We start from the raw sequence: 56098 nt of genomic DNA on the forward strand, positions 1-56098 counted from the left end.
TTTTTTTGTCCCTTAAACCTCTGGCCCGGGGGCGCGGGGGCGGGGGGGGGCCCCCGCCCCCTCTCCTTGGCCCCCCGGGGGGGGGTGGGGGGCCCCCCCCCCCCAACCCCCGGGCCCGTCAGGAGACGCGACGCACCCAGTACGCGACCCCGCGGGGCGCGGCGTGCGCGCCGAGGTACTCCTGCTCGCGCATGTCGCACCACGCGGGGATGTCGAGCCGGGCGGCCTCGTCGTCGGAGAGCACCGACACGACGCCGCCCACCGGCACGTCCCCGATGACCTTCGCCAGTTCGATGACCGGGATCGGGCACCGCTTGCCGAGGGAGTCCACGATGAGGTCGGGCTCGTCCTCCTCCGCCGCCCCCGCTCCCCCCGCCGTCCGCACCGCCCGCACCGCGGGCCCGGACGCCGGCGCCGGAGCGCCGAGCCGCTCCCGTACCGTCCGCACCACGCCCGGCAGCACCTCGAGGAAGCGGTCCACGTCGCCCGGCTCGGTACCCGCCGGCAGCGAGACCCGGACGTTCCCCTCGGACAGCACGCCCATCGCCTCCAGCACGTGGCTGGGCGTCAGCGTGCTGGAGGTGCACGACGACCCGGAGGAGACGGAGAAGCCCTCCCGGTCCAGTTCGTGCAGCAGCGCCTCGCCGTCCACGTAGAGGCAGGAGAAGGTCACGACGTTCGGCAGCCGCACCTCGGGGTGACCCACCACCTCGACGTCCGGGAGGAGTTCGGGCACCGCGGTGCGGATGCGGTCGACCAGGGCGGACAGCCGTGCCGCCTCCGCGTCCGCCGCGGCGCGCACCGCCCGCAGGGAGGCCGCCGCGGCGACGATCGCGGGAAGGTTCTCGAAGCCGGGCGCGCGCCCCGACTCCCGTTCGTCCGCGGGGTGCTGGGCGGCGAAGCGGGTGCCCTTGCGGACCGCCAGCAGGCCGACGCCGGACGGTCCGCCCCACTTGTGGGCGCTCGCGGTCAGCAGCGACCAGCCACCCGCCACCGCGCCCCAGCCCAGTGACTGGGCGGCGTCCACGAGCAGCGGCACCCCCGCCGCCCGGCACAGCTCGGCTACCCGGTCGACCGGCTGCACCGTGCCGACCTCGTGGTTGGCGGACTGCAGGCAGGCCAGCGCGGTGTCCTCGCGCAGCGCGGCGCCGAAGGCGCCGGCGTCGACCAGACCCGTGCGGTCCGTACCCACCTCCGTGACGTCGGCGTCCTCCACCGCGTGCAGTACGGAGGAGTGCTCGACGGCCGAGACGACCACGTGCCGGCCGACCCGGCGTCGTCCGGCGAGCGCCCCGGCCACCCCCGCGTGCACCGCACCAGTACCCGAAGGAGTGAAAACGAGTTCGTCCGGACGGCACCCGACGGCGTCGGAGGCGGCCTCGCGGGCGGCGTCGAGGAGCAGCCGCGCGCGGCGCCCCTCGCGGTAGAGCCGGGAGGGATCGGCCCACCCCTCGTCGAGCGCGGCGAGGAGTGCCTGCCGGGCGACGGGATGCAGTGGTGCGGCGGACGCGGCGTCGAAGTAGGGCACGTCCTGCACGCTACGCCCCGGTGTCCCACGGAGCGTCTGGGGACCAGTCAAAAGCCCCCGAAACGGGGCCCTCCGCAGGTGCGCGGCGGTGCCCGACACCCCTTCGGGGGCCGCCCCGGCGCGTTGGCACCCCTCCCCGCGCGCCCCAAAATCGAGTCCAGTAGGGTTTGGTCCGCATAAACATCCACACCACTGCCCGCGCCAGGGCGACCGACCAGCACAGGCCGGGCATCCGGACGCGTGGGCGAGACTCTCGGGAAGGCGCTACGTGAGTCCCTACGGCTCCGACCGCTCGTCGCGGCGCCCGATGCGGCGGATTCTGCCGCAGGCGCTGGCCGCGGGCCTGGTCCTTGCGACCGCCACCGGTTGCACATACGAGGACTTCCCCCGCCTCGGCATGCCCAGCCCCGTCACGGAGCAGGCACCGCGGATCCTGTCGCTCTGGCAGGGTTCCTGGGCCGCCGCGCTGGCGGTCGGCGTGCTCGTATGGGGCTTGATCCTCTGGAGCATCATCTTCCACCGGCGCAGCCGCACCAAGGTGGAGATCCCGCCCCAGATCCGCTACAACATGCCGATCGAGGCGCTCTTCACCACCGTCCCGCTGGTCATCATCTCGGTGCTCTTCTACTTCACCGCCCGGGACGAGTCCAAGCTCCTGGAGACCTCCGCGCGGCCCGACCACGTCGTCAACGTGGTCGGTTTCCAGTGGAGCTGGGCCTTCAACTACGTCGAGGACGTGGACGGCAACCCGTCGACCCCGGCGGCCGGCACGGTGCCCGCGGAGCTCTCCACGATCTCGGCGAAGAAGCTGGACGCGCCGGCGGGTGCCGACGGCGTCTACGACTTCGGCACGCCCGCCTCCAAGGACCAGGACACCGGCAACCCGGGCCCGACCCTGTGGCTCCCCAAGGGCGAGTCGGTCCGGTTCGTCCTCACCTCGCGTGACGTCATCCACTCCTTCTGGGTGGTTCCCTTCCTGATGAAGATGGACGTCATCCCCGGACACACCAACGTCTTCCAGGTGACCCCCAACAAGGAGGGCACCTTCGTGGGCAAGTGCGCCGAACTGTGCGGTGTGGACCACTCCCGGATGCTCTTCAACGTCAAGGTCGTCTCCCCGGAGGCCTACAAGCAGCACCTCCAGGACCTGGCGAAGAAGGGCCAGACCGGTTACGTCCCGGCAGGCATTGCCACCACCGGCAACGCCAAGAACGCGGAGACCAAGACCCAGTGAGCATTCTCAACGAACCCCACGGTGCGGCCGCCGCGCACGACGACGCGTACGCGGACGAGACGCCGGTCCGCACGAAGCAGCCGGGCAACGTCATCGTCAAGTGGCTGACCACCACCGACCACAAGACGATCGGCACGCTCTACCTGGCGACGTCGTTCTTCTTCTTCCTCATCGGTGGCGTGATGGCGCTCGTCATGCGCGCCGAACTCGCCCGCCCGGGCACCCAGGTGGTGTCCAACGAGCAGTTCAACCAGCTCTTCACGATGCACGGCACCGTGATGCTGCTGATGTTCGCGACCCCGCTGTTCGCCGGCTTCGCGAACTGGATCATGCCGCTGCAGATCGGCGCCCCCGACGTCGCGTTCCCGCGGCTGAACATGTTCGCCTACTGGCTCTACCTGTTCGGCTCGCTGATCGCGGTCGCCGGCTTCCTCACCCCGAACGGCGCCGCCGACTTCGGCTGGTTCGCCTACTCGCCGCTGACCGACGCGGTCCGCTCGCCGGGCATCGGCAGCGACCTGTGGATCATGGGTCTGGCGTTCTCCGGCTTCGGTACGATCCTCGGCTCGGTCAACTTCATCACCACGATCATCTGCATGCGCGCCCCCGGCATGACGATGTTCCGGATGCCGATCTTCGTGTGGAACGTGCTGCTCACCGGTGTGCTGGTGCTCTTCGCCTTCCCGGTGCTGGCCGCCGCGCTGCTGGCCCTGGAGGCCGACCGGAAGTTCGGTGCGCACGTGTTCGACGCCGCCAACGGCGGCGCCTTGCTGTGGCAACACCTCTTCTGGTTCTTCGGGCACCCAGAGGTGTACATCATCGCGCTGCCGTTCTTCGGCATCATCAGTGAGGTCATCCCGGTCTTCTCCCGGAAGCCGATGTTCGGCTACGTCAGCCTCATCGCGGCGACGATCTCCATCGCCGGCCTCTCGGCGACGGTGTGGGCCCACCACATGTACGTCACCGGTGGTGTGCTGCTGCCGTTCTTCTCCTTCATGACCTTCCTGATCGCGGTACCGACCGGTGTGAAGTTCTTCAACTGGATCGGCACCATGTGGAAGGGCTCACTGAGCTTCGAGACACCCATGCTCTGGGCCATCGGCTTCCTGATCACCTTCACCTTCGGTGGTCTGACCGGTGTCATCCTGGCCTCGCCGCCACTGGACTTCCACGTCTCCGACTCGTACTTCGTGGTGGCGCACTTCCACTACGTGGTCTTCGGCACGGTCGTCTTCGCGATGTTCTCCGGCTTCCACTTCTGGTGGCCGAAGTTCACCGGCAAGATGCTCGACGAGCGCCTGGGCAAGATCACCTTCTGGACGCTGTTCATCGGCTTCCACGGCACCTTCCTCGTCCAGCACTGGCTGGGTGCCGAGGGCATGCCCCGCCGCTACGCGGACTACCTGGCCGCCGACGGCTTCACCACGCTGAACACCATCTCGACGATCAGCTCCTTCCTGCTGGGCCTGTCGGTCCTGCCGTTCGTCTACAACGTGTGGAAGACGGCGAAGTACGGCAAGCCGGTCGAGGTGGACGACCCGTGGGGCTACGGCCGCTCGCTGGAGTGGGCGACCTCCTGCCCGCCGCCGCGGCACAACTTCCTCACGCTGCCCCGCATCCGGTCCGAATCCCCGGCCTTCGACCTCCACCACCCGGAGATGGCCGCTCTGGACCAGCTGGAGAACGTCGGCGCGGCCCCGGCCGTCTCCGGCGGCGATGAGAAGGAGAGCGGCAAGTGAAGTTCCAGGGCAAGCTGTTCCTGTGGCTGTCCGTCTTCTTCCTGGGCATGGCCGTCGTCTACGGCCTGTGGTCCAAGGAGCCGGTCGGCACCACGGCGCTCTTCCTCTCCTTCGGCCTCGCCGTGATGGTCGGTTTCTACCTGGCCTTCACCGCCCGGCGCGCCGACACCGGCGCGCAGGACCGTGAGGACGCGGACGTCGCGGACGACTCCGGCGAACTGGGCTTCTTCAGCCCGCACAGCTGGCAGCCGCTGCTGCTGGCCTTCGGTGGAGCCACCGCCTTCCTGGGCATCATCTTCGGCTGGTGGCTGATCTACTTCGGCGCGCCCTTCATCCTCGTCGGCCTGTGGGGCTGGGTCTTCGAGTACTACCGGGGTGAGAACCGCACCCAGTGAGCGCCCGGCGCCCACGCACAGCACGGCGATGGCCCGGACCCCGAACGGGGGGTCCGGGCCATCGCCCGTTCGTACGCGCTCGGCGGGCGCCGGAGATCATCTCTGCTTAGCGTGGTGACCATGGGTCACTTTTCTCCGCGCCGCATGGCGACCGCGATCGCTGCAGTGACACTCTCCGCGCCGCTGGCCTCCTGTTCGGGCGGCGGCGATCCCCTCGCCACCGCCCCCTACGACGCCGCCGGCCAGGTCGTGTGGACCGGGGGAATCACCGGGTCGAAGAAGGCCGACCCCAAGAAGCCGCTGGAAATCACCGTCAAGGGTGAAGGCAACCGCATCACCGACGTGACGGCCACCGATGGTTCGGGACGCTACGTGAGCGGCCGCCTGTCCGCGGACGGCAAGCGCTGGCGCAGCACGTCGAAGCTCTCCTCCGCGGCGCACTACGTCGTCCAGGTGACCACCGAGGACGCGAAGGGCCACCAGGGACGCAAGACGCTCGCCGTGGACACCACGGGCACCAAGCGCCATCTGAAGGTCACCTTCGGCCCGGAGAGCGGCACCTACGGCGTCGGGCAGCCCATCACCGCCGAGCTCAGCGCGGCCGTGAAGGACACCCTCGGCCGGAGCGTCGTCGAGCGCAACCTGCACGTCAACGCCTCCCCGGCGGCCGACGAGGGCGCCTGGTACTGGGTCGACGACAAGACCCTGCACTACCGCCCCCGTACCTACTGGCCCGCGCACGCCCGCATCGACGTGCGCAGCACCCTGGACAACGTGCACATCAAGGGCTCGCTCTACGGGGGCGACGTCAAGCCGCTGACGCTGCGCACCGGCGACCGCATCGAGGCCGTCACCGACGCCGCGACGCACTCCATGACCTTCAAGCGCAACGGCAAGCTCGTCCGCACCATCCCGGTGACCACCGGCAAGCCGGGGTTCTCCACCCGCAACGGCATCAAGGTGGTGCTGGGTCAGGAGGCCAACGTACGGATGCGCAGCGAGACCGTGGGGATCGCCTCGGGCAGTTCCGACTCCTACGACCTGCCCGTCCAGTGGGCCACCCGAGTGACCTGGAGCGGTGAGTACGTGCACGCGGCGCCCTGGTCGGTGGGCTCGCAGGGGATCGCCAACGTCAGCCACGGCTGCGTCGGCATGAGCACCGAGAACGCCCACTGGTTCTTCGACAACGTGCGGCGCGGCGACCTCGTCTCGGTCGTCCACAGCCTGGGTGAGGACATGCCCGCCTTCAGCAACGGCTTCGGCGACTGGAACCTGTCCTGGAGCGAGTGGCGCAAGGGCAGCGCGACGGGAACGCGCAAGGGCGCCGACCCGGCCGTCGCCGACCGTACCGACGCCCCTGAGGCCCGTCTTCAGCCCGAGATGTGACGCTACGCGTCGACGGCCAGCCGCTGCCTCAGCAGCCCCGCCAGGGCCTCGTTCAGCGCGACCGGGTCGACCGGGTGGCTCACCGCCGCGTCGGCCCGGCTCCAGCTGGCCAGCCAGGCGTCCTGGGGGCGCCCGATGAGCACCAGCACCGGCGGGCAGCGGAAGATCTCGTCCTTCACCTGGCGGCACACTCCCATGCCACCGGCCGGGACGGCCTCGCCGTCGAACACGCACGCGTCGATGCCGCCGTTCTCCAGCGCGCTGAGGACCGCCGGGAGGGTCGCGCACTCCATGTACTCCACCGGCGGCAGGTCGCTCGCAGGGCGGCGGCCGACGGCCAGACGGACCTGTTCCCGGGTGTTCCTGTCGTCGCTGTAGACCAGCACCGTCGCGGTCGTCTGCATCCGTGCCTCCTCGCCCTCGTGGAGTCGCCTGCCTGTGGCCGAACCTTACTCCCGGGCAGGCTGCTTCGAGGAGGGTTAGCTCCTTCGGGCGACGCCTTTCCCTACCTCAAGGGCCTTGACACACCGAATGGCACCCCCCGGAGTGAGCGCGAGATAAGCGACCGACATAATGTCGGTCGTGGCGACAGCAACAGCAGTAGAAACCGGGCACGCGCACCCGTCGGTCAACCGGCCGAACCTCACCAGCGTCGGAACCATCATCTGGCTGAGTTCCGAGCTGATGTTCTTCGCGGCCCTCTTCGCGATGTACTTCACCCTTCGCTCGGTGACGGGTGCCGAGTACTGGAAGGCGCACGCCGACGTCCTGGACATCCCGTTCTCGGCGACGAACACCACGATCCTCGTGCTCTCCTCCTTCACCTGCCAGATGGGTGTCTTCGCCGCCGAGCGCGGCGATGTGAAGAAGCTGCGCGCGTGGTTCATCGTGACGTTCATCATGGGCGCGATCTTCGTCGGCGGTCAGATCTTCGAGTACACCAACCTGGTCAAGGAGGACGGCCTCTCGCTCTCCTCCGACCCGTACGGTTCGGTGTTCTACCTGACCACCGGATTCCACGGTCTGCACGTGACGGGTGGTCTCATCGCCTTCCTGCTGGTCCTCGGACGGACCTACGCGGCACGGCGGTTCACCCACGAGCAGGCCACCGCGGCCATCGTCGTGTCCTACTACTGGCACTTCGTCGATGTCGTCTGGATCGGCCTCTTCGCCACGATCTACCTGATCAAGTAGTCGGGCCCCCGCGCGAGTTGCGCACACGGTCAACGACATCCAGAACCATCGACGCAAGAGATCCTGACACCGGGGTAATCCGTGAAAAAGCTCTCCGCACGACGGCGCCACCCGCTGGCGGCGCTCGTCGTCCTACTTGTCGCGCTCACGGCCATCGGGGGGCTGTACGCCGCGCTCGCGCCGGCGCCCAAGGCGCAGGCCGACGACAGCTCTCAGTCCCTCGCCATCGAAGAGGGCAAGAAGCTGTTCGCCGTCGGCTGCTCCAGCTGCCACGGTACGTCGGGGCAGGGCGGCAGTGACGGCCCCAGCCTCGTCGGCGTCGGCTCCGCGGCCGTGGACTTCCAGGTCGGCACCGGTCGCATGCCGGCCCAGCAGCCCGGCGCCCAGGTGCCGCGCAAGAAGGTCATCTACGACCAGAAGCAGATCGACCAGCTCGCGGCGTACATCGCCTCGCTGGGCCCCGGCCCGGTCACGCCCACCGAGGAGCAGTACGACCCGGCCGGCGCCGACGCCGCGCGCGGCGGGGAGCTCTTCCGCACCAACTGCGCCCAGTGCCACAACTACCAGGGCAAGGGCGGAGCGCTGACGCACGGCAAGTACGCGCCCACGCTGGAAGGCGTGAGCGACAAGCACCTGTACGAGGCCATGCTGACCGGCCCGCAGAACATGCCGTCCTTCCCCGACACGACGATGCCGGAGGAGAACAAGCGGGAGATCATCGCTTACCTCGACGCCGTCAACGGCGAGGGCGCGCCGAGCCCCGGCGGCATGTCGCTGGGCAGCCTCGGCCCGGTCACCGAGGGTCTCTTCGGCTGGATCTTCGGCCTCGGGGCCCTGATCGCCTGCGCCATTTGGCTCGCGGCCCACACCACCAAGGCGAAGAAGTCATGAGTCAGGACATGTCACAAGAGAACCTGCCGGACAGGCCGGCACACCAGGGCGGCGGCCAGCTCGCGACCGCGGAGAACCCGTTCGCGGACCCGGGCTTCCCGGCCCACCTGCCGCGCCGCCAGGACATCGACGAGAAGGCCGCGAGGTCCTCCGAGCGCACGGTGGCCTTCCTGTTCACCGTGTCGATGCTCGCCACGCTGGCCTTCATCGCCAGCTTCGTGGTCATCCCGATCGACAAGATCGTCTACATCTGGCCGCTGGGTCACATCAGCGCGCTGAACTTCGCGCTGGGCATGACCCTCGGCGTCTCGCTCTTCGCCATCGGCGCCGGCGCGGTCCACTGGGCCCGCACGCTGATGTCGGACGTCGAGGTCGCCGACGACCGCCACCCGATCGAGGCGAGCCCCGAGGTCAGCGCCAAGGTCAAGGCCGACTTCGCCACCGGGGCCGGGGAGAGCCAGATCGGCCGTCGCAAGCTGATCCGCAACACCATGCTCGGCGCGCTGACCCTGGTGCCGCTCTCCGGCGTGTTCCTGCTGCGCGACCTCGGCCCGCTGCCGGAGGACAAGCTCCGCCACACGCTGTGGTCCAAGGGCAGGCTGCTGATCAACCAGAACACCAACAAGCCGCTGCGTCCCGAGGACGTCGCCGTCGGCTCGCTCACCTTCGCCGTGCCCGAGGGCCTGGAGGAGGAGCAGCACGACTACCAGGAGCAGCTCGCCAAGGCGGCCCTGATGATCGTCCGCATCCAGCCGGACGACATCAAGGACAAGAAGTCCCGCGAGTGGGCGCACCAGGGCATCCTGGCGTTCTCCAAGATCTGCACCCACGTCGGCTGCCCGATCAGCCTCTACGAGCAGCAGACGCACCACGTGCTCTGCCCCTGCCACCAGTCGACGTTCGACCTGTCCGACGGTGCCCGGGTGATCTTCGGTCCCGCCGGTCACGCCCTGCCGCAGCTGCACATCAGCGTGAACGGTGAGGGTTACCTCGAGGCACTGGGCGACTTCGAAGAGCCCGTGGGCCCTGCGTTTTGGGAGCGTGGATGAGCACCAACACGAGCGCGAGCGCGAAGCAGCGCGGAAAGGCGCCCGCCGGCGAACGCGTCGCCGACTGGGCCGACGGCCGGCTGGGCATCTACAGCCTGGGCAAGGCCAACCTGCGGAAGATCTTCCCGGACCACTGGTCCTTCATGCTGGGCGAGATCGCCCTCTACAGCTTCATCATCATCATCCTGACCGGTGTCTACCTGACGCTGTTCTTCCACCCGGCGATGAACGAGGTCGTCTACGACGGCTCCTACGCGCCGCTGCAGGGCATCACGATGTCCGAGGCGTACGCGTCGACCCTGCACATCAGCTTCGACGTGCGCGGCGGTCTGCTCGTCCGGCAGATCCACCACTGGGCGGCCATCGTCTTCGTGGCCGCGATGCTCGTGCACATGATGCGCATCTTCTTCACCGGTGCGTTCCGCAAGCCGCGCGAGGTCAACTGGGTCTTCGGCTTCCTGCTGCTGTTCCTCGGCATGTTCGACGGCTTCATGGGCTACTCGCTGCCGGACGACCTGCTGTCGGGCACCGGTATCCGCTTCATGGAAGGCGCCGTGCTGTCCGTGCCGATCGTCGGCACGTACCTCTCGTTCTTCCTCTTCGGCGGCGAGTTCCCCGGCACCGACATCGTGCCGCGGTTCTACACGATCCACGTGCTGCTGATCCCCGGCATCATGGCGGGCCTGCTGGTGGCCCACCTGATCCTGATCGTCTACCACAAGCACACGCAGTTCCCCGGCCCCGGCAAGTCGGAGAAGAACGTCGTGGGCATGCCGTTCTTCCCGGTCTACACGGCCAAGGCGGGCGGCTTCTTCTTCATCGTCTTCGGTGTCATCGCGGCCATGTCCGCGCTGGTCTCCGTGAACCCGGTGTGGGCGTACGGCCCCTACCGTCCGGACCAGGTGTCTACCGACGCCCAGCCCGACTGGTACATGGGCTTCTCCGAGGGCCTGATCCGCATCATGCCGGGCTGGGAGATCAACTTCGCGGGCCACACGCTCGTCCTGGGCGTGTTCATCCCGCTGGTGATCTTCCCGCTGGTCCTGGGCTTCATGGGCGTCTACCCGTTCCTGGAATCCTGGCTCACCGGTGACAAGCGCGAGCACCACCTGCTCGACCGGCCGCGCAACCGGCCCGTCCGCACGGGCATCGGCGCCGCCTGGATCAGCCTCTACCTGATCCTGCTCGTCGGCGGCGGCAACGACCTCTTCGCCACCCGCTTCCATCTGTCGATCAACGCGATCACCTGGGTGGTCCGGATCTCGTTCTTCGTGCTGCCGGTGCTGGTCTTCGTCGTCACCAAGCGGATCTGCCTGGGTCTGCAGCGACGCGACCGCGACAAGGTGCTGCACGGTCGCGAGACCGGCATCATCAAGCGGCTCCCGCACGGTGAGTTCATCGAGATCCACGAGCCGCTCGAGCAGGGCTCGCTGTTCAAGCTCACCCAGCACGAGCAGCCCAAGCCGCTCGAGGTCGGCCCCGAGGTCGACGAGAACGGCGTGGAGAAGAAGGTCGGCCCCACGGCGAAGCTGCGCGCGAAGCTGTCCCGCGGCTACTACGGCGAGGGGACGCAGATCGACAAGCCCACGGTCGAGGAGTACGAGGAGATCACGAGCGGCCACGGTCACCACTGATCACCGAAGCTGTGCCACCGGGCAGGGTCCCGTCCATCCGATGGACGGGGCCCTTTCCCGTTCCCCGGCGCCGATAGGCTGGAGCCGAAGGATTCCCGTCGCACGTCAGACCCCATGGAGTGTGGACCATGAGCGTTGTGAACCCCGCCGGAGGCGCATCAATGGCGGGCGGCTCCTGGCCCGACGTCCTGGGCGCGCTGCTGAACGGCAAGGACCTGACCGCCGCGGAGGCGGCGTGGGCGATGGACCGGATCATGAGCGGTGAGGCCTCGGACGCCCAGGTCGCCGGCTTCATGGTGGCGCTTCGGGCCAAGGGGGAGACCGTCGAGGAGGTCACCGGCCTCGTCGAGTCGATGTACGCGCACGCGGAGCCGCTGCACATCCCCGGCCCCGCCGTGGACATCGTGGGCACCGGCGGGGACCGGGCCAAGACGGTGAACATCTCGACGATGTCCGCCATCGTCATCGCCGGCACGGGGGCCAAGGTCGTCAAGCACGGCAACCGCGCCGCCAGCAGCGCCAGCGGCGCCTCCGACGTCCTGGAGAAGCTCGGCATCAACCTCGACCTGCCCGCCGACCGGGTGGCGAAGGTCGCCGAGGACACCGGGATCACCTTCTGCTTCGCGGCGAAGTTCCACCCCGCGATGCGGTTCGCCGCCCCGGCCCGCCGCGACCTGGGCATCCCCACCTCGTTCAACATCCTCGGCCCGCTGACCAACCCGGCACGCGTGGGCGCCTCCGCCGTGGGGTGCTTCGACACCCGGATGGCCGGGCTGATCGCCGGCGTGCTGGCCCGCCGCGGCTCCTCCGCGCTGGTGTTCCGGGGCGACGACGGGCTGGACGAGCTCACCGTCACGTCCACCTCCCAGGTGTGGGTGGTGCGGGACGGGAAGGTCGAGCAGGAGTCCTTCGACCCGCGCGACGTCGGCATCGAACTGGTGCCGATCGAGGCGCTGCGGGGCGCGGACGCGGCGTACAACGCCGACGTCGCCCGGCGGCTGCTGGCCGGCGAGACGGGCCCGGTCCGTGACGCGGTGCTGCTCAACTCGGCGGCCGCGCTGGTGGCGCTGGAGGGCGCGGGCGGCTCGCTGACCGACCGGATCGCGGCCGGGATCGCCCGGGCGGCCGAGTCGGTCGACTCGGGTGCGGCCGCGCGGACGCTGGAGCGGTGGGCCGCGGCCACGCAGGCGTAGTCGAGGGAACGACCGTGGAGGGCCGGGGCCGTTGCCCCGGCCCTCCGTGCCGTCCGCCCGTGGGCGGACCGTCCGGGATGCGGACCGCGGCTTGCGGCGCCCCGCGCGTGTGGCATGATGCTGCGCAGGTCACGAGTGACAGCGACACGGCCCCGGCCCGCTGTCCGGCAACCCTCCTTCCGTGGCGGGGTGCCCCGGGTGATGACCAGGCCGCAGGCAGCGAGGTCTGCGGCAAGCGCGGTCAGAGGAGTTCCTCCATGAGCAAGCGAATGCGCTAGGGCCTTTCGGGCCCTCAGCCGTCCTACCCCTCCCCGGGCCTTCGCCCGTCGTGCCGAGGGCTGTTCCGTCATCACTGACGTCCCGTCACTCCCGCATGCTCCCAGGAGAGTTCGCCATGTCGCTGGGCCCTGCCCTGCCCTCGCCCGTCCACACCGCGCTGCCCGTGCTCGGGCGCGACGTCCTCGTGCCGCTCGTGACCGGGGGCGAGGTCGGCTACGCCGCCCTCGACTACGCGGCCAGCGCGCCCGCCCTGCAGCGGGTCTGGGACGACGTGGCGGCCTACGCGCCGTACTACGGCAGCGTCCACCGGGGGGCCGGCTACCTCTCGCAGCTGTCGACGGACCTGTTCGAGCAGAGCCGGGCCACGGTCGCGGAGTTCCTCGGCTGCCGCCCCGACGACCAGGTGGTCTTCACCCGTTCGACCACCGACTCGCTGAACCTGCTGGCCGCCGCCGTACCGGCCGGAACGAGCGTCTTCGTCTTCGAGACCGAGCACCACGCGTCCCTGCTGCCGTGGCGGAACGCCGACGTGACCTACCTGGGCGCCCCCCGCACCCCGGGGGAGGCCGTGGCGACACTGGGGCGGGCACTGACCGCCCGGGAGTCGTACGGACCGGCGCTGGTCTGCGTGACCGGGGCGTCCAACGTGACCGGCGAGCTGTGGCCGGTGCGGGAGCTGGCCGCGGCGGCCCACGCGCACGGTGCCCGGATCGTGCTGGACGCGGCGCAGCTGGCCCCGCACCACCCGGTGGACATCGCCGAACTCGACGTGGACTGGGTGGCCTTCTCCGGGCACAAGCTGTACGCGCCGTTCGGCTCCGGTGTGCTCGCCGGCCGCGCCGACTGGCTGTGTGCGGCCGAGCCCTACCTGGCCGGGGGCGGCGCCTCGCGGCGGGTGGCCCGGCGCGCGGACGGCGGCGTGGACGTCGACTGGCACACCACGGCCGCCCGGCACGAGGCCGGCTCGCCCAACGTCATCGGCGCCTACGCGATCGCCTCGGCCTGCCGCGTGCTGACGGAGGCCGGGTTCGACCGGCTGGTCGAGCGCGAGCAGGCGCTGGTGGCACGGGTGCGGGCCGGACTGGCCGAGGTGCCCGAGGTGAAGGTGCTGTCGCTGTTCGGCGACGACGCCCCCCGGGTCGGCGTCATCTCCTTCGTCGTCGAGGGCTGGAACAGCTCCCACTTCGCGGCGGCGCTCTCCGCCGAGTACGGGATCGGCGTCCGCGACGGCCTCTTCTGCGCGCACCCCCTGGTGCGCACCCTGCTCGGCGGCGCCGACCACGAGCCGGGTGAGTGCGGTGCCCCCGACGCCGGGGGTGCCCCCACGCTCAACGCCATCCGCGTCTCGTTCGGCGCGGGTACCCCGGACGAGCACGTGGAGCGCTTCGTCGCCGCGGTGCGGGAGCTCGTGGCGGACGGTGCCAAGTGGCGCTACCGCACCGAGGACGGCCGCTGCGTCCCGGACCGGGACCAGGCCTGAGCGGCCCGGCCCCGCAGCGCCGGGCGGACGGGCTACGCGTCCAGGCCGATGGCGAAGGCCGTCTCCAGGTCGTGCTGGGAGTAGGTGCGGAAGGCCACGTGCGTGTCCGTGGCCTCGACACCGGGGATCTTGCTGATCCGGCCGGGGATGACGTCCGCGAGCTCGTCGTGCCGGGCCACCCGCACCATGGCGACCAGGTCGTACGTCCCCGTGACGGAGTAGACCTCGCTGACGCTGTCGAGCGCGGCGATGGACTCCGCGATCTCGGGGATACGGTCGACGCTGGTCTTGATGAGCACGATCGCGGTGATCACGGCTGTAGGTCTCCTTGGGTCGCCCTGGCTGCGGGCTCAAGCTTAGGCGTTGCGCGATAGCACACCCACGCGCACAGGAAGCCGAAGACGAAGCCGGTGATGTGGGCGAGGTAGGCCACCCCGGGACCGGTCTGCTGGATCTCGCCGGCGAGCCACTGCAGGACGAACCAGAAGATCAGCACCATCCAGGCCGGGAAGCGCAGCGGCAGGAAGAAGAGGAAGGGGAAGACACTGGTGACCCGGGCCTTGGGGTAGAGGTAGAGGTACGCTCCGAGCACCCCGGAGATCGCGCCGGACGCGCCGACCAGGGTCTGGGTGGAGGAGGCGTGCCCCAGCGCGTAGCCGTACGTCGCCAGGTAGCCCGAGACGACGTAGAAGAGCAGGAACCGGAAGCGGCCCATGCGGTTCTCGACGTTGTCGCCGAAGACCCAGAGGAAGAGCATGTTGCCGAGCAGGTGGACCCAACTGCCGTGGACGAACAGTGCGGTGAGCACCGACACGAACGGCGAGGTGGCGAAGGACCCCAGCGGCGGGCAGTCCGCCGGCATCGGCACCTGCGCCAGGGGGATCCGGCCGTGCCAGAGCTCGGCGGGGATGACACCCCAGCGGGCGAAGTACGTCGCCTGGGCGCACACCTGATCGTGGCCCATGCCGTACATGTAGTTGAGCCCGGAGGACGGGCTGATGAAGAAGAGCAACGCGCACAGCCCGATCAGGGCGTACGTGACCACGGGTGTGCGGTGGACGGGGTTCTTGTCGTACACCGGGATGACCATGGACCGATCATGACGGAACGGGCGTAACGGTCGTGGGGCGCCTCGCCGCAGCGCGGGGGACCACCGAGGCCGTAGGGTGACCGGAACGCATCCGCGCGACCGAGGAGACGACCGATGCCGGTGCCCCTGCCGACCGCCACGACCCGCTGGCGTTGCTCCCTGTGCGGCAATCTGACCCGGTTCGACGTCACCCGCTCCAGCAAGGTCGTCGAGTACGTCCACCTGGACCTGGCGGGCGAGCCCACGGTCGAGGAGCGCGAGGTGCTCAGCGAGTCCGTGGAGTCGGTGCGCTGCCGCTGGTGCAACGCCGTGGACCAGGTCGAGCTGGTCGACCGCCCCGGTGCGGCGGCGGCGACGCAGGCCTGAGCGCCGCCGGGGACAATAGAAGAATGCGGCGCGGCCAGAGAGGTTGAAGGAGGCCGGGGAGGCGCCCACGGACTGGACGGGAGTGACGGGTGGACGGGACCGGCGGTAACCCGGGCCGCGGCGACGAAGCGGCCGCGCCCGAGGCTACGGCTGCGCCGGAGGAGTCCGTCCACGGCGAGGCGCTGGACCGACCGCTGCCCGAGGGCGTACGGCACCGCGTGGTCGCCCTGGCGGCGGAGGCGTTCGGCGGGCTGACCCCGGGCGAGCTTCCCGCGGTGCTGCGCCCGTACGCCCGGTTCACCCCGAGCCGTCGCGCCAAGTTCGCCGCCACCGCGCTCGCCACGGCCCTGGAGGGCGACCCGTCCTTCCGGCAGCGGGTGGGCGCACGGCTGCGCGAGTCCGAGCCCGACCTGTGCGAGGCGCTGGACGCCGGCACCCCGCCCCCCGCGGTCGACCCGCTGGACGTGGCGGCCGCCGCGTACCTGCTGCGTCCCGCGGGCTGGGCCAAGCTGGTGGCCGCCGCGGGCGAGGAGGCGCAGCGGGTCAGCGCCGAACGGGCGGGCGAGGAAACGCAGCGCGAGCTGCGGCAGCTGAAGGTGGAGCTGGACGAGGCCCGCGCGCAGGCGCGTACCGAGGGCATGCGGGTCCGCACCGAGCTGGAGGCGGCCCGCAAGGAGGCCGAGTCGCTGCAGCGCAAGCTGCGCAGCGCGGCGAGCGACGTGAAGCGGGCCGAGGCGGCGCTGCGCAAGGTCGAGGCCGAACTGGACGAGACCCGCGCGGCCGCGGCCGCGGAGAAGACGTCGGCCGACGGCGAGGCCCGCCGGCTGCGGGCCCGGCTCGCCGAGGCCGAGCAGGCCGCGGAGGCGTCCCGCCGGGCGGCCCGGGAGGGCCGCAGCACCGAGGACATGCGGCTGCGCCTGCTGCTGGACACCGTGCTCGACGCCGCCTCGGGACTGCGCCGGGAGCTCGCGCTGCCGCCGCGCGACACCCTGGGCGCCCGGCCCGCGGACACCGTCGACGCGGTCACGCCGGGGGCGATCAGCCCCAAGGACATCGCGCGGCGCGCCCTGTCCGAGGACGACCCGGCGCTGCTGGACCAACTGCTGGCGCTGCCCCAGTCCCATCTGGTGGTCGACGGCTACAACGTGACCAAGACCGGCTATCCGGCGCTGCCCTTGGAGAAGCAGCGGCTGCGGCTGCTGGGCGGCCTGGCCGTGCTGGCGGCGCAGAGCGGTTCCGAGGTCACCTGCGTCTTCGACGGTGCCGATCTGGACGCCCCGGTGCTGCTGGCACCGCCGCGCGGGGTCCGGGTGCTGTTCAGCAAGGCCGGTGAGACGGCGGACGAGTTGATCCGGCGTCTGGTTCGGGCGGAACCTCCCGGTCGTCCGATTGTGGTGGTTTCTTCCGATCGCGAAGTTGCTGACGGTGTGGCCCGTGTCGGCGCCCGCCCGGTCGCATCCACCTTGCTGCTGAAGCGACTTGCCCGGGTGTGACCTGGAGCACACCGTGGGGCGTGTGAGGCGCTTTTCGGGGACGCAGCGTCAACTCGTCATCACTGCACGTGCGATGTGTGTAAAGAAAACGCTGCCGAGCGACTTTTTTTCTTCAGGGATTTGATCCGATCACAAGATGGTCACTAGGGTCGTGCCTCGAACCTCTGCCCAGTCGATCATCCAGTCCGGATGGCGGCGGAGGTCCCGCCGATCTGAAGTGCCGTGCGTACGACGGGGGACGCCGACGCTTGGAGCCGGGGAACGTGGTTCCCGATGCATGCGGCAGGCGGCTGGAGGAAGAAGGAGCTCGCCCGAGTGGCGTCCCACCGTCGTCCCAAGCAGGCCAGTCGCACACGTGTCACCGTGCTCACCGCGACCGCCGCCGCAGCCGTCGCCCTGTCCGCGCAGGCCGCCCAGGCCGCGCCGGCCAAGCCGTCCGTCAAGAGCGTCAAGGCCAAGGTCGACGGTCTCTACGAGCAGGCCGAGCAGGCGACCGAGAAGTTCAACGGCGCCAAGGAGAAGCAGCAGAAGCTGCAGAAGCAGGTCGAGGACCTGCAGGACGAGGTGGCCCGCGAGCAGTCGGAGCTCAACGACCTCCAGGACGACCTCGGCACCCTGGCCAGCGCCCAGTACCGCAGCGGCGGCATCGACCCGACGCTCCAGCTCTTCCTCTCCGCCGACCCGGACACCTACCTCGACAAGGCGTCCACCCTCGACCAGCTGAGCACCAAGCAGGCCGAGGCGCTCCAGCAGATCGCGGAGAAGAAGCGCACCCTCAACCAGCAGAAGGCGGAGGCCGCGAGCAAGCTCAACGAGCTCGACGAGACCCGCACCGAGCTGGGCAAGAAGAAGAAGGAAGTCCAGGCGAAGCTGGCCGAGGCGCAGAAGCTCCTCAACTCGCTGACCGCCTCCCAGCGCGCTTCCCTCGCCGCCGCCGACGCCCGCGCCAACCGCTCCAACGAGCGCGTCGACCTGGGCAACGTCGCGCCGGCCTCCTCGCTCGCCGCCGCCGCCCTCTCGGCCGCCCAGAGCAAGATCGGTTCGCCGTACGTCTACGGCGCCACCGGCCCGAGCTCCTTCGACTGCTCCGGCCTCACCTCCTGGGCCTACGCCCAGGCCGGCGCCTCGATACCGCGCACCTCCCAGTCCCAGGCCAACGCGGGCACGCGTCTGTCGATGAGCCAGCTCGCGCCCGGCGACCTCGTCATCTTCTACGGCGACCAGCACCACGTGGCCCTGTACGCGGGCAACGGCATGGTCCTGCACGCGCCGCGCACCGGCACGGTCGTGCGCTACGAGTCCATCAACAACATGCCGTTCCAGTTCGGCGTCCGGATCTGACCGGCAGCGCCGACGCCCGTTGAACCTATCGGGTGATCTCGTACGGTGACGGTCCGGCGGTGACCTGCGCAAGCGGAGTCCCGCCCGGCCGCCCGGCGGTACCCGGTCTTTGAACTCCCCGTGTCCGGCTGACTACTGTCAGCCGACGTGCCATCTCATCGACGCATCCCGCAGCCCGGCCGGGCCCCGCGTACCTCCAGGGCCACGGTCCTGACGGCGGCGGCCACGGCCGCCGCCGCGATGGCGGGCGCGGCCGGCACCGCGCAGACGGCCGCCGCCGACCCGGCGGACACCTCCGTCGATGTCGCGGCCCGCATCGACCACCTCTACACCCAGGCCGAACGGGCCACCGAGCAGTTCAACGCCGCCCGTGAGAACACCCAGCGGCTCCGGCGCGAGGTGGAGGTGCTCCAGGACCGGGCCGCGCGCGGCCAGGAGCGGGTCAACCGGCTCCGCGACGACCTCGGCACGCTCGCCGGGGCCCAGTACCGCGGCGGGGGAGTGGACCCCACCCTCGCCCTGCTGCTCTCTCCCGACCCCGCGACCTACCTCGACCGGGCCGCCACCCTCGACCGGATCAGCAGCCGTGGCGACGCGCGGCTGGGCGAACTCCGCTCCGCCCAGCGGTTCCTGGACCAGGAACGCTCCCGGGCCACCGAACGGCTCGACGAGCTCGAGCGGGCCCGCACCAGCCTCACGGCCCGCAAGAAGGCCGTGCAGCGCAAGCTGATGGCGGCCGCCCGCCTGGTCAACTCCCTCTCCCCGGAGGATCGGGCCCGGCTCGCCCGCCGCCTGGAGGCCCGCGCCTCCCGTTCCGGCCGCACGGTCGACATCCCCGACCTCGGCCCCCTGTCCGTACGCGCCGCGACGGCCGTCGCCGCCGCGCGCTCCGCCGTCGGCGCCCCCTACGTGTGGGGTGCCACCGGCCCCGGCTCCTTCGACTGCTCCGGCCTGATGGTCTGGGCGTACCGCCAGGCCGGCGTGGGCCTGCCCCGTACCTCCCAGGCCCAGCTGCACGCCGGGCGGCACGTGCCGCTCGGCCAGGCCCGCCCCGGCGACCTGGTCATCTACCGCGGCGACGCCAGTCACGTCGCCATGTACGTCGGCGACGGCCAGGTCATCCACGCCCCCTACCCCGGCGCCCGGGTCCGTTACGACCCCGTCGCCATGCTGCCGATCTCGGCGGTGACCCGGCCCGCGTGACCGCCCCCGCCGGGACCGTACGATCGGCGGCGTGGCCCTCTTCCGCTCGCCGACCCGCGCCGTGGCTGCCGCGCTGTGCTGCGCGGCGGTGCTGCTCGCGGGCTGCGGACCCGCGGGCGACGGGGCGGCGGAGCACGCGGGGCCCGGGGACCCGGTCGTCCGGCAGCTGCTGGAGCGGCGGGCCGACGCGGTCCTGGGGCACGACGAGAAGGCGTACCTGGCCGATGTGACACCCGCCCGGCACGCCGCCGAGCGGCAGGTCTTCCGCAACCTGGAGGAGCTCCCGCTCGCCTCCTGGTCGTACCGGCTGGTCTCCACCGAGGGTGCGGACCCGGTGACCGCCCGCGTCCAGCTGCGCTACCGCCTGGGGGGCTACGACAGCACCCCGGTCACCACCGACGAGTCCCTGCTGCTGCGCGCGGACGGCACCGGACGCTGGCGGGTGGCCGGCGACGGCGACCCAGGCGGCCTGCTGTGGGAACAGGGCCCGCTGCGCGTCGTCCGCGGCAGCCACAGCCTCGTCCTCGGCACCGGCGACCGGGCGGAACTGGCCGGGTACGCCGCCGACGCGGACCGGGCCGTCCCGCAGGTGCGGCGGGCCTGGGGCGGGCAGGGCTGGACCGGGCGGGTGGTGCTGGAAGTGCCGTCCTCGCTGCGGCGGATGGGACAGCTCCTGGACGCCCCGGCGGAGACGTACGCGGGCGTCGCGGCCGTCACCACCGGGGAGGTCGGCGGCAGCGGCACCGCGCCCGCCGGACGCGTCATCGTCAACCCCGAGGCCTTCGCCGGGCTGTCGGCCTTCGGCCGCCAGGTCGTGCTCACCCACGAGACCACCCACGTCGCCACGCGCGCCGCGACGACCTCCCGCACCCCGATGTGGCTCTCCGAGGGCTTCGCCGACTGGGTCGCCTACCGGGACTCCGGCCGTACGGCGGCGAGCCTGGCACCCGAGCTGCGCCGGGACGTCACGGCCTCGGGGCCGCCCGGGCACCTCCCCGCGGACGCCGACTTCGCGCCCGGCGCGGCCGCGCAGGCCCAGGCGTACGAGGGCGCCTGGCTGGCCTGCCGGCTCATCGCCGACACCTGGGACGCCGACCGGCTGGTCGCGCTGTACCGTTCCGGTGCGGATCTGCGCGGCACGCTCGGCATCGACGAGGACGCCCTCACCGAGCGCTGGCGGGCCTACGTCAAGGGGGAGTTGGGATGAGCGCCACGGATGGGGACTTCACGCCGGAGGAGACCGCCCGCGGCAGGGCGCTGCGCCGCGCGCAACTGCCCTTCCTGCTCGGCGGCCGCCTCGCCGGGCTCGCGCTGCTGCTCCTGCTGGGGCTGACCCCCGCGGGCGCCGCCCTCACCGGGGTGTTCGGCGACGCCTGGGCCCTGCGCGTGGCGGCCGGCGGCCTGCTGCTGGTGCTGCTCCAGCAGGCGGTCACCCTGCCGTTCTCCGCCCGGGTCCGCGTCGTCCGGCGCCGCTACGGGCTCGTCACCCAGGGCTGGGGCGGCTGGGCCGTCGACGTCCTGCGCGGGTTGCTCGTCTCCGTACCGCTCGTGCTGGCCGCGCTGTACGGCTACTACGGCCTCGGCTGGGCCTGGGCCGCCCTGGGCGCCGTCTGCGCGGCCGTGGTGCTGTCCTGGCTCGCCCCGGTCGTGCTGGAACCGCTCTTCAACCGCTTCCGGCCGATGGAGGACGGGCCCCTGCGCGACGCGCTGCTGGCCCTGGCCGAGCGCGACGGGATCCCCGTGCGGGCGGTGCTCGTCGCCGACGCGTCGCGGCGGACGACCGCGCTCAACGCGTACGTCTCCGGCTTCGGCCGCACCCGGCGGATCGTCGCCTACGACACGCTGCTCGGCACGGCCCCTGCGGAGGAGGTCGAACTCGTCGTCGCCCACGAACTGGGCCACGTCAAGCACCGCGACGTGCCGCGCGGCACGCTGCTCGGCGCCGTCGGCGCGGGGGCGGGGGTCTGCGTGCTCTCCGCGGTCATGGCCGCCTCCTCCTACGGCACCGGTGATCCCCGTGGGCTGTTCCTGCTGGCCGCGGTGGCCGCGGTGCTGTCGGCGTGCGCCGGGCCGTTCGGCTGCGCCCTTAGCCGGCGGATCGAACGGCGGGCGGACGTGCACGCGCTGGAACTCACCCGGGACGCCGAGCGGTTCATCGCCATGCAGCGCCGCCTCACCGTCACCAACGTCTCCGACCCCGACCCCCCGCGCCTGCTGCACGTCCTCTTCGGCACGCACCCCACCCCCGTCCAGCGCATCGCCGCCGCCCGCGCGTTCGCCTCCGCCACGGGGTAGTGCCCGGCACGGCGCGTCGCGGGACGACGCCGTCCCGGGGTGGCCGCCGTCGCCCACGTGAGGCTTCCGTGCGTGGCGTTCCGCGGCGGGCGGCACCGGCCTGCCGGGCGGAGACGGCCTTGTTGCCTGGCGCGCGGGGCGGTTCCCGGGCAAGGACCGCACCAGGCTGCGCGCGATAGCACCTCCCGTACGGCCCGCACCGTCCCGGGCCCGCCCGCTCGGCCGGAGCACACATGGGCGAGGCCTTCCGCACGCCTCCGGCCGCAGCCCCGGGGCGGTCGGTGGGGCCTGACGCACCCTTCCCGCCACCCCGCCCCGGAACATGCCGGCCGGACTCACCGGGAGCACGGGGCGTCGCCGGCCACGCGCCTGGCTCCGCCGCGCGGCAGCCGGGCGTACCCCGTCCCGCGCCCGTCCGGTGGGCATACCGTGCCTCCGGACGGCGTACGGCTCAGGCGGTGAGGTCCGCGAGGGCCTCCGTGAGCCATTCGCGCTCCGCGTGGCCCGTGGCGCGGGCGACACGGAGCATGCCCTGGCGGAAGGGGTCGTCCGCCTCCTCGGCGCGCACCGGCCTGCCGCGGTCGTAGAAGAAGCTGGAGGGGGTCTCCAGGAACTCCAGCCGGCGCCGCAGCACTGCCGCCTGGGCCGTCGCGTCGGGCAGGTGCCTCAGGAAGGCCAGCACGGCGAAGAAGCGGGTGGAGTCGGTGATCTCGATCGGCTTGGGGTCGCGGAGCCGGGCGAGCAGCCGCGCGCGCCCGGTGTCGGTGAGCGACAGCACGCGGCGCGGTGCGGCGCCGACACCCGGCTCGGTGTGCTCGCTGACCAGTCCGGCGGAGGTGAGGCGGTTGATGGCCGGGTAGAGCGCGCCGTCGCTGACCGGGCGGACGTGGCCGTTGAGTGCGGCGATGCGCTCCTTGAGCTCGTAGCCGTGCAGGGATTCCTTGAACAGGAAGCCCAGGATCGTCAGCTCCAGCACCGTTCGCCACCTTTCTCGATCATGCGTTCGCACTTGCCCGTGTGGTGCCATGATGATACCTCTAAACGCGGTATCTCGAATCGAGGTACCAGAGGAGGGGAACCCATGACGCACCGCGCCCGGCTGGTCGCACTGGCCGGCCCGGTCTACCTGGAACTGCTCGCGGGCGTCGTCGCCGGGATCATCGACGTGCTGTGGGTGGCGCGGCTCGGCGGCGGGGGAGCGGCCGTCGCGGCCGTGGCGGTGGCCACGAACACCGAGAACGTGCTGCTCGGGGTCGTGCTGATGGCCGCGCAGGGGACGACGGTGCTGGTCTCGCGGGCCGCCGGAGCGCGGCACCCGGCGGCGGTCAGGGCGGCGGTCCGCGGCGGCTGGACGCTGTGCGCGCTGCTGACCCCGGCCGTGACCGTCGGCGGCTTCCTGTGCCGGGAGCCGCTGGCGGCGCTGCTGCTCGGTGCCCACGGCGACCGGGCGGCGGTCCGCCTGGCGGCCGGGTACTTCGCGGTCTCGCTCCCCGGCACCGCGGTGTTCTACGCCCAGAACACCCTGGACGGGGTCTTCAAGGGCGCCGGCGACACCCGCACCCCTATGCGGCTCGCGCTGCTGGCGGGCGGGCTGATCCTGCTCCTCGACCCGTTCCTGATCCACGCCCTCGGGGTGCGCGGCGCGGCCGTGGCCACCGTCGCGGGCCGGGCCGTGGCCCTCGCCGCGGGGCTGGCGCTGCTGCGCCGCAACCCCCTGGTGCGGCAGGCCGCGCAGGTGCCGCCCGCCGAACCGGTGGCGGCCGCGCTGCGCCGTACCGCCGTGACCGGGGCGCCGATGGCGGCGGACTTCCTGGTCCGGATGGCCGGCACGCTGACCCTGGTGGCGATCGTGGCCCGGCTGGGCGTCGCCCAGGTCGCGGCGTACGGGATCGCGACCAAGGCGATGTACGTGGCGACGATGGGGTTCTACGCCGTGCGCCAGGCGGCCTCGATCCACACCGCGTACCACCTGGGCGCCGGCCGCGACGAGCGGAACGCGATAGGCCGCCGGGCCCTGCTGCTCGGCGGCGGGCTGGGACTCCTCGCGGCGGTCGTCCTGCTGCCCGCCGCGCCGTGGATCATGGCGGCCTTCGGCGCGGAGCCCGGCGTGGCGGCGGCCGGGACGGTCTTCCTGCGCACGCTGGGCCCGTACCTGGTGCTGCTGGGGTGCTTCATCGCGCTGGGCGGTGTCTTCCAGGGCGGCGGCGGGGCCACCTTGCTGGTCCGGGTGACCCTGGTGGGCACGGCGGTGCAGCTGCCGCTGGCCTACGCGCTGGCGGGTCCCGCCGGGCTGGGGCTCGTGGGCGTCGGCGTGGCGCTGGCCGTCGCGGCGGGGTTGCAGTGCCTGGCCGTGACGGCGGCCTTCACCAGGTCAGCAGCTTCTCGGCGTCCTGGCCGTGCTCGGGCACAGACGTGGCCGGAGCCCTGCGCGCCCTCTCCGGCAGGCCCGTCGAAGCCGCCCACAGCCGGCGGCAGGCGATGACGGAGGCGGCCACCAGCAGGCCGTTGCGGAGCAGCAGCAGGGCGATGCCGAGGTCGGTGCTGCCGACGACGTCGGCGAAGCGCACCGGGAACTCGTACAGGGTGAGCACCGTCGCCGCCAGCACCAGCACCGCGGGCAGCGCCATCACGCTGGCCCGCAGCGTGAGGCAGACGGCCGCCAGGCCGATCAGCCAGATCATGTACTGCGGGCTGATCACCCGGCTGGTCGTGGTGAACAGCAGCACCGCGGTGAACGCGGCGTCGAAGGGCGTGCTCGGGCCGTACGTCCGGGTCCGCAGCCGCCACAGCAGCAGCCAGGCGAAGGCCACCGCGGTCAGCCCGAGGGCGAGGTCGCTGACCAGGCCCACGTAGGGCCCGAGGAACTCCACCGAGCCGTAGTTGAGCAGGACCTGCCCCTGCCAGCCGTGGTGCCGGGCGATGTGGAAGACCAGGGAGCCCAGGGACTCCACCTCGGTGCCCCGCTCGCCCTGGAAGCGCAGGAAGGCGAAGGCCCCCGGCATCCACAGCCAGAAGCCGAGGGCGAGGACGCCCGCCCCGGCCACGGCCGCCGTCCAGATGCGGCGGTCGCGGACCCCGGTGAGCAGCAGCACCGGCCAGACCTTGAGCATCGCGCCGAACGCGATCAGCGCCCCCGCGACCCTGGGGCGGCGCACCGTGGCCAGCAGCGCGGCCATGGCGACGGCGGTGACCATCACGTCGTAGCGCGCGTACGCGGTCGGTCCCAGCAGCGGCACGCCCAGCACCCACACGTAGGCGCCGGCCACCCGCCGTCCCTCGCCGCGCGAACCGCGCAGCAGCAGCGCGAAGGCGACGAGGTCTGCGGCGCAGGCGAGCCAGAAGAACGCGGTCGCGTAGTCGAGGAACGGCAGCATCGCGGGAGCGAGCACCGCGAGCGCGGCGGCGGGCGGGTACTGCCAGGTGACGTCGTGGTGGGGGAAGCTGCCGGTCCGCAGGACCTCGTACCAGCCGTGGTAGATCACCGAGATGTCGGTGGTCACGTCCAGCGGGGACAGGGTGAGCACCTTGAAGACGTAGAGCAGCAGCACGACCCGGGTGGCCGCCCAGGCGAGGACCGGCCCGACCGGGAGCCGCTTGCCGCTGTCGCCTGCCATGTCCACCTCGTCGAATCGGTTCTGCTGTGGTGATGATGCACGATGCCGGTCTCACCCGTGGACAGGCTGTGGAGCTTAGACGCGCGGGGGGCCGCGGTCGGTTGCCGCGGACCCCACCGGATACCCTCGGCGACGTATGGACAAGACCTTGATCGTCACCAACGACTTCCCGCCACGCCCCGGTGGCATCCAGGCGTTCGTGCACAGCATGGCGCTGCGCCTCGATCCCGGCCGGGTGGTGGTGTACGCGTCGACCTGGCGGGACGGCTCCGAGGTCGCCGCGTTCGACGCCGAGCAGCCCTTCCCGGTCGTACGTGATCGTACGACGATGTTGCTGCCGACCCCGAGAGTGACCCGGCGGGCCGCCGAGCTCCTGCGTGAGCACGGCTGCACCTCGGTGTGGTTCGGGGCGGCGGCCCCGCTCGGGCTGATGGCGCCCGCGCTGCGGAAGGCCGGGGCCCGCCGGCTGGTGGCGACGACCCACGGGCACGAGGCGGGGTGGGCGCAGCTGCCCGCGAGCCGTGGGCTGCTGCGGCGGATCGGCGAGGGCACCGACACGATCACCTACCTGGGCGAGTACACCCGGTCCAGGATCGCCCGGGCGCTGACGCCGCAGGCCGCCGGGCGCATGGTGCAACTGCCGCCGGGCGTGGACGAGAAGACCTTCCACCCGGCCTCCGGCGGCGAGGCGGTGCGCGCCCGGCTGGGGCTCACCGACCGGCCGGTGGTCGTCTGCGTCTCCCGCCTGGTGCCGCGCAAGGGCCAGGACACCCTCATCGAGGCGATGCCGCTGATCCTGGCCGCCCAGCCCGACGCCGTCCTGCTCGTCGTGGGCGGCGGCCCGTACGCGGACGACCTGAAGCGGCTCGCGGAGCGGACCGGGGTGGCGGAGTCGGTGCGGTTCACCGGGGCCGTGCCCTGGCAGGAGCTGCCCGCGCACTTCGGCGCGGGGGACGTCTTCGCCATGCCGTGCCGCACGCGCCGCGGCGGGCTGGACGTCGAGGGGCTCGGCATCGTCTACCTGGAGGCCTCGGCCACCGGCCTGCCGGTCGTCGCGGGTGACTCCGGCGGGGCGCCGGACGCGGTGCTGGACGGCGAGACCGGCTGGGTGGTGCGCGGCGGGGAGCCCGCGGAGGCCGCCGAGCGGATCCTGGTGCTGCTGGGCGACGCGGAACTGCGGCGCCGGATGGGCGAACGCGGACGCAAGTGGGTCGAGGACGCCTGGCGGTGGGATCTGCTCGCGGAGCGGCTGAAGGCCCTCTTGTAAAAGACCATGAGCGCACGGTATGGGCGGAATCCGCAATTCCGCCCATGATGCGCCCATGACAGCAAACCTGACGCGTCGTCAGATTCTGGGCATCGCCGCCCTGCAGACGGCATCCGTGATGGGTCTCACCCGCATCGGGCTCTCCCCGGCCGCCGCGGCGGCCGGGGAGCCCGCCGGCTACGCACCGGCCGTCGTCGTCGGCTCCGGCTACGGAGGCGCGGTCGCGGCGTTACGCCTGGCCGAGGCGGGCGTGAGCACCCTCGTACTGGAGATGGGGCGGGCGTGGGACACGCCGGCCCCCGACGGCAAGGTCTTCTGCAACACCGCCTCGCCGGACCGGCGCTCCATGTGGTTCCGCACCCGCACCGCGGCGCCCCTGGCCACCTTCCTCTGGCTCGACGTGGTCAACAAGGACATCAGCCCGTACCCCGGCGTCCTGGACCGCGTCGACCACCCCGGCATGTCCGTCTACGTCGGCCGCGGCGTCGGCGGCGGCTCCCTCGTCAACGGCGGCATGGCCGTCACACCGGACCGCGCCTACTTCCGGGAGGTCCTCCCGCAGGTCGACGCGGACGCCATGTACGGCACGTGGTTCCCGATGGCCAACCGGATGCTCGGCGTCAACACCGTCGCGCCCGACTGGTTCGAGGGCACCGAGTGGTACCAGTTCACCCGTGTCTCCCGCGCCCAGGCCGCCAGGGCCGGGCTCGCCACCACCTTCGTGCCCAACGTCTACGACTTCGGCCACATGCAGCGCGAGGCCGCGGGCACCGCCACCAAGTCGGCCCTGGCCCAGGAGGTCATCTACGGCAACAACTTCGGCAAGCGCAGCCTCGACCGGACCTACCTCGCCGCCGCGCTCGGCACCGGCAACGTCACCATCGAGACGCTCAGCCACGTGAAAGCGGTCCGCCGCGACCCCGACGGCACCTACGTGCTCACGGTCGCGCAGACCGACCTCAGCGGCACCGTCGTCGCCACCCGCGAGGTCGGCTGCGGCACCCTGTTCCTCGCCGCGGGCAGCCTCGGCACCACCGAACTGCTGCTGCGCGCCCGGGAGACGGGCGCCCTGCCCGACCTCAGCCCCGCCGTCGGCAAGGGCTGGGCGGGCAACGGCAACATCATGCTCGGCCGCGCCAACCACCTGTGGAACCCCACCGGCGCCCACCAGTCGACCATCCCCGTGATGGGCATCAACGACTGGAACAACGCCGCCAACCCGGTGTTCGCCGAGATCGCCCCGCTCCCCATCGGCCTGGAGACGTGGATCAGCCTCTACCTCGCGATCACCAAGAACCCCGAGCGGGGCACCTTCGTCTACGACCCGGCCACCGACGCGGCCGTGCTGAACTGGACCCGCTCCCAGAACCAGCCCTCGGTCGCCGCCGCGAAGACCCTCTTCGACCGCGTCAACCGGGCCAACGCCACCATCTACCGCTACGACCTGTTCGGCGGCAACCGGGTCTTCGCCGACGACTTCTGCTACCACCCGCTCGGCGGCTGCGTCCTCGGCAGCGCCACCGACGCCTACGGCCGCGCGAACGGCTACGACGGCCTGTACGTCGTCGACGGCTCGCTCGTCCCCGGCTCCATAGGGGTCAACCCGTTCGTCACCATCACCGCCCTGGCCGAGCGCACCATGGCCAGGGTCCTGGCCCAGGACGGGATCACCTAGGAACGCCGGTGGCCGCCGTACGCCCGAGGCGCACGGCGGCCACCGTCGATGTGGGTGAGGGCCCGTCAGCGCGGGCTCACCTGCCGTAGATCGCGGCGATCTCGTCCGCGAAGTCCCGCAGCACCACGTTGCGCTTCAGCTTCAGCGAGGGCGTCACGTGACCGGACTCCTCGGTGAACTGCGCGGCCAGGACGCGGAACTTCTTGACCGCCTCCGCCTTGGACACCGCGGCGTTGCCGTCGTCGATCGCCGACTGCACCTCGGCCAGCAGCTCCGCGTCCTCGCGCAGCTCCGCGACGGTGCGGCCGGACTTGCCGTGCTGCTCGGCCCAGCGGGGCAGGAACTCCTCGTCCAGGGTGACCAGCGCGCCGATGAAGGGCTTGCCGTCGCCGACCACCATGCACTCGGCGACCAGCGCGTGGGCGCGGATGCGGTCCTCGATCACGGCCGGGGCGACGTTCTTGCCGCCCGCGGTGACGATGATCTCCTTCTTGCGGCCGGTGATGGTGATGTAGCCGTCCTCGTCCAGCGTCCCGATGTCGCCGGTGTGGAACCAGCCGTCGGTGACGGCCTCGGCGGTGGCCGCCTCGTTGTTCCAGTAGCCCGAGAACAGGTGCTCGCCGTGGAGCAGGACCTCGCCGTCGTCGGCGATGCGGACCGTGGAGCCCGGCAGCGGCTGGCCGACGGTGCCGATCTTGGTGCGGTCCCAGGGGTTGAAGGCGGTGGCCGCACAGGACTCGGTCAGGCCGTAGCCCTCCAGCACCGTGAACCCGATGCCGCGGTAGAAGTGGCCCAGCCGCTCGCCCAGCGGGGCCCCGCCGGAGATCGAGTACTCGGCGCGGCCGCCGAGCACGGCGCGCAGCTTGCTGTAGACCAGCCGGTCGAAGACCTTGTGCTTGAACTTCAGGCCGAGCGAGGGACCGCCGGCCGAGTCCAGCGCGCGGCTGTACTCGATCGCCACGTCGGTGGCCTTGTCGAAGATCTTCCCCTTGCCGCCGGCCTGGGCCTGGGCGCGTGCGGAGTTGTAGACCTTCTCGAAGACCCGCGGCACGCCCAGCAGCAGCGTCGGGCGGAAGGCGGCCAGTTCGCCGGTGAGGTTCTTGATGTCGCTGACGTGCCCGAGCTTGATCGGCGCCATGATGGCGGCGACCTCGACCAGCCGGCCGAAGACGTGCGCGAGCGGCAGGAAGAGCAGGATCGAGGAGTCCCCGGTGCGGAAGAGCGGCTTCAGGCGTTCCACGACGTTGCCGCACTCGGCGAAGAACGCGCGGTGCGTGAGCACGCAGCCCTTGGGGCGCCCGGTGGTGCCGGAGGTGTACACGATGGTGGCCGGGGAGTCGGCCTTGGCCCAGGCGCTGCGCTCGTCCACGGTCGCCTCGGCGACGTCCGTGCCGGCCGCGCCGAGGGTCTCCACCGCGCCCGCCTCGATCCGCCACACGTGCTTCAGCTGCGGCAGGCGGTCGCGCACCGACTCCACGGACTTCTCGTGTGCCTCGGTCTCCACCACGGCGGCGACGGCGCCGGAGTCGCCGAGGATCCACTCGATCTGCTCGGCGGAGGAGGTCTCGTAGACCGGGACGGTGACCGCGCCCGCGCTCCAGATGGCGAAGTCGAACAGCGTCCACTCGTAGCGGGTGCGGGAGATCAGGGCCACCCGGTCGCCGGGCTGCACGCCCGAGGCGATCAGGCCCTTGGCGGCGGCGCGTACCTCGGCGAGGAAGGCGGTCGAGGTGACGTCGGCCCAGTCACCGGCCGCGGTCTTCCGGGCGATGACGGCAACCTCCGGATGCTGAGCGGCGTTGCGGCGGATGAGATCCGTCAGATTGCCGTCCGCGGGGACCTCGTAGAGAGCCGGAAGGCTGAACTCGCGCAAAACTGCTGCTCCTCATCGGCGCCGGCGGCGGTGCTGGCTGCGTCCACTGCATGGTTGAGCGTGGAACGGACGGCCTGGACGTTACCCACCGGTAAAGCTTCAGCGGTAGGGGGTGCCGTGTAGATGTTTTGTGTGTCACATCGTCGTCACACGCCGCAGGCTCACCGCGACACCGTGCGGATCCACTGGTCGGAAGCCTAGTCGAGGCCTCCGGTGACCCGCAGGTAACCGGAGCCCCGGTGTGCCCTCCCCAACCCCGCCCGGCGCGTCCTACAGTGATCGTCATGCGGGTCCATGTCGTCAGTGACGTCCACGGCGCCTCCGAGGCCCTCGCCGCGGCCGGCGAGGGCGCGGACGCGCTGATCTGTCTCGGCGACCTGATCCTCTTCCTCGACTACGCCGACCACTCGCGGGGCATCTTCCCCGACCTCTTCGGCGCCGAGAACGCCTCCCGCATGGTCGGGCTGCGCACCGCCCTGCGCTGGGACGAGGCCCGCGCCCTCGACCGCGAACTGTGGGCGGGGCTCGGCACCGACCGGCGCACTGCCATCGAGTCCGCCGTGCGCCGCCAGTACGCCGAGCTGTTCGCCGCGTTCCCCACCCCGACGTACGCCACCTACGGCAACGTCGACATCCCCGCGCTCTGGCCGGAGTACGCCCGGCCCGGCACCACGGTGCTCGACGGCACCACCACCGAGATCGGCGGCCTGGTCTTCGGCTTCGTCGGCGGCGGGCTGCGCACCCCGTACCGCACCCCGTACGAGATCGACGACGAGACGTACGCCGCCAAGGTGGCCGCCCTCGGCGAGGTCGACGTGCTGTGCTCGCACATCCCGCCCGCCGTCCCCGAGCTCTGCTACGACACCGTCGCCCGGCGCCTCGAACGCGGCAGCGAGGCACTGCTCGACGCGATCCGCCGGGTGCGCCCCCGCTACGCGCTCTTCGGCCACGTCCACCAGCCGCTCGTGCGGCGGATTCGCCTGGGCAGGACCGAATGCGTCAACGTCGGCCACTTCAACTCCACCCGGACACCCTGGGCACTGCGATGGTGACCGCCCCGGCGGTCTCCGGCCGCCCGACCAGGCGGTAGCCTTCACCAGCAGACATACAACAGCAGGTACGACGCGACGTCCCGGAGGGGCCACGGCGATGGCGGAACACACCAGGTCGAGCATCACCATCGACGCGGCCCCGGCCGATGTCATGGGCGTCATCGCGGACTTCGCCCGGTACCCGGAGTGGACCGGCGAGGTGAAGGAGGCCGAGATCCTCTCCGCCGGCGGCGACGGCCGTGCCGAGCAGGTCAGGCTCCTCCTGGACGCGGGCGCCATCAAGGACGACCACACCCTCGCCTACACCTGGGTCGGCGACAACGAGGTCCGCTGGACCCTGGTCAAGTCCCAGATGCTGCGCACCCTGGACGGCGCCTACATCCTGGCCCCGCTGGAGGACGGCAAGCGCACCGAGGTCACCTACCAGCTGACCGTCGACGTCAAGATCCCCATGCTCGGCATGATCAAGCGCAAGGCCGAGAAGGTCATCATCGACCGCGCCCTCGCCGGCCTGAAGAAGCGCGTCGAGTCCCAGGGCTGACGTGCGCACGCTCCTGGTCACCGGCACGGGCGGCGCCGGGCGCACGACGGTCGCCGCCGCCACGGCCGTGGCCGCGAGCTCGCCCGGGCGGCGTGTGCTGCTGCTCTCCACCGACCGCGACGCCTCCCTCGACGCGGTCCTGGGCCCGGTGCCGCCCCCGGCCGGGGACGGCGGCGGGCCGCGGCCGGACGGGGCGGCGCCCCTGCCCATCGCGCCGGTCGGGTCCGTACCGGGTCTGTGGGCGGCGCGCGTCGACGCGGCCGCCGCCTTCCGGGCCGACGCCGGGGCCGTCCAGCAACGCCTGGGCTCCCTGCTCGACCTGCTCGGCGCGGCCCCGCTGGACCCCGAGGAACTGACCGAACTCCCCGGCGCCGACGCCTTCGCGCTGCTGCGCGCCCTGCGGGACACCGCCGGCGGCTGGGACCTGGTGGTCGTCGACCTCCCGCCGGTCCACGACGCCCTCGCCGCACTCGCGCTGCCCGCGCAACTGCGGCGCTACATCGCCCGGCTGGTCCCCCAGGAGCGGCAGGCCGCCCGCGCCCTGCGCCCCGTCCTCGCCCAGCTCGCCGGTGTGCCCGCGCCCGGCGCCTGGGCCTACGAGGCCGCCGCCCGCGCCGACCGGGAACTGGCCACCGCCCAGGCCGTGATCGAGGACGCCGCCACGACCGTCCGGCTCGTCGTGGCCCCCGGCACGCACGCCGCCGACGCCGTGCGCCGGGCCCGCACCGGACTGGCCCTGTACGGCCACCGCCTCGAGGCCGTGGTCGCCAACCGGATGCTGCCCGCCGAGTCCCCGGACCCCTGGCTGACCGAACTGGCCGCCCACCGGCGCAAGGAAGTGCGCGCCCTGCGCGCGGAACTCGCCGGCACGCCCACCGCGCTCCACGAACTGCCCCACCTCGGCCGGGAACCACGCGGCGCCGAGGACCTCGCCCGGCTCGCCGCGCAGCCGCCCGCCGACGCGCCCGAGGGCCCCGCGGCGCCGTCGTGGACCACAGAGGACCGGCTCGCCGCCGAGGGCCACTTCCTCTGGCGGCTGCCACTGCCCGGCGCGACACGCGACACCGTCGACCTCGTACGCCGCGGCGACGAACTCGTCGTCGACGCCGAGGGATACCGCCGCATCCTCCCGCTGCCCTCCGCGCTGCGCCGCTGCACCGTGGCCGGTGCGGCGCTCCGCGACGGCGCGCTGCAGGTCCGGTTCGCCCCGGATCCCGGTCTTTGGCCCCGCTGAGCGCTGAAAGCGCCGCCCCCCTTCGGGTACCGTCGTGGGTACCAAGCCCGGAGCCTTACGGAGCCACCATGAGCGAATCCACGGACCGCGCGGGCCGCCCCGACACCGATTCCGACGCCTGGGCCAAGGCGAGCGCGGAGGACATCGCCGCGGAGAACGCCCGCCGACGGCAGCAGAGCGGACAGACCCCCGGCAGTGCCGGCGAGGAGTTGCGGCGTCTCGCGGAAGCGGTCACCGACCGCTTGTCGATGCTCCGCAGCCCTGCCGCCGAGATGGCGGCTCAGGGACTGATCTCGCAGGTCAAGCAGGCGGTGGAGCCGATCGTCGAGCGCAACCCCGAGGTCTTCGACCACCTCGCCGCCGCGGGCGCCGAACTCCTGGCCGCCTACCGCGCGGTGGTGAGCGGACAGGAACGACGCTGGACCTCCGGCGGGGACACCCCGCCCAGCGAACGCATCGACCTGGACTGAACGGCGCGACGCGGACCCGGGACGAGCATCGGGCCCGAACAGGGCGCGGGTCGCCCTCCGGTACGGTGGGACGCAGCGGGGCTCGACCGAATACTGAGGGATACATGGGACTCACCATCGGCGTCGACATCGGCGGCACGAAGATCGCGGCCGGCGTGGTCGACGAGGAAGGCGCGATTCTCGAAATCGTCAAGGTGCCGACCCCGCAGACCTCCGAGGGGGTCGTCGACGCCATCGCGAGCGCGGTGCACGACGTCAGTGTCGGCCACACGGTCGAGGCCGTCGGCATCGGTGCGGCCGGCTACGTCGACGACAAGCGCGCCACGGTGCTCTTCGCACCCAACATCCGGTGGCGCCACGAGCCGCTGAAGGACAAGGTCGAGCAGCGCGTCGGCCTGCCCGTGGTCGTCGAGAACGACGCCAACGCCGCGGCCTGGGGCGAGTACCGCTTCGGCGCCGGCGCGGGTCACGACGACGTCATCTGCATCACCCTCGGCACCGGGCTCGGCGGCGGCATCATCATCGGCAACAAGCTGCGCCGCGGCCGCTTCGGCGTGGCCGGCGAGTTCGGGCACATCCGCATGGTGCCGGACGGTCTGCTGTGCGGCTGCGGCAGCCAGGGCTGCTGGGAGCAGTACGCCTCCGGCCGGGCACTGGTGCGCTACGCCAAGCAGCGGGCGGTCGCCCAGCCGGAGAACGCCACCCTGCTGCTGTCGCTCGGCGACGGCACGCCCGAGGGCATCCAGGGCCAGCACATCAGCCGGGCCGCGCGTGACGGCGACAAGGTCGCGATCGACTCCTTCCGCGAGCTGGCCCGCTGGGCCGGCGCCGGGCTCGCCGACCTGGCCTCGCTCTTCGACCCCTCCGCCTTCATCGTCGGCGGCGGTGTCTCCGACGAGGGCGAGCTCGTCCTCGAGCCCATCCGCAAGTCCTTCCGCCGCTGGCTGGTCGGCGGCCAGTACCGGCCGCACGCCCAGGTACTCGCCGCCCAGCTCGGCGGCAAGGCCGGCCTCGTCGGCGCGGCCGACCTCGCCCGCCAGGGCTAGTCCCGGCGGTCACCCGCCCGGCACCGGTGCCCCCGTCACTCCCGGCACAGGAGTGACGGGGGCACCCGGCTTCCCGGCCGGGCTCACGCCGCCCCCGTGTGACCGCGCCGCCGCTACAGTGAGCCCGTGAGCGAGGGCCCGCTGCCGGAGCTGCCGGCGTCCCGTACCGAGCCGGACGGCTCCGCCGTCGTCCGTGTGCTGAGCTACAACATCCGCTCCATGCGGGACGACACCGCCGCGCTCGCCCGGGTGATCCGCGCCTGCGACCCCGACTTCGCGCTGATCCAGGAGGCACCCCGCTTCTTCCGCTGGCGCAAGGCCGTCGCCCGCCTCGCCCGCGCCTGCGGCCTGGTCGCCGTCACCGGCGGGGCCACCGCCACCGGGCCCCTCGTGCTGTCGTCCCTGCGGGTGCACGTGGAACGCGCCGAGGACGTCCTGCTGCCCCGCACACCCGGCCTGCACCGGCGCGGCTTCGCCACCGCCGTCGTGCGCGTCGGCGGCGCCCGCCTGTCCGTCGTCAGCTGCCACCTCTCGCTCCAGGCCCGCGAGCGCTACGACCAGGGCGGCATGCTGCTGGACCGGCTCGCCGCCATGGGCGAGCCGTACGCGGTCGTGGGCGGCGACCTCAACGACCGCCCGCAGGGCCGCACCTTCCGCCGGCTCGCCGGCGACCTCCAGGACGCCTGGGCGGCCCGGCCCTGGGGCGGCGAGTACACCTCCACCCCGTACGACCCGCACCAGCGGATCGACGCGATCTTCACGACCCCCGGCATCGAGGTCCTCGGCTGCGGGGTCCCGTACGGCCTGCCCGGGATCACCCCGTACGACCTGAGGGCGGCCACGGACCACCTCCCGGTCCTGGCCGCCCTCAAGGTGCCCGCGTCCGCCTGACGACGGCGCCGGTCAGACCACGGCGCCGCCGCCCGGCAGGTCGTCGTCCTCGTCGCCGCCCGGACGCATGCGCGTCACCAGGGTGGCGAAGCCGCCGAGGAAGCCGCCGACGCCGACGGTGAGCGCCCACCACGGCATCGGCTCCTGGAAGAGGACGAAGCCGAAGATCAGCAGCGGGCCGCCCACGGCGGCCAGCCACGCGAACTTCGTCGTCACGTCCGCCTCCGGCAGCGGCGGCGGCTCCGGCGGCTCGTAGTGCCCCTCGTCCGCGTCCGCGTCCTCGTCGAGTGCGTAGTCACGGGGACCGGACAGCACGGGGTGCAGGACGATACGCGTCGCGTCCGGCGCCGCGGGCAGCGCGGACGGGTCCGCCGTGCCCTCGCTCCCGTCACGCTCGCCGTCGGCCCCGCCCTCGCCGTCCCGCTCCGCCGCCGGGACGTCCTCGGCCGCGGGCCAGGAACCCGTCCCGGGCTCCGGGTCCTTCTCGTACGCCGCGACGATCTCGGCCCACGCCGACTCCTCGTCCAGCGGCGCGCGCTCCGGCTCGCCGCCCTCCGGCACCTGGCGACGCTCCTCCTCGGGCTCAGCCACTGGCCGCGTCCTCCTTTTCCGCCTGCTCTCCCGCACCCGACAGCCGCTCGACGAAGGCGTACGACTGCTCGAAGACCGTCTCCGCGTCGTGGTCCAGCGTCGCGACGTGGTAACTGCGCTCCAGCACCGTCTCGGTGACGTCCGTCGACGACACCCGGCTCAGCACGACCGCCGAGTTCGACGGGTGCACCACGTGGTCGACCCGGCTGTGCAGCAGCAGGAGCGGCTGCGTCACCTGCGGCAGCTCATGGCGTACCAGCGTCCAGAAACGGCTCAGTGAGTGCACCGCCCGCAGCGGGGTGCGGTCGTAGCCGACCTCCTGCGAGCCCTCCTTCGCGATGTCGCTCGCGATGCCCGGCACGGTGGGGACGAAGTGGCGCAACAGGGGAACGACCTTCAGCTGATGGCTGTCGGCCTTGACCGAGGGGTTGACCAGGGCGATGCCACTGACCGCGGCGCCGTGCTGCGCGGCCAGCCGCAGGGTCAGGGCCCCGCCCATCGACATTCCGAAGACAAACACGCGGTCACAGCGCTCGGACAGCGCGCGGAATTCCCGGTCCACCTCCGCGTACCAGTCCTCCCAGCCGGTGAGCTGCATGTCCTGCCAGCGCGTGCCGTGCCCCGGCAGCAGCGGTACGGACACGGTCAGGCCCCGCTCGGCCAGGTACTCGGCCCACGGCCGCATGGACTGCGGTGTGCCGGTGAATCCGTGGCACAGCAGGACACCGACCTCGCCGCCGTCGTGGCGGTAGGGCTCGGCTCCGGGCATCAGCGGCACCGTACGTCTCCTGTTCGGTGGAATGCGCGAAAAGCGATACCTCACAGTACGCGGACGGCCGACACCGGGGGAGAGCACCGGCGGATCTGGCGTTAAGGTCTTCCCGTCAGACACAGGAGGTCATCGGTTGTTGTACGGCGTGATGAAGATCGCCATCGGGCATCCCCTGCGGGCCGCGTTCCGGCCGTGGGTGGAGGGGATGGAGCACATCCCCAAGCAGGGAGCGGCGATCCTGGCGAGCAACCACCTGTCCTTCTCGGACTCCTTCTTCCTGCCGGCCGTGCTCGACCGCAAGGTCACCTTCATCGCCAAGGCCGAGTACTTCACCACGCCCGGCATCAAGGGCAAGCTCACCGCCGCCTTCTTCAAGGGCGTCGGCCAGCTCCCCGTGGACCGCTCCGGCGCGCGCGGCGCCGGCGAGGCCGCGATCAACAGCGGGATAAAGGTCATCGAGGCCGGCGAGCTCTTCGGCATCTACCCCGAGGGCACCCGCTCGCCCGACGGCCGCCTCTACCGCGGCAAGCCCGGCGGCCTGGCCCGCATCGCGCTCGCCACCGGCGCGCCCGTGATCCCGGTCGCCATGATCGACACGGAGAAGATCCAGCCGCCCGGCCAGGTCATGCCCAAGCTGATGCGCCCCGGCATCCGGATCGGCAAGCCGCTGGACTTCAGCCGCTACATGGGCATGGAGCACGACCGCTTCATCCTGCGCTCGGTCACCGACGAGGTGATGTACGAGATCATGAAGCTCTCCGGCCAGGAGTACGTGGACATCTACGCGACCGCCGCCAAGCGGCAGATCGCCGAGGCGGCCAAGAAGCAGCAGCAACAGCACGGCGAGTCCTAGCCGGACGCGCCCGGGGGAAAAGGGGGACGGCCCATGGCCGGGGAGAAGACCGGCGCGACCGGGGGGAGACCCGGCGGGTCCGCCGCCGCGCGGCCCGCACGCGTCACACGCATGTCCGTCGAGCAGCCGCTGTGGCGCGCCCTCACCGGCTACCGGCTGCTGACCGCGGCGTACGCCATCGGGCTCTACGCCGCCGCCTACCACGAGCACGCACACCCCCTGGCAGGCGCGGCCTACATGGCGGTGCTCGCCGTGTGGACGCTGGCCACCGTCGGCAAGGTGAGCTCGCCCCAGCGCTGCACCAGGCCCTTCCTCATCGTCGACCTCGGCGTCGCGATCACCGGCATCCTCATCACCCCGGCCGTCGAGGCGCACCAGCGCATCCTCGACGGCGGCCCCACCCTCCCGTCGATCTGGACCGCCGGCTCCGTGCTCGCCTTCGCCATCAAGGGCGGCTGGCGCTGGGCCGCCGCCGCCTCCTGCCTCGTCGGCGGCGCCAACCTCGTCGAACGCGGCGCGCCGGCCCGCGACACCCTCCACAACGTGCTCTTGGTGGCCATCGCCAGCATCGCCATCGGGTACGTCGTCGAGGTCGCCCGCGCCAGCGAACGCACCCTCGCCCGCGCCCTGCAGATCGAGGCCGCCACCCGCGAGCGGGAGCGCCTGGCCCGCGACATCCACGACAACGTGCTGCAGGTGCTCGCCATGGTGCAGCGGCGCGGCGCCGAGATCGGCGGTGAGGCCGAGGCCCTGGGCCGCATGGCGGGCGAGCAGGAGGCCGCCCTGCGCGCCCTGGTCACCGACGGTGCCGCCGCCCTGCCGTCCCCCCGCGGTGCCACCGGCGCCGATGCCGGTGCCGGCGCGGGCCAGGACCCGGACGCGCCCCGCGACCTGCGCCCGCTGCTCTCCCCGTACGGCAGCGCCCGGGTCACCGTCGCCGCCCCCGGCACCCCCGTCCTCGTCCCGGCCCGCGCCGCACGCGAACTCGCCGCCGCCGTGGGCGCCGCCCTGGAGAACGTCCGCCGGCACGCGGGCGAGGACGCCCACGCCTGGATCCTGGTCGAGGACGAACCCGGGGCCGTACTGGTCAGCGTCCGCGACGACGGCCCCGGCATCCCCGAAGGCCGCCTCGCAGCCGCCGAGGCCGAGGGCAGACTCGGGGTCGCCCAGTCCATCCGCGGCCGGCTCCGGGACCTCGGCGGCACGGCGGAACTGGTGTCGGTGCCCGGGCAGGGGACAGAAGTCGAGTTGAGGCTCGCGAAGTGAGGGAGGAGATTGGGGTCATGGCGGTGAAGGTGATGGTGGTCGACGACCACCCCATGTGGCGGGACGCGGTGGCCCGCGACCTCACCGAGGCCGGATACGTGGTGGTCGCCACCGCCGGCGACGGTCCGGAGGCGGTGCGGCGCGCCAAGGCGGCGATGCCCGAGGTGCTCGTCCTCGACCTCAACCTCCCCGGCCTGTCCGGTGTCCAGGTCTGCAAGGACGTCATCGCCGACAACCCCGCCCTGCGGGTACTGGTGCTCTCCGCCAGCGGCGAGCACGCGGACGTCCTGGAGGCAGTGAAGTCCGGTGCCACCGGCTACCTGCTGAAGTCCGCCGGCCGCGAGGAACTCCTCGACGCCGTCCGCCGCACCGCCGTAGGCGACCCCGTCTTCACCCCCGGCCTCGCCGGACTCGTCCTCGGCGAGTACCGGCGCCTCGCCTCCGACCCCGCCCCCGCCGCGGCCGACACCCCCGAGGCGCCCCGCCTCACCGACCGCGAGACCGAGGTCCTGCGGCTCGTCGCCAAGGGGCTGAGCTACAAGCAGATCGCCGAACGGCTGGTCATCTCCCACCGCACCGTCCAGAACCACGTCCAGAACACCCTCGGCAAGCTCCAGCTCCACAACCGCGTCGAACTCGTCCGCTACGCCATCGAGCGCGGACTGGACGAGGAATAGCCCCGACGCAGCCTCCGGGGGCGCGCCCGCCAGCGCCGCGCGCCGCCCGGAAGGGTGAAATCGGCGGACCAACATCCCCGCGGATCAAGGGATTTCACCGAACGGCCCATCCCACCTGTGACGCCGGTCACGCTAGCGTCGTGGGCGCAGGCAAATGGTGCGAACGGGAAGGGATGGATCATGCGAGTTGGCGTGCTGACCGGCGGCGGAGACTGCCCCGGGCTCAACGCGGTCATCCGTGCCATCGTGCGCAAGGGTGTCCAGGAGTACGGATACGAGTTCACCGGTTTCAGGGACGGCTGGCACGGCCCCCTCGAGGGCGACACCGTGCCGCTCGACATCCCCGCCGTGCGCGGCATCCTCCCGCGCGGCGGCACGATCCTCGGCTCGTCCCGCACGAACCCGCTCAAGGCGGAGAACGGCGTGCGCCGCGTCAAGGAGAACCTCGCCAAGTACGAGGTCGACGCACTCATCGCGATCGGCGGCGAGGACACCCTCGGCGTCGCCACCGCCCTGTCGGACGAGTACGGCGTCCCCTGCGTCGGCGTACCCAAGACCATCGACAACGACCTGGCGGCCACCGACTACACCTTCGGCTTCGACACCGCCGTCAACATCGCCACCGAGGCCATCGACCGCCTCCACACCACCGCCGAGTCGCACATGCGCGTCCTCGTCGTCGAGGTGATGGGCCGCCACGCCGGCTGGATCGCCCTCCACTCGGGCCTCGCCGGCGGTGCCAACGCCATCCTCATCCCCGAGCAGCGCTTCGACGTCGACCAGGTCTGCGCCTGGGTGGAGAGCCGCTTCAAGATCCGCTACGCGCCCATCGTCGTGATCGCCGAGGGCGCCATGCCCAAGGACGGCGACATGGTGCTCAAGGACCAGTCGCTCGACTCCTTCGGCCACGTACGGCTCTCCGGCGTCGGCGAGTGGCTCGCCAAGGAGATCGAGAGGCGCACCGGCAAGGAGGCCCGCACCACCGTCCTCGGCCACATCCAGCGCGGCGGCACCCCCAGCGCCTTCGACCGCTGGCTCGCCACCCGCTTCGGCCTGCACGCCATCGACGCGGTCCGCGACCAGGACTGGGGCAAGATGGTCGCCCTGCGCGGCACGGACATCGTCCGCGTCCCGCTGCGCGACGCGACGGCCCAGCTCAAGACGGTCGATCCGCGGCTCTACACCGAGGCGGCCGTCTTCTTCGGGTAAACACGGCGTTTCCCCGGCGCCGTCTGCGCTTTCCCCGCTTGCCATGGGCGATCACGCGGCCTTACATTCCCTGCACCCGGCTTGTCCGGCCGCTTCGTCTATCCCCCTTGAGCACATGAGGAGCGCCCGGCATGACGGGTGTACTGGCGGTCGCAGGCGGCACCGCATCCGGCAAGTCCACCCTTGCCGAGGCCCTGTCGCTGCAGTGTCCCGAGAGCATCGCACTGGTCCATCTGGACGACTACTACGTGCCCGCGCACGATCCCCTCGGGGGCGTGTGGACGGTCAGCGCCGGCGGGCACGCCATCCTCGACTGGAACCACCCCGGCTCCATCGACGAGCCCGCCGTCAGCGCCGCGATCGACGCGGCGCTGGCGCGGCCCGGGGTGCGCCTCGTGGTGGTCGAGGGCCTGTTCGCCCTGACCCTGCCGTCGGTACGGGAACGGGCGGACTGGCGGGTGTACGTGGACGCCCCCGACGACGTCCGGCTGGCCCGCAAGATCCTCCGCAAGATCGAGGTCCAGCGGCAGGACCCGCGGCTGTCCCTGCTGAACTACCTGCAGAGCGGACGGGACCGCCACGTCGCCCACGTCGCACCGTCGCGGGCGCTGGCCGACCTCGTGGTGGACGGCCTGAGCGAGGGCCCGGACATGGTGGCGGCGGTGCTGGGTCTCATCGGCCCCCTCCTGTCGCCCGTCCCCGGGCCCGTGCCCGACCCGGTCCCCGCCGCCCGCCCCCGCCGGCCCCGCGCGGTCACCCCGCGGACGCACCAGCTTCCGGCGGCCGCGGTCTGACCTGCCGGAGCCGCGTGCGGGGCGCGGCGGCGGGTCGCAGGCACGTCAGCCCGCCACCGTCACCCCGGCCAGGAGTTCCGCCACGATCGCCGTGCCGTTGAGAGTGAGCACGGACTCGGGGTGGAACTGGACGCCCGCGAAGCCCGGGCCGCGCAGGGCGTGGACGTCGCCGGTGGCGGGGTCGCGGCTCAGTTCGACGCGGTGCATGGCGAGCTCCTCCGCCGTCGCGTCGTCGCAGCGGGCGGTGAAGGAGTTGTAGAACCCCACGGTCTCCGCCTTCCCGAACAGGTCGACGGGTGTCTGCGCGCCCTGGAAGGGGACGTCCTTGCGGACGATGTCGAGGCCGAGTTCGGCGGCGATCAGTTCGTGGCCGAGGCAGACCCCGAGCAGGCCGTGCCGGTGGCCGCGGACGAGTTCGGAGGCGAGGCCGCGCAGGAGGGCCATCTTGGGGTCGCCGGTGTCGGACGGGTCGCCGGGCCCCGGACCGAGGACGACCGGGCCCTGGTGTGCGAGGGCGGCCTCGCGCAGTCCCGGGGCGTCGAAGCGGCGCACGGTGACCTGCAGCCCGGACGACCTCAGCACGTGCGCGAGCATCGCGGTGAAGGTGTCCTCGCCGTCCACCACGAGGGCGTGCCCGGTCGGCGTGCCGGGCTGCTCCGCGGTGCGCATGCGCAGCCAGAACGGGGCCAGGTTCCGGCGGCGTCCGTCCAGCGCGGCCCGCACCCGGATGTCGTCGCCGAGCGGTGGCCGGTCCGCCGCCGGGCCCGGCGCCCGTCCGGGCCGGACCCCCAGCGCGGCCAGCACGGCCGCCGCCTTCGCGTGCGTCTCGGCGACCTCCGCGTACGGGTCGGAGCGCCGGACGAGGGTCGCGCCCACCGGGACCTTCAGGCCGCCCGCGGCGTCGACGTCCGCGGTGCGGATCAGGATGGGCGAGTCCAGGGTCTGTGCCCCGCCCGCATCGCGCCCGATCAGGGCGAGGGCGCCGGCGTAGTAGCCGCGGCCGCCCGGCTCGTGGCGCTCGATCACCCGGCAGGCGTTCTGCACCGGCGAGCCGGTCACCGTCGCGGCGAACATCGTCTCGCGCAGCACGTCCCGCACGTCCATGCTGCTGCGGCCGCGCAACTCGTACTCGGTGTGCGCCAGGTGCGCCATCTCCTTCAGGCGCGGGCCGACGACGACGCCGCCGAGGTCGCCGACGGTGCACATCATCTTCAGTTCCTCGTCGACCACCATCGTCAGCTCCTCCACCTCCTTGGCGTCCCGCAGGAAGGCGAGCAGCCCCTCCGCGTCCGGCCCCTGCGCGGGGTAGCGGTAGGTGCCGCTGATGGGGTTCATGACGACCGTGCCGCCGGCCATCCGCACGTGCACCTCGGGGCTCGCGCCGACCAGGGTCCGCTCCGGGGTCCGCACCACGAACGTCCAGTAGGCGCCGCGCTCGCCGTCGAGCAGCCGACGGAACAGCGCGAGCGCGTCGGCCGCCGCGAACCCCGGGATCTCCCCGCGGAAGGTGCGCCGGATGACGAAGTTCGCGCCCTCGCCGCGCCCGATCTCGTCCTCGATGACGCGCTCCACGATCCCGGCGTACGTGTCGTCGTCGACGTCGAAGGCCCCGCCTTCCACGCGCACCGCGTGCGCGGGCAGGGCCGCCATGAGCTCGGGGAGCGGCAGCTCGTAGGTCTCACGGGGCCGCAGCACGACCAGCGGCGTCCCGTCGTTCCGCACGTCGAAGCCGCGCTCCCTGATCTGCCGGTACGGCACGAGCGCCAGTGCGTCCACCGCGGGCCGCACCCCTTCGGGTGCCCCGGTCGGCAGCGCGATGTCGGTCAGCCGCTCCGCCGTCGTGACCGGGCCGAGCAGCACTTCGACGATGTCCGTGTCCCGGCCGGGCGCTCTGCGCCTGAGCAGCGCGAAGGGCGGGCACGCGGGGTCCAGCAGCCGTTCGACGAGCGCGGCGGCGGGGGGTGCGGTGCTGGGATCGTGGTTGTCCACGGCGGTTCCTTCCGGTCTTCGGCGAGGGAAGGGACGGCCGCGCAAACACCGAAGGCCGCCCCTCGGGCGGCCTGAGCGTCTGCCTGTGCGTACGCGCTGCTAGTGGGCCGCCGGATCCGCGGTCCACCACCACTGCAGGTGCGTCTGCTGCGCGTACATGTTCCGCACCCTAACGCATCCGCCCACGACGCGGCGGCCCCGTCCCACGCCTTCGGGTGTCGTTCTGAACCGGCGCAACCGGCCCGGCCCGGACCTCGTCCTGGTCCGGGCCGGGCCGGCGCGGCGGGATCGGGCGGCTGCAGCCGCCGCCCCTCACCTCACCAGCCGCCACAGGGACGCCCATTGCCCGGCCGTGAGGTCCTTGGGGAGGGCGTGCGGGGGGACGCGTTCGGCACGCAGCCAGTCGCGCAGTGCCGTGCGGTCGAAGTGGCCGGTGCGGGCGAGGACTTCGCGCAGGCCGCGGCCCGGGCCGGTGAACACCCGCTGGACGAAGGCCTGGTAGGCGCGGCGGTCGCCGGTGACGAGCGGCTGCGGGCGCCGGGTCATGGTCAGCAGTCCGCCGTCGACGGAGGGTGCCGGGCGGAAGGCGCGGGCGGGGACGCGGGAGTGGAGGGTGAAGTCGTACCAGGGCCACCAGGAGGCGGTGAGCATGCTGGCGCCGCCGACGCCCGCGCGGCGGCGGGCGACCTCCCACTGGACGAGCAGCACCGCGCACTCCCACCGGTCGGCGGCCAGGACGCGGCGCATGATGGTGGTCGTGAGGTGGAAGGGCAGGTTGCCGACGATCACGTGCGGTTCGCGCGGGAAGCGGTAGCGCAGGACGTCGGTGGTGACGACGTGCGCGCCGCGCGGGAGCCTCCGCTGCAGGCGCTGTGCGCGCCCCGGGTCGATCTCCACGGCCGTGAGGGGGCGGCCGGTGCGGCTGAGGGGGAGGGTCAAGGCGCCGTCGCCGGGGCCGATCTCGACGATGGGTCCGCTGGTGGCGGCGACGAGGGCCTCGATGGAGGCGATGACGGTGCGGTCGGTGAGGAAGTTCTGGCCGAGCTCGTGCCGGCCGCCCACCATGGACCGGTGGTGAGGCATGGGTGTGCACTCCGCGACATGAGAGGTTCCGACGATGGACCCGATGCCGCGGCGAAGAGCGCCGCGGCTATGCCCGGCGCAGCCTGATGCAGTAGGTGCAACCCATGTGCCGCACGGTATCCCGGTCCCGGTCGGTTCCGCACGCGGTTTTCCGCGGTCTCCGTGTGGACGCTCGCGTATGGGGCGGAGCGTCCGGGCCATGTTCCGTCTCACCGGGCGTGGCTTCACTGGTCGCATGACTTCCCGAGACGCCGTCCTCGTCGCGGCCACCGTCGCCGTCGGCCTCATGGCCGGGCTCTTCTTCGCCTTCTCCGTCGCCGTCATGCCGGGTCTGGCCAAGGCGGCCGACCGTACGCTCGTCGACGCGATGCAGCGCATCAACGCCGCCATCCAGAACGGCTGGTTCCTGCTGGTCTTCGGTGGTTCGCTGCTGCTGTGCGCCGCCGCGGTGGCGCTCTGCCTGCGCGACGGAGGCCGCGGTCCGCTCCCGTGGGTGATCGCCGCGACCGTGCTCTACCTGGCGGTGCTCGTCGTCACCTTCGGCGTCAACATCCCGTTGAACGACCGGCTGGACGCGGCGGGCGACCCCGGGAGCCTCGCCGATCCCGCCGCCGTGCGCGAGCGGTTCGAGGCGGCCTGGGTCCGCTGGAACCTGGTGCGCACGCTCTTGTGCACGGGGGCGCTGGGCTGCCTGGGCCAGGCGCTCGTCCTCAGCGGCCGCGCCGCCGTGGAAGCGGCGCGTCGCACAGGGCGCATGTGAAGTCGCCGTCCTTGACGAGGTTGCGCCGGCCGCACCGCGGGCAGTGCCGGAAGACGACCGCCTGCGTGAACCAGCCGGGGCGGGTGAGCCCCGCCCGGTCCAGGGCTTCCGCCAGGGCGGGCCAGGACGCCTCGGGGTCGGGGCAGTAGCCGGTCGACTGGTTGCCGACCTCGGTCACCTCCCACCCGCCGTCCTCCCGCGCGGCGAACGTGATCTCCCCGGCGGCCAGCACGGGCCCGCCCCCGGCGCACGCCACGTGCTCGCTGCGGCGCGGCGCCAGACGGAGCGTGCCGGCCGGGTCGACGACGTAGGTGAAGGGCTCCTCGCGGTCGGCGGCGGCGGCGCCGTCCAGCCACTCCCGGACGTCGTCCGGTGACCGCACCGCCAGGCCCGCCGCGTCGGGCCGCACCACGGCGGCCCGGATGTCGTCCGGCCCCACGTACGGGAACGCCTCGGACGGTGTCGGCATGACGGCGGCCCCTTCTGTCCGTGCTCCGGTGTGCGGGCTTCGGCGTTCGTGCTTCGGTGTGCGGGCCGAGCGTATGCCCCGGGCGCGGGCCGTCTCACTGGGTGGACTCCGCGGTGGCGCCGTGGGCCGGACGCGCCGTCGCCGTACGCCGGGCGGCGCAGGCGCGCGGGGCCGGGGAGGGCTCGGCCTCCGGGCCCCGGCGGCCTGCGCCGGGCGGGTCGGACGGGGCTCCGCGGGGGTCACTCGGTCGTCTCATCCTCTGGTCCGATGCGCAAAGGAACGGACACGACCACGTAATGTGGGCTGCGTGACCGTGAACGCTGAAACCCACGCCGGGCGCCAGACCTGGCGCTCACTGCCCGCGGCGCAGCAGCCTGAGTACCCCGACCCCGAGGCTCTGCGCGAAGTGATCGCGGACCTCGAGTCGTATCCGCCGCTCGTCTTCGCAGGCGAGTGCGACCAGCTGCGCGACCGCCTGGGGGCCGTGGCCCGTGGTGAGGCGTTCCTGCTGCAGGGCGGCGATTGCGCGGAGGCCTTCGACCAGATCGGGGCCGACCAGATCCGCAACAAGCTGAAGACGCTGCTGCAGATGGGCGCCGTCCTGACCTACGCCGCGTCCGTGCCGGTCGTGAAGGTGGGCCGGATCGCCGGTCAGTACAGCAAGCCGCGTTCGAAGCCGACGGAGACCCGGGGCGGGGTGACCCTCCCGACCTACCGCGGCGACTCGGTCAACGGCTTCGAGTTCACCGAGGCGGCCCGCGTGCCGGACCCGGAGCGGCTCAAGCGCCTGTACAACGCGTCCGCCGCGACGCTGAACCTCGTACGGGCCTTCACCACCGGCGGCTACGCCGACCTGCGGCAGGTGCACGCCTGGAACCAGGACTTCGTGAAGTCCTCGCCGTCCGGGCAGCGCTACGAGGCCCTGGCCCGGGAGATCGACGGCGCGCTGAACTTCATGCACGCCTGCGGCGCGGACCCCGAGGAGTTCAAGACCGTCGAGTTCTACGCCTCGCACGAGGCGCTCCTGCTCGACTACGAGTCGGCGCTGACCCGCGTGGACTCCCGCACCGGCCGGCTGTACGACGTGTCCGGCCACATGGTCTGGATCGGTGAGCGCACCCGTCAGCTCGACCACGCGCACATCGAGTTCGCCTCGAAGATCCGCAACCCGCTCGGTGTGAAGCTCGGCCCGACGACCACGCCCGAGGAGGCGCTGGCGCTGATCGACCGGCTGGACCCGGACCGCGAGCCCGGCCGGCTGACCTTCATCACGCGCATGGGCGCCGGCAAGGTGCGCGAGCTGCTGCCGAACCTGGTGGAGAAGGTCACCGCCTCGGGCGCGCAGGTCGCCTGGGTGTGCGACCCGATGCACGGCAACACCTTCGAGGCGGCCTCCGGCCACAAGACGCGCCGCTTCGACGACGTGCTCGACGAGGTCAAGGGCTTCTTCGAGGTGCACCACGGCCTCGGCACCCACCCTGGCGGCATCCACGTGGAGCTCACCGGTGACGACGTGACCGAGTGCGTGGGCGGCGGCGACGAGATCTTCGTCGACGACCTGCACCAGCGCTACGAGACGGCCTGCGACCCGCGGCTCAACCGCAGCCAGTCGCTCGACCTGGCCTTCCTGGTGGCGGAGATGTACCGCGGCCAGTAGCGGCGGCCGTTCCCTGCGGACCCTGAGAGGGGCGCGGATCACATCGATCCGCGCCCCTCGTCGGTTTTCAGCCACTCGCCCGGCGGGTAAGGTTAGGTTAACCTCAGGCCGGGATCGAGAGAGAGGGGAACCGCGTGTACGTCTGCTCATGCTTCGGCATCACCGAAGAGCAGGTCAAGCAGCATGCGGATGCCGGCCGTTGCACCCCTCGTCAGATCGCCTCCGCCTGCAAGGCGGGCACGGACTGCGGATCCTGCGTGCGCCGGATACAGGCGCTTCTCGGCCGCGGCGACGGCTGTGCCACCCGTACGAAGCTCGACACGGCGAAGCCCGGAGCGCCCGCGGAGCCCCTCGGCGCCCCCGCGCCGGCCTCCCTGCCGGTCCCGCCCGCACTGCCGGTGCCGGTCGCGGTCCCGCTGCCCGCGGCGGCCAGCGCCGCCTGAACCGCTGCGGCCCGGCCGACGGCCGTCAGCTGTCGGGCTGCTCGATGACCTGCGCGATGTACAGGGGCTCCCCGAGCTTCCCGATGAGCTCGAGCTGGGTGTCCAGGTAGTCGATGTGGTGCTCCTCGTCGGCGAGGATGTCCTCGAAGATGTTGGCCGACGTGATGTCGCCCTTCGCCCGCATGACCTCGATGCCGCGCTTGAGGCGGTCGATCGCCTCGACCTCGACCTGGCGGTCGGCCTGGAACATCTCGGTGAGGGTCTGCCCCACCCGGACGTGGAAGAGCCGCTGGTAGTTCGGCAGTCCGTCGAGGAAGAGGATGCGGTCGGTCAGCACCTCGGCATGCTTCATCTCGTCGAAGGACTCGTGCCGCGTGTACTTGGCGAGCTTCGTCCAGCCCAGGTTCTCCTGCATCTTGGCGTGCAGGAAGTACTGGTTGATCGCCGTCAGCTCGCCCGTCAGCTGCTCGTTCAGGAACTCGATGACCTCGGGGTCGCCCTGCATGGCAAGCCCGTCCTTTCCGGAGGAATCCACACGATGGGCGCATCTTCGCACCGCCGGTGGAAGCGATCCAGTAAGTTCACACTTACTCCGGTGGCCCGGGTTGTCATACTTTGACCTGGTGCTGGTCGGTAGCACTGCATCCGGTCTGTCACCATGGACGCATGGGTCAGTCCGAACGCCGCGAAGGGGAGCTTCCTCCCGGACAGCGGCTCCAGCGGGGCTGGCCGGTCACCCACTACGGTCCGGTGCCCAGGTTCAAACCCGAGCGCTGGGAGTTCCAGGTCTTCGGCGCCACGGCGGACGGCGGCAAGCGTGCGTGGGGCCACGAGGAGTTCGCCGCGCTGCCGTACACGACGGTCACGGGCGACTTCCACTGCGTGACCAAGTTCAGCATGCTCGGCGTCGAGTGGGGCGGTGTCTCCACCGCCGAGATCCTGCGGCTGGCGCCGCCCGCGCCGGACGTCACGCACGTCATGGTGTGGGCCGAGTACGGCTTCAGCTCCAACCTGCGGCTGGCGGACTTCGCCGACCCCAAGTCGATATTCGCGACCCACCGCGGCGGGGAGCCGCTGACCGCGGAACACGGCTTCCCGGCCCGGCTCATCGTGCCCCACCTCTACGCCTGGAAGGGCCCCAAGTGGGTCAGGGGCGTGGAGTACATGACGTCCGACCGCCGCGGCTTCTGGGAGGAGCGCGGCTACCACAACCTCGGCGACCCCTGGAGCGAGCAGCGCTACTCGTACCAGGAGGAGCCCGGCGACGGGCCGGAGTTGTAGCCGCCGGGCCTCCGCAGTGGGTCAGTGGTACCGGTGGACGACCGCGTGTCCCTTGCCGCGGCCGATCATCCACTTGTTGACGGGTGTGGTCACCAGGAAGGCGACCACGAAGGCCAGCGCGAGGCTGATCCAGAACAGCGCGTCCGACAGCGTGGCGTCCATCGCGCCCGGGAACAGCAGGATCGTCCCGTTGTCCGCGAGTTCCATGAAGATGATCGAGACGGTGTCGGCGGCGAGCGCCACCCGTACGGCGCTGCGCAGGTCCAGGCCGGCCCGCAGGACGCCGCGCATGGTGAGCGAGTAGCCGAAGACGAAGGCCAGGACGATCGCCAGGGTCATCGTCGGGACGTTGTGCCAGCCGAGGGCCGTGCCGATCAGCATGCCGAGGACCTCGCCGATCGCACAGCCGGTGAGGCAGTGCAGCGTGGCCTGGACGGCGGTGCCCCAGGAGGCCGGGCCGGTGTGGTGGGCCGCCGTGTGGTGCTCGTGGTGGGACTGCTCGTGGTGGGACTGCTCGTGGTGGGACTGATGCCGGTGGGAGTGCTCGACGTGCTGCATCCTGCGTCCCCCAGGGATGAGTGCGGGTGTCGTCGTGCGTGCTCGCTGCCTAACGTATTACCCCCCTGGGGTATTCCCGCCCGGTCCGGTCAGCCCGGGCGCAGCGACTTCAGCACGGCCACGTCCGTGGCCATCCCGGTGCCCTTGGGGCCGCCGTTGGGCGTCTCCACGACCAGCGGCACGCCCTGCGTGGCGGGGTGCCGGAACAGCTCTCCGAAGGCGGCGGCACCGATGTGACCGGCGCCGATGTTCTCGTGGCGGTCCTTGTGGGCGCCGGCGACGTCCTTGGAGTCGTTGGCGTGGACGAGCTTCAGCCGCCCCTCGCCGACCGTCGCCACCAGCTCGTCCAGGACGGCCTTGACCCCGCCGGCCGCCGCGAGGTCGTGCCCGGCCGCGAACACATGACAGGTGTCCAGGCAGACCCCCAGCCGCGGGTGGTGGTCCAGGGCGTCGAAGTACGGGCCCAGGTCCTCCACCAGCGAGCAGAGCGAGAAGCCCTGCCCCGCGGTCGGCTCCAGCAGCAGCCACGGGTCGTCGTCGTGCGTCAGCTCCTCCAGCAGCGGCAGCATCCGCTCCCGTACCTGCGCCAGCGCGGTGGCCCGGGAACGGCCGCCGGTCGCCGACCCGGTGTGCACGACCGTGCCCAGGGCGCCGATCGCCCGCCCGCGGCGCAGCGAGTGGCGCAGCGAGTCCACCGAGTGGTCGACGGTCGCCCCGGTGTGCGAGCCGAAGTTGATCAGGTACGGCGCGTGGACGTACGCGGGGAGTCCCTGCGCGGCGCAGCGCTCGCGGAACTCCTCGTCCTGGCGCGGACTGCCGGGCGGGGTCGCCCACCCGCGGGGGTTGGCAACGAAGACCTGCACGGTCTCGGCGCCCATCCGCGCGGCCTCCGCCAGCCCGGTGGTGGCCAGGCCCCCGGCCACGGCGACATGGCCGCCGACGGGGTTGCGGAGCGCGGCGGCGGCGCCGCCATCGGACGTGACTATCGCACCCACAGTGTGATCGTGCTGCCCTTCGGTGCCTCGGTGCCGCCGGCGGGCGACTGGTTGTTGACCTGGCCGGTGAAGAAGAACTGGATGACGCGCACGTCGAAGCCCGCGGCCTCCAGCTTCGCCTTCGCCTTGTCGACGTCCAGGCCCTGCACGTCCGGGACCAGGACCATCTCCTGGCCCTTGGAGACCTGCAGCGTGACCGTGTCCCCGGCCGCCAGCCGCGTGTTCGCGCCGGGCGTCTGCCCGGCGACCGCGCCCTCGTCCGCCTGGTCGGAGTAGACCTGCCGCGGGTCCACCTTGACCCGCAGCCCGGCGTCCTCCAGCTGCCGGCGGGCGTCCTCCAGCGGCTGCCCGACCACGTCGGGGGCGTCGACGGGCGCGCCCTTGCTCACCACCAGCGACACGGCCGAGTCCGGCCGGCGGCTCGCGCCCGAGCCGGGGTCGGTGGAGATCACCCGGCCCCGCGGCACCTCGTCGCTGAACTCCCGGGAGACCGTCCCCGGGCTCAGCCCGGCGGCCTTCAGGCGCCGCCTGGCCTCCGCCAGCTCCTCGCCCACCACGCCCGGGACCTTCACCCGTTCCGGGCCCTTGGACACGGTGATCGTCACCGTGCCGTTGTCGCGGATGCGCTCGCCGGTGCCCGGGTCGGTGGAGGCCACCTTGCCCTTGGTCATGGCGGGGTCGAACGCCTCGACGACCTCGACCCGCAGCCCGGCGTCGCGCAGCTGGCGTTCCGCCTGCGCCTGCGGCAGCCCGACGACGGCGGGGGTACGGGTGAACTGGCCGTCGTTGATGTACCAGATGCCCGCGCCGACGCCGAGGACCAGCAGCAGGGTCGTCACGACGGCGATGGCCCCGGGACGCCGCCGGGGCCGGGTCGCCGTCCGGGACACCGCCCGAGCCGCCGCCCGGGGCTGCTGCCGGGTCGGCTCGGGCGAAAACTCCAGGCGCGCGGTGCGGTGCACCACCGTCGTCGGTTCCTCGGCGCCGGCCGGTGCCGCGGGGGCGTGCACGGGGGTCCGCGCGCCCGGCGGCACCAGGTCCAGCTGCTCGGGCGTCATGCCCTGGCGCACCGTATGCAGCCGCCGCAGCAGCTCCGCGGCGTCCGCCGGACGCCGGGCGGCGGCACGCGCGGTCGCCTCGGCCACCAGCGCGTCCAGCTGTGGGGGCAGCCCGGGGGAGGCGGCGGACGGGGCGGGCACGTCCTCGTTCACCAGTTGGTAGACCACCTGCACGGGCGTCCCGCCAGTGTGCGGCTTGAGGCCGGTGAGCATCTCGTAGAGCAGCACCCCGCACGCGTACACATCGGTGCGCTCGTCGGTCGTGGGGCTCTCGACCTGCTCCGGCGCCATGTACGAGACCGTGCCGAGGACACCGCCGGCGGAGGTGTTGGTGTGCGTGCCCGCGATCCTGACCAGGCCGAAGTCCGCCACCTTGACGCGGCCGTCGTCACCTATGAGGACGTTCTCCGGCTTCATGTCGCGGTGCACCAACCCCGCGCGGTGCGCCGCGCCGAGCGCGGCCAGCACGGGCTCCAGGATGTCCAGCGCGGCGCGGGGCGGCAGGGCGCCGCAGTCGCGCAGCACGTCGCGGAGGGTGCAGCCCGCGATGTACTCCATGGCCAGGTAGACGTAGGTGCCGTCGGCGCCCTGGTCGTAGACCTGCACCACATTGGGGTGGTCGAGGCGCGCCACCGTCTTCGCCTCGCGGATGAAGCGCTCCACGAAGCCGGGCTCGGCGGAGAGGGCGGGGTGCATGACCTTCAGGGCCAGCACCCGGTCCAGGCGGGTGTCCAGCGCCCGGTACACCGTCGCCATGCCGCCGACCGCGATCCGGGACTCCACCCGGTAGCGGCCGTCGAGCGTCTGCCCGACGAGCGGGTCCTGAAGCGTCGTATCCACGAAGGTGCAGTTTACGGTGCCGACATGACCCTTCTGGGCTAACGCGCCCAAGTTGTACCTCACCCGTGCGGTACCGCGACCGCCCCGTGACCCGCGCTGCGATGTGCCATGGGTCGGGCGCGGCCCCGGTCCGGCGCGGACCCCCGCAGGTCGCGGCCGGGTGCGCGGGCCACGGTCAGGAGGCGCCGAAGGCGGGGCGTTCGGGGTCGAACGTGGCGAGTCCCACAGCCGGGGAGGACGCGTTCGCGAGGTGGCGGCGGGGGATGCGGCCCGCCCGGTACGCCAGGCGCCCGGCGTCGACGGCGTGCCGCATGGCCTCGGCCATGAGCACCGGTTCCCTCGCCCGGGTGACGGCGGAGGCCAGCATGACGGCCGCGCAGCCCAGCTCCATCGCCAGGGCCGCGTCCGAGGCCGTCCCGGCACCCGCGTCCAGGATCACCGGCACCGTCGCCCGCTCGACGATCAACTCGAAGTTGTGCGGGTTGCGGATGCCGAGCCCCGATCCGATGGGTGAGCCCAGCGGCATGATCGCCGCGCAGCCAACGTCCTCCAGCTTCCGGGCGAGCACCGGGTCGTCGTTGGTGTACGGCAGCACGGTGAAGCCGTCGTCCACGAGGGTCTCCGCCGCGTCCAGCAGTTCCACCGGGTCGGGCAGCAGGGTGCGCTCGTCGGCGATGACCTCCAGCTTCACCCAGTCCGTGCCCAGCGCCTCACGCGCCAGGCGGGCGGTGAGGACGGCCTCGCCCGCGGTGTAGCACCCGGCGGTGTTCGGCAGCACGCGGATGCCGTGCCGGGCGAGCACGGACAGCACGGACCCCTTGACCGTGGGGTCCAGCCGCCGCATGGCGACCGTGGTCAGCTCGGTGCCGGAGGCCAGCAGCGCCTGCTCCATGACCTCCAGGCTGGGCGCTCCGCCCGTGCCCATGATCAGCCGGGATCCGAAGGCGGTGCCGCCGATGGTCAGCGGGTCGTCGGCCATGGGGGTCAGCCTCCCTGGACTGCGGTGAGGACCTCGACGCGGTCGCCGTCGCGGAGCGGGGTCGCCGGCCACTGGGCGCGGGGGACGACCGTCTCGTTGAGCGCGGCCGCCACTCCGGACGGGGCGACCGTCAGGGTCGCGACGAGGCGGTCGAGGGTGACGCCCTCGGCGACCTCCCGCGCCTCGCCGTTGACGGAGACGGACAGAAGGAGGGGCGCGGTCATGCGTGCTGCTCCTGGAGGGCGAAGCGGTCGGGGGAGAAGGGCCGGGCCTGCGCGGGGACCTCCGACCCGGTGAGGACCTCGGCCATCACGTCGCCGGTCAGCGGGGTCAGCAGCACGCCGTTGCGGTGGTGGCCGGTGGCCAGCACCAGTCCGTCCAGCGCGCCGCGGCCGAGCACCGGGGCGTTGTCGGGCGTGCCGGGGCGCAGGCCCGCCTGCGTCTCGGTCAGCGGGAGTTCGGTGATGCCGGGGAGCAATTCATGGGCGTCGCGGAGCAGTTCGTACACCCCGCCGGCGGTGACGGTGGTGTCCCAGCCCATCTCCTCGCTGGTGGCGCCGACGACCAGCTCGCCGTTCTCGCGCGGCACCAGGTAGACGTGACCGCCGCGCACCACGGCCCGTACCGTCCGCGACAGGAACGGCGCGTAGGCCGCCGGCACCCGCAGCCGCAGCACCTGCCCCTTCACCGGCCGTACGGGCGGCAGCGCCCGTGCGGGCAGCCCCCCGACCCGGCCGCTGAGGCTCCCGGCGGCGAGCACCACCTGCCCGGCGGCGATCCGGGTGCCGTCCTCCAGGACCACCCCGTGGGCGCGGTCGCCCGTGACGTCCACCCGCGCCACCCGCGACCGCCGGAACTCCACCCCGGACAGCTCGCAGGCGCGCACCAGCGCCGCGGCCAGCCGCCTCGGGTCGATCTGGTGGTCGCCGTCGACCCGCAGCCCGCCGTGCACGCCGGGGGCGAGCATCGGCTCCAGGCGGCGGCACTCGCGGCCGCTGAGCCACTGCGACGCCAGGCCCAAGGACTCCTGGAAGGAGTGAAGTTCGCGCAGCTGCGCCCGGTCGTCGGCGTCGAGGGCGACGGCGAGGGTGCCGCACGTGCGGTAGCCGAGGTCGAGCCCCGTCGTCTCCTCCAGCTCGGCCACGAAGGACGGATAGCGGCGCGCCGCCGCGAGGTTGAGCTCCAGCAGCGGCTGCTCGCCGTACTGCACCTCCGTGACCGGCGCCAGCATCCCCGCGGCCACCCGGGCGGCCCCGCCGCCCGGTTCGGGGTCGGCGACCGCCGTGCGCAGGCCACGCCCGCGGGCCCGCCACGCGGTGACCAGTCCGATGATCCCGCCGCCGACCACGACGACGTCATGACGGTGCATGATGTTCCCGCTCCTCCCTTCGCCGGCATGACCCGGATCAGGTTCGTACGGTCGGCGGCCGCTCCAGCCGCCCTCTCAGCCCGGTGCGCCGGGCTCCCGCGAGTGCTCCCGAACCACCTTAGTACGCGCCATCCGCGGCGAGTAGGGCACCGGTACCGGCGGGCGGCGCCCCCGCGGCGTTACGGTGATCACGTGACCAGCAGCAGCGAGCAGCGCGTCGTCGTCGTCGGGGCCGGGATGGCCGGAGTGCAGACCGCCGTGTCCCTGCGCGAGCAGGGCTGGGGCGGGACGATCACGCTGATCGGCGCGGAGCCGCACGCCCCCTACGACCGGCCGCCGCTGTCCAAGGGCGTGCTCTTCGGCGCCGAGGAGGGCCCGGCGCTGGACGTCGACTTCGCCGGGATCGACGTCGAACTGCTGCTCGGGCGGCACGCGAGCGCCCTGCGTCCCGGGGAGCGGCAGGTCCACACCGACGCCGGCCCGGTCGGCTACGACAAGCTCGTCCTGGCCAGCGGCGCCGAGCCGGTCATGCTGCCGGGCAGCGAGGGCACGCCGGGCGTGCACGTGCTGCGCACCCTGGACGACGCCACCGCGCTGCGCCCGGTGCTGGAGAACCGGCACCGGGTCGTGGTGGTCGGCGCGGGCTGGATCGGCGCCGAGTTCGCCACCGCGGCACGTCACGCCGGGTGCGAGGTGACCGTCGTCGAGGCCGCCGACCACCCGCTCGCCGGGGTGCTGCCCGAGCACATCGCCGAACGGATGCGCGGCTGGTACGCGGAGGAGGGCGTGGAGCTGCGCACCGGCGCGGTCGTCTCCTCCGTCGAGCCGGGCGCGGTGCGCCTGGCCGACGGCAGCGTGCTCGCCGCAGAGGCGGTCGTCATCGGGATCGGCGCCCGGCCCGCCACCGGGTGGCTGGCCGGCTCCGGCGTCGAGCTGGGGCCGGACCGCTCGGTCCTCGCCGACGACCGGCTGCGCACCTCGGTGCCGGACGTGTACGCCGTG

Annotated in this window: 54 protein-coding genes and 2 riboswitches (1 of these 56 only partly in view); of the genes, 35 read left to right on the forward strand and 19 right to left on the reverse strand. The window is 72.5% G+C overall.

The genetic code is table 11. The features are described from left to right. Window positions 1-118: 118 nt before the first annotated feature. Window positions 119-1528: a cysteine desulfurase/sulfurtransferase TusA family protein gene (locus ACFV3E_RS01300; protein ID WP_500532839.1), complete on the reverse strand. Its 1410-nt coding sequence runs from the start codon at window positions 1526-1528 to the stop codon at window positions 119-121. 268 nt (window positions 1529-1796) lie between these two features. Between ACFV3E_RS01300 and ctaC the strand changes: the two genes are divergently transcribed. The 4 genes from ctaC (at window position 1797) to ACFV3E_RS01320 (ending at window position 6282) form a co-directional block, all read left to right on the forward strand. Beyond that, window positions 1797-2762, forward strand: a complete 966-nt coding sequence (gene ctaC, locus ACFV3E_RS01305; RefSeq protein WP_499511429.1) for a cytochrome c oxidase subunit II — start codon at window positions 1797-1799, stop codon at window positions 2760-2762. Beyond that, window positions 2759-4501, forward strand: coding sequence for an aa3-type cytochrome oxidase subunit I (ctaD, locus tag ACFV3E_RS01310; RefSeq protein WP_500532840.1), 1743 nt, complete (start codon window positions 2759-2761; stop codon window positions 4499-4501). Before ctaC ends, ctaD begins: the two co-directional genes overlap by 4 nt. Beyond that, window positions 4498-4896, forward strand: a complete 399-nt coding sequence (locus tag ACFV3E_RS01315; protein WP_499511427.1) for a cytochrome c oxidase subunit 4 — start codon at window positions 4498-4500, stop codon at window positions 4894-4896. Before ctaD ends, ACFV3E_RS01315 begins: the two co-directional genes overlap by 4 nt. A 120-nt stretch (window positions 4897-5016) precedes the next feature. Further along, a complete protein-coding gene (locus tag ACFV3E_RS01320) occupies window positions 5017-6282 on the forward strand; it encodes a L,D-transpeptidase (protein WP_500532841.1) in 1266 nt (421 codons plus the stop codon). A gap of 2 nt (window positions 6283-6284) precedes the next feature. On the opposite strand, the gene ACFV3E_RS01325 is transcribed toward ACFV3E_RS01320, so the two are convergent. After that, window positions 6285-6686 (reverse strand): hypothetical protein, encoded by a 402-nt coding sequence (locus tag ACFV3E_RS01325; protein ID WP_500532842.1) that lies wholly within the window; start codon window positions 6684-6686, stop codon window positions 6285-6287. A gap of 169 nt (window positions 6687-6855) precedes the next feature. Between ACFV3E_RS01325 and ctaE the strand changes: the two genes are divergently transcribed. The 6 genes from ctaE (at window position 6856) to ACFV3E_RS01355 (ending at window position 14002) form a co-directional block, all read left to right on the forward strand. Next, window positions 6856-7476 carry an aa3-type cytochrome oxidase subunit III gene (gene ctaE / locus ACFV3E_RS01330; RefSeq protein ID WP_500329923.1) on the forward strand — a complete coding sequence of 207 codons (621 nt, stop codon included), beginning with the start codon at window positions 6856-6858 and terminating at the stop codon, window positions 7474-7476. A gap of 81 nt (window positions 7477-7557) precedes the next feature. Continuing rightward, a complete protein-coding gene (gene qcrC, locus ACFV3E_RS01335) occupies window positions 7558-8367 on the forward strand; it encodes a cytochrome bc1 complex diheme cytochrome c subunit (RefSeq protein WP_500370031.1) in 810 nt (269 codons plus the stop codon). 8 nt (window positions 8368-8375) lie between these two features. Next, window positions 8376-9416 (forward strand): cytochrome bc1 complex Rieske iron-sulfur subunit, encoded by a 1041-nt coding sequence (gene qcrA, locus ACFV3E_RS01340; protein WP_500329920.1) that lies wholly within the window; start codon window positions 8376-8378, stop codon window positions 9414-9416. Beyond that, window positions 9413-11050, forward strand: a complete 1638-nt coding sequence (gene qcrB, locus ACFV3E_RS01345; protein ID WP_500532843.1) for a cytochrome bc1 complex cytochrome b subunit — start codon at window positions 9413-9415, stop codon at window positions 11048-11050. The genes qcrA and qcrB overlap by 4 nt, the downstream gene beginning before the upstream one ends. A 128-nt stretch (window positions 11051-11178) precedes the next feature. Then, window positions 11179-12243, forward strand: a complete 1065-nt coding sequence (trpD, locus tag ACFV3E_RS01350) for an anthranilate phosphoribosyltransferase (RefSeq protein ID WP_500370034.1) — start codon at window positions 11179-11181, stop codon at window positions 12241-12243. 127 nt (window positions 12244-12370) lie between these two features. Beyond that, window positions 12371-12487: riboswitch (SAM riboswitch) on the forward strand. Between the two features lie 150 nt (window positions 12488-12637). Then, complete coding sequence (locus tag ACFV3E_RS01355) at window positions 12638-14002, forward strand: aminotransferase class V-fold PLP-dependent enzyme (protein WP_500532844.1); 1365 nt, start codon at window positions 12638-12640, stop codon at window positions 14000-14002. 32 nt (window positions 14003-14034) lie between these two features. On the opposite strand, the gene ACFV3E_RS01360 is transcribed toward ACFV3E_RS01355, so the two are convergent. Next, entirely contained in the window at window positions 14035-14316 is a 282-nt protein-coding gene (locus ACFV3E_RS01360; RefSeq protein WP_018557042.1) for an Lrp/AsnC family transcriptional regulator, read from the reverse strand. Beyond that, complete coding sequence (locus tag ACFV3E_RS01365; protein WP_500532845.1) at window positions 14313-15092, reverse strand: rhomboid family intramembrane serine protease; 780 nt, start codon at window positions 15090-15092, stop codon at window positions 14313-14315. The genes ACFV3E_RS01360 and ACFV3E_RS01365 overlap by 4 nt, the downstream gene beginning before the upstream one ends. Window positions 15093-15206: 114 nt before the next feature. Here ACFV3E_RS01365 and ACFV3E_RS01370 point away from each other — a divergent pair, with 114 nt between their 5' ends. From ACFV3E_RS01370 to ACFV3E_RS01395, 6 genes are all read left to right on the forward strand, one after another. Continuing rightward, the gene (locus tag ACFV3E_RS01370) at window positions 15207-15458 is read left to right on the forward strand and encodes a hypothetical protein (protein ID WP_499511418.1); all 252 of its coding nucleotides are present in this window, start codon (window positions 15207-15209) and stop codon (window positions 15456-15458) included. An 89-nt stretch (window positions 15459-15547) separates the two neighbouring features. Then, window positions 15548-16951, forward strand: coding sequence for an NYN domain-containing protein (locus tag ACFV3E_RS01375; RefSeq protein ID WP_500532846.1), 1404 nt, complete (start codon window positions 15548-15550; stop codon window positions 16949-16951). Between the two features lie 315 nt (window positions 16952-17266). Further along, window positions 17267-18292 carry a C40 family peptidase gene (locus ACFV3E_RS01380; RefSeq protein WP_500370038.1) on the forward strand — a complete coding sequence of 342 codons (1026 nt, stop codon included), beginning with the start codon at window positions 17267-17269 and terminating at the stop codon, window positions 18290-18292. Between the two features lie 147 nt (window positions 18293-18439). Further along, entirely contained in the window at window positions 18440-19495 is a 1056-nt protein-coding gene (locus tag ACFV3E_RS01385) for a C40 family peptidase (RefSeq protein WP_500532847.1), read from the forward strand. A gap of 31 nt (window positions 19496-19526) precedes the next feature. Further along, complete coding sequence (locus ACFV3E_RS01390) at window positions 19527-20702, forward strand: hypothetical protein (RefSeq protein WP_500532848.1); 1176 nt, start codon at window positions 19527-19529, stop codon at window positions 20700-20702. Continuing rightward, on the forward strand, window positions 20699-21790 hold the full coding sequence (locus ACFV3E_RS01395) for a M48 family metallopeptidase (RefSeq protein ID WP_500532849.1): 1092 nt from the start codon (window positions 20699-20701) through the stop codon (window positions 21788-21790). Before ACFV3E_RS01390 ends, ACFV3E_RS01395 begins: the two co-directional genes overlap by 4 nt. Window positions 21791-22241: 451 nt before the next feature. Here ACFV3E_RS01395 and ACFV3E_RS01400 read toward each other — a convergent pair whose 3' ends face one another. Then, complete coding sequence (locus tag ACFV3E_RS01400; protein ID WP_500370042.1) at window positions 22242-22766, reverse strand: PadR family transcriptional regulator; 525 nt, start codon at window positions 22764-22766, stop codon at window positions 22242-22244. 105 nt (window positions 22767-22871) lie between these two features. Here ACFV3E_RS01400 and ACFV3E_RS01405 point away from each other — a divergent pair, with 105 nt between their 5' ends. Next, window positions 22872-24272, forward strand: coding sequence for an MATE family efflux transporter (locus ACFV3E_RS01405; protein ID WP_500532850.1), 1401 nt, complete (start codon window positions 22872-22874; stop codon window positions 24270-24272). On the opposite strand, the gene ACFV3E_RS01410 is transcribed toward ACFV3E_RS01405, so the two are convergent. Further along, window positions 24154-25404 carry a glycosyltransferase 87 family protein gene (locus tag ACFV3E_RS01410; RefSeq protein ID WP_500532851.1) on the reverse strand — a complete coding sequence of 417 codons (1251 nt, stop codon included), beginning with the start codon at window positions 25402-25404 and terminating at the stop codon, window positions 24154-24156. The genes ACFV3E_RS01405 and ACFV3E_RS01410 overlap by 119 nt on opposite strands. Window positions 25405-25540: 136 nt before the next feature. On the opposite strand from ACFV3E_RS01410, the gene ACFV3E_RS01415 reads away from it, so the two are divergent. After that, window positions 25541-26671 (forward strand): glycosyltransferase family 4 protein, encoded by a 1131-nt coding sequence (locus tag ACFV3E_RS01415; protein WP_500370045.1) that lies wholly within the window; start codon window positions 25541-25543, stop codon window positions 26669-26671. A gap of 55 nt (window positions 26672-26726) precedes the next feature. Next, window positions 26727-28346: a GMC oxidoreductase gene (locus ACFV3E_RS01420; protein ID WP_500532852.1), complete on the forward strand. Its 1620-nt coding sequence runs from the start codon at window positions 26727-26729 to the stop codon at window positions 28344-28346. Between the two features lie 76 nt (window positions 28347-28422). Here the strand turns inward: ACFV3E_RS01420 and ACFV3E_RS01425 are convergent, their stop codons facing one another. Next, window positions 28423-30219, reverse strand: coding sequence for an AMP-dependent synthetase/ligase (locus ACFV3E_RS01425; RefSeq protein WP_500532853.1), 1797 nt, complete (start codon window positions 30217-30219; stop codon window positions 28423-28425). A 284-nt stretch (window positions 30220-30503) separates the two neighbouring features. Between ACFV3E_RS01425 and ACFV3E_RS01430 the strand changes: the two genes are divergently transcribed. The 6 genes from ACFV3E_RS01430 (at window position 30504) to ACFV3E_RS01455 (ending at window position 35453) form a co-directional block, all read left to right on the forward strand. Continuing rightward, window positions 30504-31271 (forward strand): metallophosphoesterase family protein, encoded by a 768-nt coding sequence (locus ACFV3E_RS01430; RefSeq protein WP_500532854.1) that lies wholly within the window; start codon window positions 30504-30506, stop codon window positions 31269-31271. A 97-nt stretch (window positions 31272-31368) separates the two neighbouring features. Continuing rightward, a complete protein-coding gene (locus ACFV3E_RS01435) occupies window positions 31369-31812 on the forward strand; it encodes an SRPBCC family protein (protein ID WP_500370049.1) in 444 nt (147 codons plus the stop codon). A 1-nt stretch (window position 31813) separates the two neighbouring features. Continuing rightward, window positions 31814-33046 carry an ArsA family ATPase gene (locus tag ACFV3E_RS01440; RefSeq protein WP_500532855.1) on the forward strand — a complete coding sequence of 411 codons (1233 nt, stop codon included), beginning with the start codon at window positions 31814-31816 and terminating at the stop codon, window positions 33044-33046. Between the two features lie 68 nt (window positions 33047-33114). Next, window positions 33115-33516 carry a DUF5304 family protein gene (locus ACFV3E_RS01445; protein WP_500532856.1) on the forward strand — a complete coding sequence of 134 codons (402 nt, stop codon included), beginning with the start codon at window positions 33115-33117 and terminating at the stop codon, window positions 33514-33516. A 104-nt stretch (window positions 33517-33620) separates the two neighbouring features. Beyond that, complete coding sequence (locus ACFV3E_RS01450) at window positions 33621-34562, forward strand: ROK family glucokinase (RefSeq protein WP_500370052.1); 942 nt, start codon at window positions 33621-33623, stop codon at window positions 34560-34562. Window positions 34563-34688: 126 nt separating this feature from the next. Then, a complete protein-coding gene (locus ACFV3E_RS01455; RefSeq protein WP_500532857.1) occupies window positions 34689-35453 on the forward strand; it encodes an endonuclease/exonuclease/phosphatase family protein in 765 nt (254 codons plus the stop codon). 12 nt (window positions 35454-35465) lie between these two features. On the opposite strand, the gene ACFV3E_RS01460 is transcribed toward ACFV3E_RS01455, so the two are convergent. Together ACFV3E_RS01460 and ACFV3E_RS01465 are read right to left on the reverse strand one after the other, a co-directional pair. After that, on the reverse strand, window positions 35466-36044 hold the full coding sequence (locus ACFV3E_RS01460; RefSeq protein WP_500532858.1) for a hypothetical protein: 579 nt from the start codon (window positions 36042-36044) through the stop codon (window positions 35466-35468). Continuing rightward, complete coding sequence (locus ACFV3E_RS01465) at window positions 36037-36822, reverse strand: alpha/beta hydrolase (protein WP_500532859.1); 786 nt, start codon at window positions 36820-36822, stop codon at window positions 36037-36039. Before ACFV3E_RS01465 ends, ACFV3E_RS01460 begins: the two co-directional genes overlap by 8 nt. 127 nt (window positions 36823-36949) lie before the next feature. On the opposite strand from ACFV3E_RS01465, the gene ACFV3E_RS01470 reads away from it, so the two are divergent. The 5 genes from ACFV3E_RS01470 to ACFV3E_RS01490 all read left to right on the forward strand — a co-directional run bounded on the left by ACFV3E_RS01470 (window position 36950) and on the right by ACFV3E_RS01490 (window position 41615). After that, complete coding sequence (locus ACFV3E_RS01470) at window positions 36950-37669, forward strand: lysophospholipid acyltransferase family protein (protein WP_500329891.1); 720 nt, start codon at window positions 36950-36952, stop codon at window positions 37667-37669. A 111-nt stretch (window positions 37670-37780) separates the two neighbouring features. After that, window positions 37781-38935, forward strand: coding sequence for a MacS family sensor histidine kinase (gene macS, locus ACFV3E_RS01475; RefSeq protein ID WP_500532860.1), 1155 nt, complete (start codon window positions 37781-37783; stop codon window positions 38933-38935). Between the two features lie 17 nt (window positions 38936-38952). Then, on the forward strand, window positions 38953-39612 hold the full coding sequence (locus ACFV3E_RS01480; RefSeq protein WP_431959998.1) for a response regulator: 660 nt from the start codon (window positions 38953-38955) through the stop codon (window positions 39610-39612). A 180-nt stretch (window positions 39613-39792) separates the two neighbouring features. Next, window positions 39793-40821, forward strand: coding sequence for a 6-phosphofructokinase (locus ACFV3E_RS01485; RefSeq protein WP_500370059.1), 1029 nt, complete (start codon window positions 39793-39795; stop codon window positions 40819-40821). Window positions 40822-40952: 131 nt separating this feature from the next. Beyond that, window positions 40953-41615 (forward strand): uridine kinase family protein, encoded by a 663-nt coding sequence (locus tag ACFV3E_RS01490; protein ID WP_500532861.1) that lies wholly within the window; start codon window positions 40953-40955, stop codon window positions 41613-41615. Between the two features lie 45 nt (window positions 41616-41660). Here the strand turns inward: ACFV3E_RS01490 and ACFV3E_RS01495 are convergent, their stop codons facing one another. Then, the gene (locus ACFV3E_RS01495) at window positions 41661-43604 is read right to left on the reverse strand and encodes an anthranilate synthase family protein (protein WP_500532862.1); all 1944 of its coding nucleotides are present in this window, start codon (window positions 43602-43604) and stop codon (window positions 41661-41663) included. 312 nt (window positions 43605-43916) lie between these two features. Next, window positions 43917-44669 (reverse strand): 23S ribosomal RNA methyltransferase Erm, encoded by a 753-nt coding sequence (gene erm / locus ACFV3E_RS01500; RefSeq protein ID WP_500532987.1) that lies wholly within the window; start codon window positions 44667-44669, stop codon window positions 43917-43919. A 253-nt stretch (window positions 44670-44922) separates the two neighbouring features. Between erm and ACFV3E_RS01505 the strand changes: the two genes are divergently transcribed. After that, the gene (locus tag ACFV3E_RS01505) at window positions 44923-45447 is read left to right on the forward strand and encodes an anthrone oxygenase family protein (protein ID WP_500370062.1); all 525 of its coding nucleotides are present in this window, start codon (window positions 44923-44925) and stop codon (window positions 45445-45447) included. Here ACFV3E_RS01505 and ACFV3E_RS01510 read toward each other — a convergent pair. Then, window positions 45398-45916 carry a hypothetical protein gene (locus ACFV3E_RS01510; protein ID WP_500532863.1) on the reverse strand — a complete coding sequence of 173 codons (519 nt, stop codon included), beginning with the start codon at window positions 45914-45916 and terminating at the stop codon, window positions 45398-45400. The two genes, ACFV3E_RS01505 and ACFV3E_RS01510, sit on opposite strands and share 50 nt — an antisense overlap. Before the next feature lie 307 nt (window positions 45917-46223). On the opposite strand from ACFV3E_RS01510, the gene ACFV3E_RS01515 reads away from it, so the two are divergent. Beyond that, window positions 46224-47573, forward strand: coding sequence for a class II 3-deoxy-7-phosphoheptulonate synthase (locus tag ACFV3E_RS01515; protein ID WP_499511392.1), 1350 nt, complete (start codon window positions 46224-46226; stop codon window positions 47571-47573). Window positions 47574-47707: 134 nt separating this feature from the next. Beyond that, entirely contained in the window at window positions 47708-48016 is a 309-nt protein-coding gene (locus ACFV3E_RS01520) for a (2Fe-2S)-binding protein (RefSeq protein ID WP_500532864.1), read from the forward strand. A gap of 25 nt (window positions 48017-48041) precedes the next feature. Here ACFV3E_RS01520 and bfr read toward each other — a convergent pair whose 3' ends face one another. Beyond that, window positions 48042-48521, reverse strand: coding sequence for a bacterioferritin (bfr, locus tag ACFV3E_RS01525; RefSeq protein ID WP_500532988.1), 480 nt, complete (start codon window positions 48519-48521; stop codon window positions 48042-48044). 161 nt (window positions 48522-48682) lie between these two features. Here bfr and ACFV3E_RS01530 point away from each other — a divergent pair, with 161 nt between their 5' ends. Continuing rightward, on the forward strand, window positions 48683-49297 hold the full coding sequence (locus tag ACFV3E_RS01530; RefSeq protein WP_500370067.1) for a sulfite oxidase-like oxidoreductase: 615 nt from the start codon (window positions 48683-48685) through the stop codon (window positions 49295-49297). Between the two features lie 21 nt (window positions 49298-49318). Here the strand turns inward: ACFV3E_RS01530 and ACFV3E_RS01535 are convergent, their stop codons facing one another. The 6 genes from ACFV3E_RS01535 to thiO all read right to left on the reverse strand — a co-directional run bounded on the left by ACFV3E_RS01535 (window position 49319) and on the right by thiO (window position 55096). Then, complete coding sequence (locus ACFV3E_RS01535) at window positions 49319-49855, reverse strand: DUF4396 domain-containing protein (RefSeq protein WP_500532865.1); 537 nt, start codon at window positions 49853-49855, stop codon at window positions 49319-49321. A gap of 89 nt (window positions 49856-49944) precedes the next feature. Next, complete coding sequence (locus ACFV3E_RS01540) at window positions 49945-50850, reverse strand: deoxyribonuclease IV (RefSeq protein WP_500532866.1); 906 nt, start codon at window positions 50848-50850, stop codon at window positions 49945-49947. After that, on the reverse strand, window positions 50838-52748 hold the full coding sequence (gene pknB / locus ACFV3E_RS01545) for a Stk1 family PASTA domain-containing Ser/Thr kinase (protein WP_500532867.1): 1911 nt from the start codon (window positions 52746-52748) through the stop codon (window positions 50838-50840). Before pknB ends, ACFV3E_RS01540 begins: the two co-directional genes overlap by 13 nt. A gap of 175 nt (window positions 52749-52923) precedes the next feature. After that, a complete protein-coding gene (locus tag ACFV3E_RS01550; RefSeq protein ID WP_500532868.1) occupies window positions 52924-53727 on the reverse strand; it encodes a thiazole synthase in 804 nt (267 codons plus the stop codon). A gap of 5 nt (window positions 53728-53732) precedes the next feature. After that, the gene (gene thiS / locus ACFV3E_RS01555) at window positions 53733-53951 is read right to left on the reverse strand and encodes a sulfur carrier protein ThiS (protein ID WP_500329873.1); all 219 of its coding nucleotides are present in this window, start codon (window positions 53949-53951) and stop codon (window positions 53733-53735) included. Then, on the reverse strand, window positions 53948-55096 hold the full coding sequence (thiO, locus tag ACFV3E_RS01560; RefSeq protein ID WP_500532869.1) for a glycine oxidase ThiO: 1149 nt from the start codon (window positions 55094-55096) through the stop codon (window positions 53948-53950). Before thiO ends, thiS begins: the two co-directional genes overlap by 4 nt. Then, window positions 55093-55206, reverse strand: a riboswitch (TPP riboswitch). It overlaps the preceding gene by 4 nt. Before the next feature lie 127 nt (window positions 55207-55333). On the opposite strand from thiO, the gene ACFV3E_RS01565 reads away from it, so the two are divergent. Then, window positions 55334-56098, forward strand: partial view of an NAD(P)/FAD-dependent oxidoreductase gene (locus tag ACFV3E_RS01565; RefSeq protein WP_500532989.1) — the 5' portion only. The gene runs 396 nt beyond the window's last position; the window shows 765 of its 1161 coding nt (coding positions 1-765); its start codon is at window positions 55334-55336; the stop codon falls past the right edge of the window.

The sequence above is a fragment of the Streptomyces sp. NPDC059718 genome (genome assembly GCF_042733315.1).
In the GTDB taxonomy this organism is placed as follows: Bacteria; Actinomycetota; Actinomycetes; order Streptomycetales; family Streptomycetaceae; genus Actinacidiphila.

What these genes read in the sequence shown, in the direction of transcription:
- ACFV3E_RS01490 (WP_500532861.1), top strand. Translation starts at nt 40,953, where the DNA reads ATGACGGGTGTACTGGCGGTCGCAGGCGGCACCGCATCCGGCAAGTCC.
- ACFV3E_RS01450 (WP_500370052.1), top strand. Translation starts at nt 33,621, where the DNA reads ATGGGACTCACCATCGGCGTCGACATCGGCGGCACGAAGATCGCGGCC.
- ACFV3E_RS01550 (WP_500532868.1), bottom strand. Translation starts at nt 53,727, where the DNA reads ATGGCCGACGACCCGCTGACCATCGGCGGCACCGCCTTCGGATCCCGG.
- ACFV3E_RS01480 (WP_431959998.1), top strand. Translation starts at nt 38,953, where the DNA reads ATGGCGGTGAAGGTGATGGTGGTCGACGACCACCCCATGTGGCGGGAC.
- erm (WP_500532987.1), bottom strand. Translation starts at nt 44,669, where the DNA reads ATGGTGGGCGGCCGGCACGAGCTCGGCCAGAACTTCCTCACCGACCGC.
- ACFV3E_RS01415 (WP_500370045.1), top strand. Translation starts at nt 25,541, where the DNA reads ATGGACAAGACCTTGATCGTCACCAACGACTTCCCGCCACGCCCCGGT.
- thiS (WP_500329873.1), bottom strand. Translation starts at nt 53,951, where the DNA reads ATGACCGCGCCCCTCCTTCTGTCCGTCTCCGTCAACGGCGAGGCGCGG.
- ACFV3E_RS01395 (WP_500532849.1), top strand. Translation starts at nt 20,699, where the DNA reads ATGAGCGCCACGGATGGGGACTTCACGCCGGAGGAGACCGCCCGCGGC.
- trpD (WP_500370034.1), top strand. Translation starts at nt 11,179, where the DNA reads ATGAGCGTTGTGAACCCCGCCGGAGGCGCATCAATGGCGGGCGGCTCC.
- ACFV3E_RS01405 (WP_500532850.1), top strand. Translation starts at nt 22,872, where the DNA reads ATGACGCACCGCGCCCGGCTGGTCGCACTGGCCGGCCCGGTCTACCTG.
- ACFV3E_RS01430 (WP_500532854.1), top strand. Translation starts at nt 30,504, where the DNA reads ATGCGGGTCCATGTCGTCAGTGACGTCCACGGCGCCTCCGAGGCCCTC.
- ACFV3E_RS01420 (WP_500532852.1), top strand. Translation starts at nt 26,727, where the DNA reads ATGACAGCAAACCTGACGCGTCGTCAGATTCTGGGCATCGCCGCCCTG.
- ACFV3E_RS01410 (WP_500532851.1), bottom strand. Translation starts at nt 25,404, where the DNA reads ATGGCAGGCGACAGCGGCAAGCGGCTCCCGGTCGGGCCGGTCCTCGCC.
- ACFV3E_RS01505 (WP_500370062.1), top strand. Translation starts at nt 44,923, where the DNA reads ATGACTTCCCGAGACGCCGTCCTCGTCGCGGCCACCGTCGCCGTCGGC.
- qcrA (WP_500329920.1), top strand. Translation starts at nt 8,376, where the DNA reads ATGTCACAAGAGAACCTGCCGGACAGGCCGGCACACCAGGGCGGCGGC.
- ACFV3E_RS01435 (WP_500370049.1), top strand. Translation starts at nt 31,369, where the DNA reads ATGGCGGAACACACCAGGTCGAGCATCACCATCGACGCGGCCCCGGCC.
- thiO (WP_500532869.1), bottom strand. Translation starts at nt 55,096, where the DNA reads ATGCACCGTCATGACGTCGTCGTGGTCGGCGGCGGGATCATCGGACTG.
- ACFV3E_RS01365 (WP_500532845.1), bottom strand. Translation starts at nt 15,092, where the DNA reads ATGGTCATCCCGGTGTACGACAAGAACCCCGTCCACCGCACACCCGTG.
- macS (WP_500532860.1), top strand. Translation starts at nt 37,781, where the DNA reads ATGTCCGTCGAGCAGCCGCTGTGGCGCGCCCTCACCGGCTACCGGCTG.
- ACFV3E_RS01485 (WP_500370059.1), top strand. Translation starts at nt 39,793, where the DNA reads ATGCGAGTTGGCGTGCTGACCGGCGGCGGAGACTGCCCCGGGCTCAAC.
- ACFV3E_RS01355 (WP_500532844.1), top strand. Translation starts at nt 12,638, where the DNA reads ATGTCGCTGGGCCCTGCCCTGCCCTCGCCCGTCCACACCGCGCTGCCC.
- ctaE (WP_500329923.1), top strand. Translation starts at nt 6,856, where the DNA reads ATGTCGGTCGTGGCGACAGCAACAGCAGTAGAAACCGGGCACGCGCAC.
- bfr (WP_500532988.1), bottom strand. Translation starts at nt 48,521, where the DNA reads ATGCAGGGCGACCCCGAGGTCATCGAGTTCCTGAACGAGCAGCTGACG.
- ACFV3E_RS01320 (WP_500532841.1), top strand. Translation starts at nt 5,017, where the DNA reads ATGGGTCACTTTTCTCCGCGCCGCATGGCGACCGCGATCGCTGCAGTG.
- ACFV3E_RS01445 (WP_500532856.1), top strand. Translation starts at nt 33,115, where the DNA reads ATGAGCGAATCCACGGACCGCGCGGGCCGCCCCGACACCGATTCCGAC.
- qcrB (WP_500532843.1), top strand. Translation starts at nt 9,413, where the DNA reads ATGAGCACCAACACGAGCGCGAGCGCGAAGCAGCGCGGAAAGGCGCCC.
- ACFV3E_RS01370 (WP_499511418.1), top strand. Translation starts at nt 15,207, where the DNA reads ATGCCGGTGCCCCTGCCGACCGCCACGACCCGCTGGCGTTGCTCCCTG.
- ACFV3E_RS01325 (WP_500532842.1), bottom strand. Translation starts at nt 6,686, where the DNA reads ATGCAGACGACCGCGACGGTGCTGGTCTACAGCGACGACAGGAACACC.
- ACFV3E_RS01510 (WP_500532863.1), bottom strand. Translation starts at nt 45,916, where the DNA reads ATGCCGACACCGTCCGAGGCGTTCCCGTACGTGGGGCCGGACGACATC.
- ACFV3E_RS01535 (WP_500532865.1), bottom strand. Translation starts at nt 49,855, where the DNA reads ATGCAGCACGTCGAGCACTCCCACCGGCATCAGTCCCACCACGAGCAG.
- ACFV3E_RS01530 (WP_500370067.1), top strand. Translation starts at nt 48,683, where the DNA reads ATGGGTCAGTCCGAACGCCGCGAAGGGGAGCTTCCTCCCGGACAGCGG.